The organism is Luteibacter jiangsuensis (assembly GCF_030812295.1).
GTDB lineage: Bacteria > Pseudomonadota > Gammaproteobacteria > Xanthomonadales > Rhodanobacteraceae > Luteibacter > Luteibacter jiangsuensis_A.
This window is the reverse complement of record NZ_JAUSSK010000004.1, coordinates 1-57671: the sequence shown is the minus strand read 5'-3', so window position 1 is coordinate 57671 and position 57671 is coordinate 1. Positions and strand designations below refer to the sequence as shown.

Below are 57671 nucleotides of genomic sequence, written 5' to 3'. Positions count from 1 at the left end.
GACCGGTTCGTGTTGTCGAACGGCCATGGCTCCATGCTGCAGTACGCGTTGCTCCACCTCACCGGCTACGACCTCGGCATCGAAGACCTCAAGCACTTCCGCCAGCTGGGCTTCCGCACCGCTGGCCACCCGGAGTACCACCACACCCCGGGCGTCGAGACCACCACGGGCCCGCTTGGCCAGGGCCTTGCCAACGCTGTCGGTTTCGCCATCGCCGAGGAGGTGCTGGCTGCGCGCTTCAACCGGCCTGGCCACGACATCGTCGACCACCACACCTTCGTGTTCGTCGGTGACGGCTGCCTCATGGAAGGCATCTCGCACGAAGTCTGCTCGCTCGCCGGCACGCTGAAGCTAGGCAAGCTCGTGGCCATCTACGACGACAACGGCATCTCGATCGACGGCGAAGTCCACGACTGGTTCACCGATAACACCGCCGAGCGCTTCCGTGCCTACGGCTGGAACGTCGTCGTCGGTGACGACGACAAGCCGGTGGACGGCCACGATGCCGAAGCGATCAAGAAGGCCATCGCTGCCGCCACCTCGCAGAGCGAGAAGCCCTCGCTGGTGATCTGCAAGACGGTGATCGGTTTCGGCGCACCGAACAAGGAAGGTAAGGAATCCTCGCACGGCGCCCCGCTGGGGCCGGACGAAGTGAAGGCCGCCCGGGAAAAGCTGGGCTGGAAGTACGGTCCGTTCGAGATCCCGGAAGAAATCTACGTCTCGTGGGATGCCAAGGAAGCCGGTGCCAAGGCGGAGAAGTCCTGGAACGAAAAATTCGAGGCGTATGCGAAGGAATTCCCGGAACTCGCCGCCGAATTCAAGCGCCGCATCGCCGGTGAGCTGCCGTCCAACTGGAACGAAAGCGCCGCCGCCTACATCAAGAAGCTGCAAGCCGAAGGTCCCGTGGTCGCTTCGCGCAAGGCCTCGCAGATGGCACTCGACGCCTTCGGCCCGCTCCTGCCGGAACTGATCGGCGGCTCGGCCGACCTCGCCCCGTCGAACCTCACCATCTGGAAGGGTTCGAAGAACATCGCCACAGGCGGTGCTGAAGGCAACTACATCCATTACGGCGTGCGTGAGTTCGGCATGACGGCGATCTCGAACGGTATCGCCCTGCACGGCGGTTTCGTTCCGTACGATGCCACCTTCCTGGTGTTCTCCGACTACGCGCGCAACGGCGTGCGCATGTCGGCGCTGATCCCGGCGCATGCGATCCATGTCTACACCCACGACTCGATCGGTCTGGGCGAAGACGGCCCCACCCATCAGCCGGTGGAGCACTTGGGCTCGCTGCGCCTTATCCCGAACAATCGCGTGTGGCGCCCGGCCGATGCCGTGGAGTCGGCGGTTTCGTGGAAGAAGGCCATCGAGCGCGCGGGCAACCCGTCGTGCCTGATCTTTTCGCGCCAGAACCTCAAGCACAATCCGCGCACCGAACAGCAGGTCGCCGACATCGAGAAGGGCGGCTACGTCCTTTGGGAATCGCAAGAGAAGTTCAAGGCGATCATCATCGCCACCGGCTCGGAAGTCGGCATCGCCGTCGAAGCCGCGCAGGCGCTGGGCGACCAGGGCGTGCCGGTCCGCGTCGTCTCGATGCCCTGCACGGAAGAATTCGACGCACAACCGGTCGAGTATCGTGAAGGCGTGCTGCCGTCGTGGTGCCGCGCCCGCGTGGCGGTGGAAGCGGCCAGCGTCGACTTCTGGGCGAAGTACATCGGCCTGGATGGTAAGGCGGTCGGCATGACGACCTTCGGCGCGTCCGCCCCGATCGACAAGTTATATGAACACTTCGGCATCACGACCACGGCGGTGGTGGATGCGGTGAAGGGCGTCATCAAGTAAGACACAGGGGCTCCCGAAATGAACGTCCCCGGAAGTTGGACGCCCGTCCAACCTCCGGGGCGGTTCCGAAAGCAAACCTCATGCTTCAGGGCTCTCGATAGCTTTAAGGGCTCTGTGCTTTACGGACCTTGGTTTAGATCGCCGTGTAACTTCTTTGGGCAGGCGTGTGGATCTCCAACGCAGTAAGGGCCGTTGCCGAGTCTGCCGGGGACGTGGTCGTATTCCCGCGCCGACCAAACCGGCTTGAAGCCGAGCTGCTTATAGAGTGTGGTACCCGGCCCGGGGGTATTTCGCGCGACTCGGCCGGGAGCCAGAACCATGGCCTGCCCGTACTCGGTGATGGCAAGTACGCGATCACGTCCATTACTTCCGGTCCACCAGATAGCCCTGCCTACACCGTCGTACAGCACGAAGTTGCCGTCGTATTGCATGATCGCGGTCACTGCGCCTCGGCCAGTCGTATTGGTCGACCAGATCGGCCTCTGCAAGCCATCGTTGCTGTAGACGACGAAGTTGCCATCGTGCTGCATGGTGCCCAGATAGCGGCCGTCCTCGGAATGCATGACTTGTCCGGTAACGAGGTTTTCTCCCGGCAGGAGGATTCGCGCACTCACTTCGCCGCTGCCTGCCAGCGCGGCGAACGACAGGCAAGCGAATGTGCCGGCTTGGATTCGTTTCAACATCGATTTGTACTCCCTTGGCGTTGCATCCACCTTTGTGGTGGACATGAGCACGGTAGGGCTGTCTGGCAAGTGGCGATAACGTCCTGTGTCGATTAGGAATGTCGTTGTTTTCGGTATATGAACGCCGGCGAACCCTTCTGATGGCCCTCTGATACCTACGTCACAAGCGGAAGCATGCTTGCTTAACGCACGCTCCCGGTGAAACTCCCAAAAGGGGAAGCGTATGGATCGGGAGGAGGCAGGGAACGCTTGCCGATGTCCCCCGTGTCGTCGCGGCTGCCGCCAGAGATTTTGTCTGTTGCCATGAGTGCGAAGAGGGCGGCCCGTGTGGCCCATTCGGCAGCAGCGCTATAGCGACGCGGTTCGGTGAAAGGGATGCCGATGACGCGCCGGGGCGCCCGCTTCGTGTTGATAACTTCCGGCACCAGAGGCGACGACCAGGACCGAGCCTGGATCGGGCTGGCCGGGTTCACGAGGTTTCGCCCGTTGCTTGTCGACGCGACATGATTTGCCGCCACGACCTCAACTGTGAGGGTGATGCTGACGACGGTGGCCCACATGATGCGAAGCTTACGCATGGTTTCTCCATGGATGCATGGCGCCTATCTGGCGTCTCCGGGAGACGATAGGTTGTCGGGCAGGTCGCAAATAGCGGCTCTTGCCGCAATCCGGTGACGGATATCGCGCAGCTTTGCTACCCTCGCGCTTCCTTAGGAATCGTCTCCCGTCATGATGACAGTCGCTCGATCGCCACATCCCTATCTCCCTTACATCGATGGCTTGAGGGCCATCGCCGTTGCCGCTGTCGTCATTTACCACCTTCACGGGGACTGGCTTCCCGGTGGTTTCGCCGGTGTCGATGTGTTTTTCGTGATCTCTGGGTTCGTGGTGAGCGCTTCACTCGCCGCGCGCGAGCGAACATCCTTTCGTTCGTTCGGCCTCTACTTCATTGCACGGCGACTCCAGCGCATCGCACCGGCATTGATCGTCTGCCTGCTCGTGACGACACTGGTTTGCGCGCTCCTGATTCCCGACGCATGGCTGAGCGAGGGAAACGAGCGGACTGGACGCTATGCTTTCTTCGGACTCAGCAACGTCGTTCTCGCGCGGGGCACGAACAGCTATTTTTCGCCCATTTCCGAGTACAACCCGTACACCCATACATGGTCGCTCGGTGTGGAGGAGCAGTTTTACCTTTTGTTCCCGCTGCTGTTCTGGACGTGGACCTTCGGCGGGTATTGGCGCCGCCTGGTCACCGGAATGTTTGTCGTCCTTGGCGCGGCGAGCTTCTTATATGCATTGCATCTGCGCGATGCTGATGCTTTGTCGGCATTTTACCTACTGCCCTCGCGATTCTGGGAACTCGCCATCGGCGTCGTCCTTTATCAAGGCATGACGCTGACTGGCAGACGTTTCGATGTCGCCGAGACGTCTCCATATAGCTCTGTGAAAGCCGTCGCCGCCGTGTCTGGCTGTGCATTGATGGCTTACGGATTCATCACCGGGGCGGCGACGAATTTCCCCGCGCCGGGTGCCATCGCACCCGTACTCGGTACGGCCCTTGTATTAGCCGCCTTGCACGGCCAGCCGCTGTCGTCGTCGATAGCGCGGCTGCTGACCTCGCCGCCGATGCGACGTCTGGGTGCGATGTCGTATTCGCTCTACCTCTGGCATTGGCCGGTGCTAGTCGTTTTCCGCTGGACATGCGGCCTCGACACACCTCTGAAAATGACGGCGGCTGTCGCGTTGGCGCTTGCGCTGGCGTATCTCTCATGGCGTTTCGTCGAAAATCCCGTGAGAAGTTCCTCTCGTATCCGTACGATGCCACGTTGGCAGGTTGTAGCCTTGGGTGCCGCCATCTTGTTCGTGGGCATGAGGCTGCACCGGTTTATAGATGCAGAGCAGGGCGCATGGTCCCTTAGCACCGTGTCCAGGCACGCGGCCGACTGGTACCCGACTTCAAAGAACAAACGTGACACGGTGGCTGTATGCGGCGTCCCCAAGCCTCGGGTCGATACCGTTGGTGAAGGCGTTCGTATCAGCTATGTACGGTCTGCCTGCCCCGAGCCGGTAAACGCACCCGACGTATTCGTCATAGGCGATTCGCATGCGATGGCATTTGGGTCGATGTTCGATGCCTATGCCGAACGGACGGGAGCGCGCGTGACGCTCTATAACAACGGTGGCTGCGCATTCCTGAGTCTTCAACCGGACCGTGAAGACAGCGTACACTGCCGTGTGAGTACGGAGAGTGCGGTCGGCGACATCTTGCGCCGTGTGAAGCCCGGTGACGTGATTTTCCTGCCGTCATTGCGGATGCCGCGTTTCGTCGACCAGTGGGTTCGTTATCCGCGCGACCAGGTGCTCGATAGCATCTTCGGTGAACGGGCCGCAGCCGCCCGTGAATCAGCGTCGAAGGTGGCCGTCGCCATGCTCGATCGGCTCCGTTCCACCCATGCTCGCATCGTCGTAGAGGCTCCGAATTTGCTGTTGAACGCACCAGCCTATCGCTGTGCCGATGCGTGGACACGCGCCAATCCCCTATGTGTGGATGGAACCGCCGTGGATCGCGCCGAATTTGAACGGCTCAGGGAGCCTATGTTGAAAGCCGTCGACCGTCTTGCCGCACAGGTGCATGGAACGAGTGTGTTCGACCCATTCCCCTTGCTTTGCCGGCCGGGGCCGACGTGCGACGGTTATCTCGACGGGCACCCCCTGTTCTTCGACGGCGATCACGTGAGTGCGTATGGCAATCGGGTCCTGCTACCGGCATTCGTCGCTGCGATGCGTCTAGCGGCAGGACCGTTGCCCGACGCATGACCGACCTGCGCGGTGCGTGCTGCCTGGCCATCGGACGGACATCCACATGGAGGCGGTTCCGTCCAAGGTCTTATCTGGTTCAGCTGGCGATCGGCGCGTCAGCGAGAAGTGTGATTTCAGCAGGCGCTTGAATCATCCTCCAAGCGCCGGCCTTTTCCAGCTCGTCACGATCGCCAAAGCCCCACAGTACGCCGACACCACGCACACGATTGGCAACCGCACCTTCGATGTCGAAGCGTCGGTCGCCGACCATGATCGTGTCGTCGGCGGGGTGGCCGAAGTCGGCCAGCGCCGCCGCGATCATCTCGGCCTTCTCGCTATGCGCCGTGGCAGGGCCGGGAGCGTAGAGGCGTTCGAAGAGGTGGCCGAAGGGGAGGTGGGCGAGGATGGGTTCCGCGTGCGCACGCACCTTGCTCGTCACCACCGCCAGGCGGTGGCCCGCGCCGGCGAGGGTTGCGATGGTATCCGCGACGCCGTCGTAGACCGTGTGCTCGGACCAGCCGATCTCGCGGAAACGCTGGGAGTACGCGGCGACCGCTGCTTCCACGCGAATGCTGTCACCGTCGAGTACTTCGCCAAAGCTGACCCGCAAAGGCGGGCCGATCCAGGAACGCAGTATCGTGTCGTCGGGTGCCTCCGCCCCGACGCTCGCCAGTGAATGGCGAACGCCGGCGAAAATGCCGATCTCCGAGTCGATCAGGGTGCCGTCGAGGTCGAAGAGGACCAGCATTATTTGCTATCCGCGCGGGCCTGGAGTGCCGCGACTGCCGGCAGCTCCTTGCCTTCGAGAAATTCCAGGAACGCGCCACCGCCCGTGGAGATATAGGAGACGCCGTCCTCGATACCGTATTTGTCGACTGCCGCCAGGGTGTCGCCACCGCCTGCGATCGAGAAAGCCTTCGACGCGGCGATGGCGCGTGCCAGCGTCTCGGTGCCTTTGCCAAAGGCATCGAATTCGAACACACCAACCGGGCCGTTCCACACGACCGTCCCAGCCTTGGCGATCAGTTCGGCATAACGCTTGGCCGTGTCGGGGCCGATGTCGAGGATCATCTCGTCGTCGCCCACCTGGTCGACGGCCTTCACCGTGGCCTTGGCGGTAGCGGAGAACTCCGTGGCGACGACGACGTCCGTCGGTACCGGGACCTCGGCACCGCGCGATTTGGCATCGGCCATGATCTTCTTCGCGGTATCGAGCAGGTCGGCCTCCACCAGCGACTTGCCCACCTTGTGGCCGGCGGCGAGGATGAAGGTATTGGCGATGCCGCCGCCGACGATCAACTGGTCGACCCGGCCGACGAGGTTTTGCAGCAATTCGAGCTTGGTCGATACCTTCGAGCCGGCGACGATCGCCAGCAGCGGGTGGTCGGGATTCTCGAGCGCCTTGCCCAGCGCGTCGAGCTCCTTCGCCAGCAGCGGACCGGCGGCAGCGACCGGCGCGAAGCGGATCACGCCGTGCGTGGAAGCCTGTGCGCGGTGCGCGGTGCCGAAGGCGTCCATGACGAAGATGTCGCAGAGGGCGGCATATTTCTTCGACAGGGTTTCGTCGTCCTTGCCTTCGCCGACGTTCATGCGGCAGTTCTCGAGGACCACCACCTCGCCGTCGGCCACGTCGACGCCGTCGAGGTAGTCGCGGACCAGGCGCACGTCCTTGCCGAGCTTCTTGCCCAGCCATTCGGCCACGGGCTTCAGGGAGGAAGCTTCGTCGAACTCGCCCTCCTTCGGGCGACCCAGATGGGAAATGACCATGACCTTCGCGCCGGCGTCGCGCGCGGCGACGATGGTGGGCAGGGCGGCATCCAGGCGCTGCGTGGAGGTGATCCTGCCGTTCTCCACGGGGACGTTGAGGTCTTCGCGGATCAGCACGCGCTTGCCGCGCAGGTCGAGGTCTTGCATGCGGGTGACGGACACGGTGGGCTCCAGCTCTGGGTCGAGGGGAAAACCGATATTGTCCGCGTCCCTGGGGGGTGGGGCAAATCCGATCGCCGACAGGGTCGGCTCCCACCAGGCTTCGCGGCTCCGATGAAAGGTTGGCTGCAACCCGGTGGGAGCCGACCTTGTCGGCGATCCGCGCGGCGGCGCGGCAAGGCTTCCCCGCCGCCAGCCATTAGAATCCGCGACGCCATAGAAGGAAGCCACATGTCCCTCGTCCTCTACACCTATTGGCGCTCCAGCGCCGTCTATCGCGTACGCATCGCCTTGAACCTCAAGGGGCTCGAATACGAAGTGCGCCCCGTCCACCTGGTCAACGATGGCGGCGAGCATCTGAAACCGGCCTACCGCGCGCTGTCCCCGCAGGCGCAACTACCCACGCTGCTCGATGGCGACCGCGTCATACGCCAGTCGATGGCGATCATGGAGTACCTCGACGAGACACGGCCCACGCCGCCGTTGATGCCGGCCTATGCGGCGGGCCGGGCGCGCGTTCGCGAATTGATGCAAGCGGTCGCGGCGGATATCCACCCGTTGGGCAACCTGCGGGTGCTCAAGACCATCGAGTCGGAGTTCGGAGCCGATGCGGCGGCGAAGGAGGCGTGGTCGCGCCGTTGGATCGCACGTGGATTCGACGGGCTGGAGGTCTTGCTCGCGCAGGGTCCCGCGGGACGCTACAGCCATGGCGATACGCCCACCCTGGCCGATGCCTGTCTTGTGCCGCAGTTCTACAACGCCGTGCGCTGGGGAGTGGACCTGACGCCGTATCCGACGATCCGGAGGGTGGCGGAGGCATGCCAGGCATTGGAGGCGTTTCAGCGGGCTGCGCCGGAGGCGCAGCCGGATGCACCGCGTTGACTTTGGGGTTACGGGGCGCCTCTGAGGTTAAATGTGGGAACCGCCAAACGTGTGAGAACCGACTGGTGTGAGTGCCATTGCCACTGTGGGAGCCGCTTCAGCGGCGATCCCGCGGCAGCGGGCCAAGTGGCGGCAAGCCCCCATCGCCGCTGAAGCGGCTCCCACACCAAGTGGCTGACACACTTGAGCGCTATCGAGCGGCTAGACGCCGATTCCGTACGGGTCGCTCGACGCGAACTCGTTACCCGACGCCCCTTCCGACAGCCGGATCTTCAGTGCCAGGCCGTCGCGCGAATCGGCCTTGTTGAGGCATTCGTCGAGGGTGATCTGGCCGTCCTTGTACAGGCGGTAGAGGGACTGGTCGAAGGTCTGCATGCCCTCCTGCAGGCTCCGGTCCATGGCGTCCTTCACCTCGTGGATCTGGCCCCTGCGGATCATGTCGCGGATCAGCGGGGTGTTGAGCAGCACCTCGGTGGCCGGCATGCGACGGCCGTCCTTGCCGATCACCAGGCGCTGACTGATCACCGCACGCAGGTTCAGGGCGAGGTTCATCAGCACGTTCTTGTGCGCCGATTCCGGGAAGAAGTTGAGGATGCGCTCCAGCGTCTGGTCGGCGTTGTTGGAGTGCAGGGTGGCCAGGCACAGATGGCCGGTCTCGGAGAAGGAGATGGCGGCCTCCATCGTGTCGGTGTCACGGATCTCGCCGATCATGATCACGTCCGGCGCTTCGCGCATCGCGTTCTTCAGCGCCTCGTGATAGCTGTGGGTGTCCAGTCCCACCTCACGCTGGTTCACGATGGAGCGCTTGTGCCGGTGCAGGTACTCGATCGGGTCCTCGATGGTGAGGATGTGGCCGGAGCTGTTGCTGTTGCGGTGGTCGAGCATGGCGGCCAGGGTGGTCGACTTGCCCGAGCCGGTGGCGCCCACGACCAGGATCAGGCCGCGCGGCTCCATGATGAGGTCGCGGAAGATCGTGGGTAGGCGCAACTCTTCCAGTGAAGGGATCTCGCTCTTGATCGCACGGATGACCATGCCGATCTCGCCGCGCTGCTTGAACACGTTGATGCGGAAGCGCCCGGCTTCCTTCACGGCCAGGGCCATGTTGAGTTCGAGATCGCGCTCGAACTGGGGCACCTGGCCTTCGTCCATCAACGAGTAGGCGATTTTCTTGACCATGCCGCTCGGCAGGCCGGTATTTCCGAGCGGGTAAAGCTTGCCTTCCACCTTGATGTTCACGGGGGCGCCGGTCGTCAGGAACATGTCCGACGCGCCCTTGTCCACCATTAGCTTCAGGAAATAACCGATATCCACCTAAACCCCCGGGCGTTCGCATTACAATCGAGACGACGGTCTCACTGACCTGTATATCGACAATATCTCGCAAATCTGTATGAGGAACGAGTGATGGTGCACAACTTGCCGTCGAAAGCCCTGTCCCAGGGCCGCCGGCTCCTTGCCGTGGCCGCCCTGGCCATGGCGATCGCCACCCTCGCTGGCTGTGCCAGCGTGCCCCCGCCCGATGGCGCCATGAACCAGGCCCTCGCCCAACTTCAAGCCGCGCGCGATGCGGGGGCGGCCGATTATGCGCCGGTCGACCTCGATTACGCGCAAAGCAAGTTCCGCCAGGCCCAGGCGGCCATGGCCAGCCGCAAGTACGACGAGGCGGCCGCGCTGGCCGAGGAGTCCCGTGCCGACAGCGAGCTGGCTCGCGCCAAGGCTCGTCTCGGCGCCGCCCGCGCGCAGAACACCGCCAAGAGCCAGGAAAACTCACGGATGCGCGTGGAGATGATCGACAACCACGCCAACGACACGGTGCCGATTCCCAGCAACGTGCATGAATCCGAGACGGTCCTGCCGGAGCCGACGGACAGCACCCCGCCGCCGCCCGGCGGCCAGACCCAGCCCCTGAACGACAACCAGGGAGGCCAGTGATGAAGCGTTCGACCCTCCTCCTTTCCGCGCTCGTCCTTGCCGTTTCGGCGGGTGGCGCCATGGCCGCCACCGACGACCTCGACGTGCGCCGCCTGAATTCCAGCCTCGACCAGCTCTCGTCCGATCCGACCCTCGGCGGCTATGCCCAGGCGGAGCAGGCGCGTGCCCGCGAGGCGATCAATCAGATGGCCCAGTTCAAGCCCAAGGACAAGGAACACGCCCACTACCGGTACATCGCCGAGCGCCGCGTGGACATCGCCAAGGCCATGGCCCAGTACCAGGACGCCCAGAACAAGAGCGCCCAACTCGACCGCGAGCACGATGCCATCCTGCTCGAGGCCAGCCGGCTCGACGCCGAGATGGCCCGCCGCCAGCTCGAGCAGCAGCGCATGCAGAACCAGATGATCCAGGAAGAGGCCACCCGCCTGCAGCAGCAGGGCCTGGAGTATTCCCAGGCGCTGGAACAGGCCAAGGCGGAAGGCGAGAAGGCCCGCCAGGTGGCCGCCGCGCAGGCCAAGGTCGCCAACGCCGCCAAGAAGCAGGCCGCGCTGGCTGAGGCCGCCGCCCGGGCGATGCGTGACATCAACTCGTCCGACGGTGGCGCTCCCGCCTCCGCACCGGCCACGAGCACGCCCAAGAAGAGCAAGAAGGGCGGCAACTGAGGTTATTGCGGGGCGACTCTCGAGGGGCCCCACGGGCCCCTTGTAGATCCTGGCGGAAGCTCTAAGGCTAGCCTCGCATGATCCCTGATGCCCCCCGCCGGGATGCTCTAGTGGAGCCTCTGATGGAGCCCTGGTGGGAACCCGGTGGGAGCCGATCTTGTCGGCGATCCCGCGATAGCGGCCAGACCTCCGCACCGTCCAGCCCAAGCCCTGGCCGTACATCAGGCCCGCCAGCCGACCGGAAGCCTGCCGCGTAAACCGTTGCAGCGGCAACTTTTTTTCTGCGGGAAATTCAGAAAAATCGCCCTTGCACCCCCCTGGCGAGCGGAGTAGCTTCGAACTCCCGTCACGGGAAAAACACGTGGCGGCCCTGCCGGAGCATGCGTACGTTCACCAGGCACATCGCATCGCGATCCTCCCTTCCGCCGATGCGCGGACAGTGCCTCGCATGTCTCCCCTCACGACCGGCCCGCGCCGCGGGCCGATCCCACCGCGAGGAGATTGCTATGTTCGAAAACCAGCAGCGCGACGACGTCGAGAAGTTCATCCACGCCGATGCCGAAACCCGTCGTCTCTTCTACCGCCACCAGGAACTCGATACCAAGCTGCACGACGCCAACATCGGCTGTCTGCCCATCGACGACAAGAGCCTGGCGGGACTCAAGAAGGAAAAGCTGCAGGCCAAGGAAAAACTCCAGCGAATGTGGGAAAGCTGGCAAAAATTACGACACTGAACCGGTTATCCGGTCCAGGACGAGAACGGGCACGGGAACGTGCCCGTTTTTTTGTGGTCTTCCCATACATCGTTTTGGATCGGCCGTGAAGCCGGGCATCGGTTCAGCGCGGCACCCTTTATCATGTGCGCCCAAAGGGCGAGGTCGAAGGGGCCGCGCCGGATCAACCACGGAGTCCCAATGAGTGTTCATGACAGCGTCCTCGAACTGATCGGTCGCACCCCGATGGTGCGTGCCCAGCGCCTGGATACGGGCTGTTGCGAACTGTTCCTGAAGCTCGAGAGCGCCAATCCGGGCGGTTCGGTGAAAGACCGCATCGGCCGGTCCATGATCGAGGGCGCCGAACGCGCCGGGAAGATCAAGCCGGGCGATACCCTTGTCGAAGGCACTGCCGGCAACACCGGCCTCGGTCTGGCGCTGGTCGCACAGCAAAAGGGCTACCGCCTTATCCTGGTCGTCCCCGACAAGATGAGCCGCGAGAAGATCTTCAACCTCAAGGCGATGGGCGCCGAGGTGGTGCTTACCCGGTCGGACGTGGCCAAGGGCCACCCCGAGTACTACCAGGACATGGCCGCGCGCATCGCCCGCGAAACGCCCGGGGCCTACTTCATCAATCAGTTCGGCAACCCGGACAACCCGCTGGCCCACGTGCAGACCACGGGCCCGGAAATCCTCGAACAGCTCGATGGCAAGGTCGACGCCATCGTGGTCGGTTGTGGTTCGTCCGGCACGATGAGCGGCCTCACCGCCTACCTGCGCGAGCATTCGCCGAACACCGAGATCGTCCTCGCCGACCCGGTCGGTTCGATCCTGGCCCAGTACATCAACGAGGGTACGCTATCGGAGAAGTCCGGCAGCTGGATGGTGGAAGGTATCGGTGAAGATTTCCTCCCGTCGATCAGCGATTTCTCGATGGTGAAGAAGGCGTATGCCATCAGCGACAAGGAAAGCTTCCTCGCCGCGCGCGAGCTGTTGGCGAAGGAGGGGGTGCTGGGTGGTTCATCCACGGGTACCCTACTTGCCGCCGCGCTCAAGTGGTGCCGCGAACAGACCACGCCGAAGCGTGTGGTGACCCTGGTCTGCGACACTGGCAACAAGTACCTGTCGAAGATGTACAACGACTACTGGATGCTCGACAACGGCTTCCTCGAGCGCGAGCGCTTCGGCGACCTGCGCGATCTCATCCTGCGTCCGTATGCCCAGCGCGACACGGTGGTGGTGAAGCCGGACGACATGTTGATCACCGCCTACAACCGCATGAAGTTGTACGACGTATCGCAGTTGCCAGTGATGGAGGACGACCGTCTTGTCGGCATCCTGGACGAATCCGATGTGCTCCTGCACGTGCATGCGGACGAAACCAGGTTCCGCGATCCGGTGTCGACGGCGATGATCGCGTCGCCGGAAATGCTCCAGGTCACCTCGCCGATCGAGGCGCTGCTGCCTGTGTTCGAGAAGGGGCATGTCGCGATCGTGATGGATGGTGAGCAGTTCCTCGGCCTCATCACGCGTATCGACCTGCTCAATTACCTGCGCCGCAAAGTCAATTAAGGAAGGGGGAAGCGTCATGTGTGGAATCGTCGCCGCAGTCGCGCAGCGTGACATCGCGCCCATTCTCATCGCCGGGCTGAAAGCCCTGGAATACCGTGGCTACGATTCCGCGGGCATGGCCATCGCCGATGGCGGCGAGATCCGCCGGGTCCGCGCCAAGGGCAAGGTCCGCGAGATGGAGGCCCTCTATGATGCCGACCCCGTGCCGGGCGGTACGGGTATCGCGCATACACGTTGGGCGACGCACGGCGTGCCGAGCGAGAAGAATGCACACCCACACGTGCAGGGCCGCATCGCGATCGTGCACAACGGCATCATCGAGAACTATGCCTCGCTGCGCGAGTCGTTGAGGGCCAAGGGCCGCACCTTCCATTCGGAAACCGACACCGAGGTGATGGGTGCGGTCATCGACGAGCACGTGCAGGCGGGCAGGTCGCTGCGCGAGGCGGTGACCGCCGCGGTGCGCGAACTGGAAGGTGCCTATGCCATCGCCGTGATGAGCCTCGATGAGCCCGAGCGCATCGTTGGCGCACGCCGTGGCTGTCCCTTGCTGGTCGGTATCGGTATTGGCGAACATTTCCTGGGTTCAGACGCGCAGGCGCTGATCAAGGTCACCAACCGGATGATGTACCTCGAGGAGGACGACGTCGTCGAGATCACCCGCGACACCGTCGAGGTGTTCAACCTCGATGGCCAGCGGGTGGACCGCACCGCGCATGAAAGCGAGATCAGCGCCGACTCCGTCGAGCGTGGCGAATACCGCCACTACATGCAGAAGGAAATTTTCGAGCAGCCGCGCGCCGTCGCCGATACGCTGGAAGGCCGCATTGGCCCGCACGGCGTACTGCCGAACATCTTCGGTATCGATGCCGACCCCATTCTCGACAAGACCCGTGGCATCCACATCGTCGCCTGCGGCACCAGCTATCACGCCGGCATGGTCGCCAAATACTGGATCGAGGAACTGGCACGTATCCCGGTCGTGGTCGAAGTGGCCAGCGAATACCGCTACCGCGATGTGGTGGTGCCGGAGAACACGCTCTTCGTCGCCGTGTCGCAGTCGGGTGAAACCGCCGACACGCTGGCCGCCATGCGCGAGTCGCGTCGACGCGGCTACCTCGCCACCTTCGCCATCTGCAACGTGCCGGAATCCTCGGTGGTGCGCGAGTCCGACCTGCGCCTGATGACCCGGGCGGGCCCCGAGATCGGCGTGGCTTCGACCAAGGCGTTCACCACCCAGCTGGCCGCCTTCGCACTGCTGGCGCTGGACCTTGGCCGCCGCCGTGGCCTGGACGGTGCCCGCTACCTCGACCACTGCAAGGAACTGCAGTCGCTGCCGCGCTATATCGAGAACGCGCTGAAGAGCGAGCCGGAAGTCCTGAAGATCGCCGACCACTTCATCAACAAGCAGCACGCGCTTTTCCTGGGGCGTGGTGCGCAGTATCCGGTGGCCCTGGAAGGTTCGCTGAAGCTCAAGGAGATCTCCTATATCCACGCCGAGGCTTATCCGGCAGGTGAGTTGAAGCATGGCCCGCTGGCGCTCGTGGACGAGAACATGCCGATCGTCGCCGTGGCGCCGAACGGCCCGCTGCTGGACAAACTGAAGTCCAACCTGCAGGAAGTGCGGGCGCGTGGTGGCGAGCTGATCGTGTTCGCCGATGAACGTGCCGAGATGGACACGGAAACGGCTCATGTCGCTACCGTGCGCGTGGACGGTGGCGGGGACCTGATCGCCCCGGCGGTGTTTACCGTGCCGATGCAGTTGCTGGCGTATCACGTGGCGGTGCAGCGTGGAACCGATGTGGATCAGCCGCGGAACCTGGCGAAGTCGGTGACGGTGGAATGAGCGACCAGCCGTACATCCATGCTCTCGCCGATGTGCAGTCGCTGCGCATCGGCGAGCGGACGCGGGTGTGGCAGTTCGTCGTGATCCTGCCGGGGGCCGCCATTGGCGACGACTGCAATATCTGCTCGCATTGTTTTATCGAGAACGATGTGGTCGTCGGTGACAGGGTGACGGTGAAGAGTGGGGTGCAGTTGTGGGATGGGTTGCGGCTCGAGGATGACGTTTTTGTCGGGCCGAATGTGACGTTTACCAATGACCGGTTTCCGCGGTCGCGGGAGCATCCGGGAGCGTTTCCTCAAACTTATGTTCGCCGGGGGGCCTCTATCGGCGGTGGGGCGACGATCCTTCCGGGGGTGGAGATCGGAGAGCGTGCGATGGTTGGAGCGGGAGCGGTCGTGACACGCGATGTGGCGCCCCGGGCGATCGTCGTGGGATCGCCGGCGAAGGTCATCGGTTATGCCGATGCGCTGGGTTCGTAGCCACCGCTCATCATGACGTGTAGATCGTCGCGCCAGTCCGGCGGCGTCACACCGAACGATGTGGCGATCCTTGTTGTATCGAGCACCGACCAGGCAGGGCGTTCCGCAGGCGTGGGGTAGCCGGTGGTATCAATGGGAAGGACGGTCGGTGGTTCTTGCAATCGTCTCGACGCGACCGCCTCGTCAAAGATGGCATTTGCGAAGCCGTGCCAAGTGGTTTCACCTGTTGCGGTCAGGTGGTAAACGCCACGTTTCTTGTGGCGCGACTGGGATTCCTTCATCCATTTCCTCGCAACTTGCGCAGTCGCAGTTGCCAGGAATCCGGCGCTCGTTGGCGTACCGTGCTGGTCGTTCACGATGGCAAGTTGCTTGCGCTCGACGCCCAGTCGCAGCATGGTGGTGAGAAAATTTCGTCCATGCAGGCTGTACACCCAGGCTGTGCGCAGTATGAGGTGGTCCACATCCACCTTCTCGAGTGCGCGTTCGCCGGCAAGCTTGCTGCGCCCGTAGACACCGAGGGGGGCGGTGTCGTCGTCTTCGCTATAAGGGTGGCGGGCAGTTCCGTCGAAGACATAGTCGGTTGAGTAATGGATCACCGCGCCGTTCCATTCGGACGTAACGGCACCGATGACGGCAGGCAGCGTCGCGTTGATCAGCATGGCGCTGGGTTCGTCGCCCTCCGCCTGGTCGACCGCCGTATAGGCGGCCGCATTCACCACCAGATCCGCACGTTCGCGGCGAAGGAGCCTGTCGACCGCCGCCAGGTCGGCGAGATCGCAACGCAGTGCTTCATCTTTCGCCAGCCGTGACGAGGCACGCACGGTGCCGGCGGTGGCGAGTGCGCCGCGCAGATATCCACCTAATTGCCCGTCGGCACCGAGCAGGAGGATCTTCATGGCACATAGTCGGGGAGGCGCTCACGTGGCACCTCGTCGAAGAAGGGTGCCTTGCGGTCCTTCTGCGAAAGTTGGGGATCGGAGATTGGCCAGTCGAGGGCGAAGCGCGCATCGTTCCAGCGGATCGCCGCATCCGCGGCCGGGTCGTACAGACTGGTGCACTGGTAGGTGAACGTCGCCTGCTCCGATACTACGCAGAAGCCGTGAGCGAATCCTGGGGCTATCCAGAGGTGTCGCTTGTTTTCACCCGAAAGCATCACGGCAACAGACTTGCTGAACGTCGGGGAATCCGGACGTATATCGACAGCGACGTCGTAGACTTCGCCATCGAGGACACTCACCAGCTTGCCCTGTGGATTGGGCCACTGGTAATGCAATCCGCGTAGTACTCCTCGTTGCGATCGCGAAACGTTGGTCTGCACGAAGGTGGTATCGATTCCGGCGGCGGCGAAGCGCGCCTGGTTGAAGCTTTCATAGAAGAAGCCCCGTTCGTCACCGTGCACCGTCGGTTCGATGATGACGACACCTGGAAGCTCCGTGGCAATGCATTTCACGCGTGTCCATCCTGCTCGGCGAGGCGGAGAAGATACTGGCCATAACCGACCTTGGACAATGGCTCGGCAAGGCGCACCAGCTGCGCACGGTCGATCCAGCCGTTGACGAAGGCGATTTCTTCGGGGCAGCAGATCTTCAGGCCCTGCCGGTTCTCGATGGTCTGGATGTAGTTGCCGGCTTCCATCAACGACTCGTGGGTACCGGTGTCGAGCCACGCGTGACCCCGGCCGAGTTGCTCGAGATGGAGCTGGTCTTGCCGAAGATAGCGACGATTGAGATCGGTGATCTCCAACTCACCGCGGACGGAAGGCGTGAGTTCGGCTGCATAATCCGCCGCGTGCCCGTCGTAGAAGTACAGGCCGGTCACGGCGTAGTTGGATTTGGGTTCGACAGGCTTCTCCTCGATGTCCTGGACCTTGCCGTCGGGTCCGATCGTGGCGACGCCGTACCGTTGGGGATCCCGCACCCAATAACCGAAAACGGTGGCACCCTCATCGCGCGCGTCGGCACGGCGCATCCGGTCGATCAGGCCTTCGCCGTAGAAGATGTTGTCGCCTAGCACGAGGCAGCTCGGAGCTCCTCCCAGGAAATCACGACCAATCAGGAAGGCCTGGGCCAGGCCTTCCGGGCTGGGCTGCACGGCATAGCTGATAGAGATGCCCCATTGAGATCCGTCACCCAGCAGGCGCTGGAACATCGCCTGCTCGTGGGGCGTGTTGATGACCAGGATCTCGCGGATGCCCGCCAGCATCAACGTGCCCAAGGGGTAGTAGACCATCGGCTTGTCGTACACCGGGAGCAACTGCTTGCTAACCCCCTGGGTGATCGGATACAGCCGGGTGCCTGACCCACCGGCAAGGATGATTCCCTTTCGCTTCGTCATTGTCCTAGCCGTTCCATCCGGTAACTACCATCGAGGATGCCTGCCACCCATGCCTGGTTGGCGAGGTACCAATCCACCGTATGTGCCAGGCCGGAGCCGAAATCGTTGCATGGTGTCCAGCCTAATTCGCGCTGGATCTTGCCTGCGTCGATGGCGTAGCGCCGGTCATGGCCTGGCCGGTCCCTGACGAAACGGATGAGTGATTCACGAGGAGACTTGGCTGGTAGGCGCTCGTCGAGCAGCGCGCAGATCGTCCTCACGACAGCGATATTGGTTTGTTCACTGTCGCCACCGATGTTGTACGTCTCGCCCCGCACACCCTTTTCCAGCACCATGGCGATGGCGTCGCAGTGGTCCTCGACGAAGAGCCAGTCACGCACGTTCATGCCGTCGCCGTAGACAGGAAGCTCCTCGCCGGCCAGCGCCTTCTGGATCACCAGCGGTATCAACTTCTCAGGGAACTGGTACGGCCCGTAATTATTCGAGCAGTTCGTCGTCAGCGTCGGCAGGCCATAGGTATGGTGGAAGGCGCGAACGAGATGGTCCGAGGCTGCCTTGGATGCGGAGTAGGGAGAGTTCGGGGCGTAGGGGGTGCTCTCGGTGAAGCGACCCTCGGGGCCCAACGATCCATAGACCTCGTCGGTGGACACGTGGAGGAAGCGAAACGCCGCTCCCTCGGCCGCGGGAAGGCCCCGCCAGTGATTCCGGGTGACTTCCAGCAAAGTCAGTGTCGCCGTGACATTGGTCTCGATAAAGGCGGCCGGATGGTCGATCGAACGGTCCACATGCGATTCGGCTGCGAAATTCACCACGGCATCCGGCCGGTGTTCGGCCAGCAACGCCGAAACAAGTGCATGATCGCCGATGTCACCGCGCACGAAGCGATGGCTGGGATGATCGCGCAAGCTCGTGAGCGTTGCCAAGTTGCCTGCGTAGGTCAGCTTGTCCAGGTTGATGACGCGATGGCCCGCAGCCACCGCTCGGTGGACGAAGTTACCACCTATGAACCCGGCGCCGCCGGTGACCAGGAATGTGGACATGAACGACCTTGGCGTGGCCCTGGGCGAGGTCCCGCGGGCGATGCCGGCGATTATGGGCGATCCCGGCGCCTCCGTCTCCTGCACATCCAGTAGATGAACGTCACTTCAGACTTCGCAGCCGAGAAACCGTCAAGACGGTAATATGGGCCGCTTTACCGTGGCGCATAGTGCGCGCTCGGAAACAATTATTTTAGGTAGATCAATGGCTTCCAAGAAAGCGGCGCAAGCACTGGGTCTCGGCACGCGGGCGATTCACGCCGGCCAGCATCCCGATCCGTCGACCGGGGCCATCATGACGCCGATCTATGCGACGTCCACCTATGTGCAATCCAGCCCGGGCAAGCATCAGGGCTACGAGTACTCGCGTACCCAGAACCCCACGCGGATGGCCTACGAGCGCTGCGTGGCCGACCTTGAAGGTGGTGTTGCCGGTTTCGCCTTCGGTTCCGGCCTAGGTGGCGCCTCCACGGTGCTGGACCTGCTCGATTCCGGCGACCATGTCATCGCCATGGATGATCTCTACGGCGGTACCTATCGTCTGTTTGAGCGCGTCCGCCGCCGCTCCGCCGGCCTGGATTTCAGCTTCGTCGACTTGAATGACGCCACCGCTCTCAAGGCCGCGCTGAAGCCGAACACGCGGATGATCTGGGCGGAAACGCCGACCAATCCCATGCTCAAGCTGGTCGACCTGGCCAAGCTTTCCGCTTTCGCGAAGAAGCATGGCTTGATCCTGGTCGTGGACAATACCTTCTGCTCACCGATGCTCCAGCGCCCGATCGAGTACGGCGCGGACCTGGTGCTGCATTCGGCCACCAAATATCTCAACGGTCATTCGGACATGGTTGGCGGCATCGTGGTCGCCGCCAACGACGAGATGGCCGAACGCATGGGCTTCCTGCAGAACTCCGTCGGCGCGGTCGCGGGGCCGTTCGACTCGTTCCTGGCGATGCGTGGCCTGAAGACCCTGCACCTGCGCATGAAGGCGCACTGCGAATCCGCCGTGGATATCGCCCGCTGGCTGGAAAAGCACCCGGCCATCGAGCGGGTGATCTATCCGGGTCTGAAGTCGCATCCGCAGCACGCCTTGGCGCGTCGCCAGATGGATGGCTTCGGCGGAATCATCTCGGCAGAGGTGAAGGGGGGCATCCGGGCCGCCCGGAAGATGCTCGAGCGCTGCGAGATCTTTGCGCTGGCCGAGTCGCTCGGCGGTGTGGAGAGCCTGATCGAGCATCCGGGTGTCATGACCCATGCGTCGATTCCGCCGGCGACGCGCAAGCGGCTGGGGATCAGCGACGGGTTGATCCGGTTGTCGGTGGGTGTGGAGGATGTGGAAGATCTGCGGTCCGAGCTCACACACGCGCTAGCGCGTTGAGGTGTCATGAATGAGTGAGCTTCTGCGCTCAGCCTGGCGTTATCGCCATTTCATCCTGTCGTCGGTCAAGAATGACCTGAAGGCGAGGTTCGCGCGTAGTCGCCTCGGTGCAGCCTGGATGGTGCTTCAGCCGTTGGCCCAGGTGGCTATCTACTCGCTGGTGCTTTCTCGTGTCATGGGCGCGAAGCTTCCCGGCGTGACCAATCAATACGCGTACTCCATCTATCTCATGGCGGGCATGCTTGCCTGGTCGCTATTCGTCGAGGTTGTACAGCGTTCGCTGACATTGTTCGTCGACAACGGCAATCTTATGAAGAAGATTTTCTTCCCGAGGATTTGCTTGCCTTTCATCGCGGTCGGCACGGCGTTGGTCAGCAATCTCCTACTGTTCGCCGCGACGGTGGCGATCTTCGCGCTCGTGGGTCACTTCCCGACATCCGCGCTGGGTTGGTTGCCCTTGCTGGTAGCGGTGAACGTGGCTTTCTCGCTAGGTCTGGGGCTGCTTCTCGGGGTGATAAACGTGTTCGTGCGTGACGTCGGTCAGGTGATGGCCGTTGTCCTCCAGCTCTGGTTCTGGATCACGCCTATCGTTTATATGCCCAGTATCCTTCCGCATGGCTTCGGCCGGATCATCGAGCTGAACCCGCTCTATTACATCGTTGGTGGCTTCCAGGACGTCATGCTGTTCAATCGCACCCCGGATATTGTCGCCCTTGGCTGGACCGCTCTGGGCTCACTCGTGCTGTTGGCTCTGGCATTCATGATGTTTCGCAAGGCGGCGCCGGAAATGGTCGATGTCCTATGATGGATCCGGTTCTGGAAGTAAAGGCGCTCGGCAAGGCATTTCGCGACTACGGAAGCGAGTTCAAGCGGTTCGCATCCTGGTTCGGCGCACAGGTGACGCCCAAGGCCGAGCACTGGGTCATCCGCGACATCTCCTTCGCTGTCGGCAGGGGTGAGGCGATCGGAATCGTCGGGCAGAACGGTGCGGGCAAGAGCACCCTGCTCAAGCTCATCACACGTACCCTCATGCCGAGCGAAGGGTCGGTATCCGTTAACGGACGAATTGCCGCCATCCTCGAACTTGGCATGGGGTTCAGCCCGGATCTCACGGGGCGGCAGAACGTTTACCATGCCGCCGGACTCATGGGCTTCACACGTGAGCAAATTGACCGCGCCATGCCCGAGATCGAAGCATTCGCTGAGATCGGTGCCTATTTTGACGAATACGTTCGCACTTACTCCAGCGGCATGCAGATGCGCGTGGCGTTCAGCGTGGCGACTGCATTTCGCCCCGATATCCTCATTGTGGACGAGGCACTTTCGGTCGGCGACTCGTACTTCCAGCACAAGTGTTTCAAACGGATCAAGGAGTTTCGCGAACGCGGGACGAGCCTGATGATTGTGTCGCACGACAGCGGCGCCATCCAGAGTCTCTGTGACAGGGCGATCCTTCTGCAGGCAGGCCGGGTATTGAAAGACGGCGATCCTGTCGAAGTCATGGACGCGTACAACGCGCTGATCGCCGAGCGCGAAAACAGCACTATGAAGGTCGAGCGCCTGGAAGGTGGGCAGCTACAGACAACGAGTGGCACGCTCGAGGCCGTTGTCGCTTCGATCCGCTTGTACTCCGAGCAGGGCGATCCGGTCGAGTACATCGACGTCGGGCAGCCGGTGGAGTTGCGGGTCGAGGTCAAGATCAACGCTGACATTCCCAGGCTTGTCTTCGGCTACCTGATCAAGGACCGTCTGGGACAGTCCATCTTCGGTACCAACACGCACCACACCAAGCAAGTCGTCGAAGACGCCAGGACCGGGCAGGCGGTCCGCTACGTCGCGCGTTTCCCCATGAACCTCGGTCCAGGTACGTACTCCATCTCGACGGCTCTCGTCAGCACGGACACGCATCTGGTCGACAACTACGAATGGCGTGATCTGGCGCTCATCTTTACCGTCGCCAATCACTCGCACCCCCATTTCGTCGGGAACGCCTGGATTCCACCTCACATCGATGTGACCACCTGACCATGACATTCGTAAGCTACGCCCAGAACTTCGAAGACATCATGTTGCACCGTGCGCTCAAGCACGTCCGGCATGGGTTTTACGTAGATGTGGGCGCGCAGCATCCTATCAAGGATTCAGTTACAAAGGCCTTTTCGCTCGCCGGGTGGCGAGGTATCAATATCGAGCCGGTGAAACATTGGTTCGAGATGCTCGAGGCTGATCGCCCTCACGACATCAATCTCAACGTCGCAGTCGCCGAGCAGGAAGGGTTTCTCGAGCTCTTCGAGGTGGAAGGCACGGGGCTATCCACGAGCGACGCGGGATTTGCCGAGCGACACAGGGCGGCGGGCCACCGGGTGTCGGAATATCGCGTCCCCACAGTGACCCTCGACAGTATATTTTCGGAGCAGGACGTTCGCGAAGTGCACTTTTTGAAGGTGGACTGCGAAGGTGCTGAACGGACGGCCCTGGCATCCTGTTCGTTCCTGGACGTGCGTCCGTGGGTCATCACCGTGGAAGCCACCGAGCCCAACAGCCAGGTCGATGTTCACGAGCAATGGGAATCCCTTTTGGTCGATCGTGGCTATGTGCTCGCATATCGTGATGGCCTGAATCGTTACTACGTGGCGCAGGAACGCGCGGAACTCCTGCCGTCTTTCGACTTGCCGCCGAACGTATTCGACGACTTCGTCCGTGTGGACGATAAGAAGGCGCATGATGAAGTGAATGAAGTGCACGTGCGGTTGCGTGCGTCCATCGCGGAGGCTGCCGAAGCACGGCACGCCGTTGTCGGCTTATCCGAACATCTTCGATCGTTGGACGCGTTGCATGCGACCCAGCTTCAGGAGCGTGACCTGGCATGCCAGCAGGCTGTTTCGGAATGCGAAGAGGCGAGGGCGCAGCTGGCCGAAACACGTGCCACGCTGGCGTCGGTCGAAGCCCAACTGCACCACGTGCGCGCTCACACCAGGTCGGAAGTCGAGGAGGCGACTCGTGGCTACCTGGATCTGCAGCGGGAAGCGCAACTGCTGCGCACGGCTGTGGCACACAGGGATGCCATGATCGGTGCCTTCGTCTCTAGTACTTCGTGGCGGATCACCGCGCCACTGCGTGGCGCCAGCAGCGCCGGTCGCGCGGCAATACGGCGTGGCTGGAGAATGATCCGCCCGCTCGTGGCGCGCTTTGCCCGGGCAGCACGGCCCTCCATGCGCATCGCTATGGCCATCCCCGGGGTGCGGCCTGCAGCGAGGGCGCTTTTGGGCCCCGATACACGATTGGGCCGTCGTGCACGAGCGTTCCTGTTTCAGTCGCACGTGTCCGTCGCCGTCGATGGACCTGTCGCGATGTCTGATGAGGCCGCCGTCGCGGAGGCATTGCTTCACGCGGCTATTGCCAAAAGAAAGAAATAATCAACACTGGGTCCCGTGGCGGGCGGGCGATATTTGCTGATAGCAGGGTAAGCATGCGAGTCGTCATAGATCTTCAGGCCTGTCAGTCTCCGAGTGGTCGCATCCGAGGTGTCGGGCGCTACTGCCTGTCGCTCACGTTAGCGATGGCGCGGGCGAACCGTGGCCATGAGGTCTGGGTCGCCCTCAATGGAACCATGGCGGAGTCGGTGGGAGTCGTCCGGGATCTTCTTGAAGGGGCAGTGCCGGCCGACCGTGTCGTGTCATGGGAGAGCCTTGCGCGTACGGCATCCACGGATCCTGCAAATTACAGCCGTAACCTCGTAGCCGAACGCCTGCGGGAGCACTTCCTCGAATCGCTGGGCGCGGATGTCATTCTGACCGCGAGCATGGTGGATGGATTCTTCGACTCGGTTGTCACTTCTGTCCCAGGGCGTTCGCGCGCGCTGCAGGTAGGGATTCTCTTTGACCTGATTCCGATGGTCATGCCCGAACTTTACCTGGTGCTGGATGGCGTCGCACCCTGGTACCGGACCAAGATCGAGCACCTTCGCCGCTGCGACCTACTTCTTGCTATCTCGCAGGCGGCCCGCGACGAAGCTATCGAGTTGCTCGGGTTGGACGCCGGCAGGATCGTTAACGTTTCTGCCGCCGTGGGCGACGATTTCCGGCGCATTGAGCCGTCTTTGAACCCGTCGGCCGTCGGTCGGCGGTATGGTGTTAGTCGCCCCTTTGTCATGTATGCCGGCGGGTTTGATCCCAGGAAGAACCTGGCATCCCTTATCGCGGCGTACGCGTCGCTTTCTCCAGCCGTGCGCTCTGGCCACCAGTTGGTCTTTGTCGGCAATCTCGACAAGAAAGAGCGAGACGAACTCGTCGCGGTGAGAGACGCGAGCGGGCTGACAGACGATGAGCTCATTTTCACCGGCTTCGTCTCCGACGCTGAGCTCGTCCGGCTTTACAATGCCTGCAAGCTTTACGTATTCCCGTCCTTGCATGAAGGCTTTGGCCTGCCGGCGCTGGAAGCGATGGCTTGTGGGGCTGTCGTCGTTGGTTCGTCGACGACGAGCCTTCCCGAGGTGATCGGAGCGGCGGAAGCTCTGTTTGATCCACGGGACACCGCTTCGATCGCCGCGAAGATCATGCAGGGCCTTACCGACGAGGCGTTTCGTGATCGTATGAAGCGCCATGCGGAGCGGCATGTGACCACGTTCTCATGGGAAGCATCGGCCGATATGGCCTGGCAGGCCATTGAAAGCGTCGTTCCCGCATCATCTTCCCGAACTTCCCCGGCGCGCAACGACGAAACGGGCGAGCGCCTGGCATTACTCGCAGCCCGACCGGTTTCCCTTGCCGATTTCGAAGCACTTAATCTCGGTTCTTCCCGCGGCGTCGACCTTTTCTCCAGTGCAGCTGGGCAGGAAGTGGTGGGTGGATCGCTTCCTGCCGGGTGGAGACGTCGCTCGTTATCGACGTTCGATCCACGAACGGCCGGCGACGTGCTCGTTCAGGTATCCGACGATCCGGGTACCGTAGCGGTGCTGCAGGCGGTGCGGGGCATTCCTGCCCAACTCTGGTTCGTGGATGCGAGCTACGGTCGGGTGCTGGAAAGAACGCGGCACGACGACGAACGGCTATTGGCTGCGATTCTCTACGGAGCCGGTGGTTATCGGGCACTTGGGTTCATCAAGCAAGCGGGTGAGGCTGCCTTTTCCTCGTTACCCGCCGACGCGATCGCCCGGGGTGACGCGGCCTGGTCTTCCTTCTCCGAGCGGGAAAAGGTCAATGCTCGGGCCGCACTGATTGAAGAAGTCGCGGGAATACCCGGTGTAGCCGCGTGGGCGCGGGACGATGTCTCGCGGCTGGCCATGGCTGTGGCCGCGAACGCGCCGGTTCATCGCCCCGCTCGCACGCTATACGTCGATGTGTCGCATCTTGTCATCGAAGATGCAAAAACCGGTATCCAGCGAGTGGTGCGGAACATCACCGCTGGATTGATGGCCGCGCCCCCGGAAGGTTTCCGCGTCGAGCCTGTCTACATACGACCAGACGGTGTATTCCGTCATGCGCGGGAATGGTGTGCAAGGCAGTTCTACGATGGCGCGTCGCTGCCCCCAGACGCACCCGTCGAGTTCCGCCAGGGCGACATCTTCGTGGGGCTGGATCTAGCTGCCCACCTTGTCCCCTATCTGCGCGATACGTACGTCCGGATGAGGAGCAGAGGCGTAGACGTCCATTTTGTCGTCTACGACCTGCTTCCACTCTTGCGGCCGGATTGCTTCGACGAGAACGGGTTACCCACCTTCCGCCTCTGGTATGAAGCCATCGCGGAACTTGCCGATGGAATCATCTGCATTTCGCGCACGGTGGCTGATGAGTTCAAGCAGTGGCTTGGACAGGCGATGCCTGTGCGTACCCGGCCGCTCCGCATCGATTGGTTTCATCTTGGTGCAGACCTCGTGCCGGCTGCCCAGGCGGATGGCGCCGTTGGCGTATTGCCGTTCGATCTCCGTGGCAGGCCGACGTTCCTCATGGTCGGCACGATCGAACCCCGCAAGGGGCACGCGCAGACGCTCGCAGCCTTCGAAACGCTTTGGGAGCGGGGCCATGATGTGAATCTGGTCTTGATCGGCAAGTCGGGATGGCGCGTGGAAAGCCTGGTGACGCGTCTTCGCGGGCATGCCCAGGCCGGGAAGCGATTGTTCTGGCTGGAACGTGCCGACGATAGCCAATTGGTCGCGATGTACCAGACCGCTTCGGCCCTGCTGGCGCCATCCGAAGGCGAAGGGTTCGGGCTACCGCTCATCGAAGCGGCGCAGTACGAAAGGCCTATCATCGCGCGCGATCTACCTGTCTTCAAAGAAGTCGCTGGCGAGCACGCGTTCTATTTCAGTGGCACCGACCCAGAGGCGATGGCTGCCGCCGTCGAGCGCTGGCTCGAACTCGATCGTGCGGGTCTCGCGCCACCGTCTGCCGGCATGCCGTGGTTGACTTGGAGCCAAAGCGCAAGGCAACTCGCCAGCGTGGCCGTGAGCAGCCATTGGTACGATTCCTGGACGCCCTGCGCGGCTCGTCATTTCAAGGCATCGGACTACCGGGCGACCTTCACCACGGGGCGGCTTGTACGCGGGGAACGGATCTCTGAGCGCGCTCCCGGTGTGCTGTACGCGACCCCGTTCATCCAGCTGAAGGCCGGTGACTACGAGTTGCGTGTGGCTGGGGCGCGCCAAAACGGTGCCGGTACGGCCTGGCTCGATGTCGAAGCGCATGGCGGTGCATGGCGTATCGGCTCGTCAGTCTTAAGCGAGGGCGAAGATCTGGTTGCCCAGCTGAACATATGCGTTCATGAAGACGTTGATGACCTTTGCATCCGGGTCATGGTGGACGGGGACGCCGAGGTCGTTTTTCGGGACATGGATCTAGTGCCGGTTGAAGAAGGCGACCGGCGGAAATTCCCGGAGCTTGAGTCCACAGGATTCGTCGTGGACAATAGTGAATCTCGTTAAATCAATTATTTGCAGCGACGGAACCAGATGAAAACAGCATTGATCACCGGAATCTCGGGCCAGGATGGCGCCTACCTCGCGCAACTTCTTCTTGAGAAGGGGTATCGCGTCTACGGCACCTATCGGCGCACGAGCTCGGTCAACTTCTGGCGAATCGAGGAGCTGGGCATCCAGAACCATCCGAACCTCGAACTTGTCGAGTTCGACCTGACCGATGGTGGTTCGGCCATTCGCTTGCTGCAGACGACAGGAGCAACCGAGGTGTACAACCTCGCAGCTCAGAGCTTTGTTGGCGTATCGTTCGATCAGCCGGCGACCACGGCCGCGATCACTGGCGTCGGCGCGCTGCACATGCTCGAGGCCATTCGCATAGTCAATCCGAAGATCCGCTTCTATCAGGCGTCGACGTCGGAGATGTTCGGCAAGGTGCAGGCCGTACCGCAGAAGGAAGACACCCCGTTTTACCCGCGTAGCCCGTATGGCGTGGCCAAGCTCTACGCTCACTGGATCACCGTGAACTACCGCGAGTCTTACGGCATCTTCGGTTCCAGCGGCATCCTGTTCAATCATGAGTCACCGTTGCGTGGCCGCGAGTTCGTTACCCGCAAGATCACGGACTCCGTGGCCAAGATCAAACTGGGCAAACTGGACGTGCTTGAACTGGGCAATCTCGATGCCAAGCGCGACTGGGGTTTCGCCAAGGAATACGTCGAGGGCATGTGGCGCATGCTGCAGGCCGACGAGCCGGATACCTTCGTGCTCGCGACCAATCGCACGGAAACCGTGCGTGATTTCGTGACGCTCGCGTTCGCCGCCGTCGGCATCGACATCGACTGGAAGGGCAGCGAAGAGAACGAAACCGGTACCTGCCGCAAGACCGGTAAGCTGATGGTGAAGATCAATCCCAAGTTCTACCGTCCGGCAGAAGTCGAGCTTCTTATCGGCGATCCCGCCAAAGCATACGAAAAGCTGGGCTGGAAGCCGGAAACCACGCTCGAAAATCTGTGCAAGATGATGGTCGAAGCCGATCTGCGCCGGAATGAACGTGACGCCTCGTTCTGAGGCCGCGCCCGGCCGGGTACTCGTCACCGGTCACAAGGGCTTCACCGGCCGTTATGTGGTCGCCGCGCTCCGCTCGGCGGGTTACGAGGTTTTTGGCTTGGTCGAGCGGCCCGACGACCTTGAATCCCCAGGAATCAACCTGCTGGATCGTGCAGGCGTGGCTGGTGCGATTGCAGAGGCACGTCCCGACGCGGTTATCCATCTCGCCGCGATCGCCTTTGTAGCGCATGGCGACGCAGATGAAATGTACCGGACGAACGTCGTAGGTACGCGGCATCTGATGGAAGCATTGGCTGACTTGCCAGCCACGCTACGTTCGGTGCTCTTGGCCAGTAGCGCCAATGTGTATGGCAACAGCGATATCGAATTACTGAGTGAATCGGTGGAGCCGTCGCCGGCAAACGATTACGCGGTCAGCAAGCTCGCCATGGAGTACATGGCCAAACTCTGGCTCGACCGCCTGCCCGTGATTCTGGCGCGGCCCTTCAATTACACTGGTGTCGGCCAAGCGGAGAACTTCCTGTTGCCGAAGATCGTCTCGCATTTCCAGCGCGCCGAGAAGGTGATCGAGCTGGGTAACATCGACGTCGCGCGAGACTTCCAGGATGTGCGCTTCGTCGCCGATGCGTATGTGCGTCTGCTGTCCGCGAACGCAGCTGGACAAACGGTCAACCTTTGCTCAGGCACGTCCGTTTCGCTGATGCAGGTAATTGGTATGATGCAGGAGATCGCGGGCTATGAAATCGAGGTGCGCGTAAATCCTGCTTTCGTTCGTGGCAATGAAGTGGCACGCCTCACGGGCGATAACCGCCGCCTGCGCTCCTTGATCGGGCCGCTAGACATCATTCCGCTGCGCACGACGCTTGAGTGGATGTTCGATTCCAGGAAGACCCCATGAAGTGTTTCAAGGCTTACGACATTCGCGGCCGGGTGCCGGATGAATTGAATTCTGACGTCGCCTACAGCATTGGTCGTGCGTTTGCGCGCGCCGTGGCCGATGGCGAGGTGGTGGTCGGATACGACATTCGGCTCGACAGTCCAGCGCTCGCCGCCGAAGTGGCTCGCGGTCTGGCCGACGAGGGCCGCAACGTAATCGACATCGGCCTGTGCGGAACCGAGGAAGTCTACTTCCAGACAGCACATCGCGGTGTCGCCGGCGGCATCATGGTTACCGCGAGCCACAACCCGATCGACTACAACGGGATGAAGCTGGTGCGCGAAGGCGCTCGCCCGATCAGTGGAGACACGGGCCTGCGCGACATCGAGCGCATGGTGGAAGACAATGCGTTCGGCCCGGTCCGGGCGAGTCGCGGCATGATCAGCGCGGACCACGATAAATCGGCATACATCACGCATCTACTTGGTTACGTCGACGTTGCCGCACTGCGCCCGCTAAAGGTCGTGGTCAACGCGGGCAACGGCGGTGCCGGCGCCATCGTCGACCTGCTCGAGCCGCATCTGCCATTCACCTTCGTTCGCGTCAATCACGAGCCGGATGGCAGTTTTCCGAATGGCATCCCCAACCCTTTGTTGCCTGAGAATCGGGATGTCACCGCGAAAGCTGTGGTCGCTTCCGGCGCGGACCTCGGCATCGCCTGGGACGGTGACTTCGATCGTTGCTTCCTGTTCGATGCGCAAGGCGGGTTCATCGAAGGCTACTACATCGTCGGCCTGCTTGCGGCGCAAATGCTCGAGAAGCATCCGGGGTCGCGAATCATCCACGATCCACGGCTGACCTGGAACACGGTCGATATGGTTGCAGCCGCCGGCGGTATCGCCGTGGAGAGCAAGACGGGTCACGCCTTCATCAAGGAACGCATGCGTTCCGAAGACGCCGTTTACGGCGGTGAGATGAGTGCACATCATTATTTCCGCGATTTCGCGTATTGCGACTCGGGAATGATTCCTTGGCTGCTAGTCGCCGAGCGCATTGGCAAGACGGGTACCTCGCTGACCGACATGCTGGCAGAGCGGATGGCAGCTTACCCGTGTAGCGGGGAGATCAACTTTCGGGTGGATGATGCCGCGGCTACCGTGGCTCGTATCGTGAACCATTACAAACCATCGGCGCAGAGCGTGGAGAACATCGACGGCGTTAGCATGTCGTTCGGGACGTGGCGCTTCAATCTTCGGTCGTCGAATACCGAGCCGCTGCTGCGCTTGAATGTCGAGGCGCGTGGTGACAGAGCGCTTATGGAGGTTAGAACCGCTGAGCTTCGTTCCCTCATAGGTGGGAGTGGCGCGTAGGATCAACGACCTCGTGGCCGCGCTCCTCAGGCCGAGCGTGAGGAGCGGTATAGGGACGCCTGATGATCCAAGGTATCTTGTCGATCATGTATTGAGGTCGCAGCCACGCGTCATGCTCGAATACGTACGCAAAGTTCGTATCCGTGCTGGTCGGTCCTTTCTTCATCCAGAGCGCCCTTCGTATTTCTTGGATGGGAGTGGGTAATCCGACGATTACGACAGCTGCGAATGCCGCCCTCAGCCATACCGTTCCTCGGGCTATGCCTTGCCATGCGGTGAGCGACAGAAGCGCAAGAGCGGGGATAGACCCGTGCAGATTGAGGTCGTTGAATGCTCCGAAGCTGACGAAAGGCATTCCGAGCAAGGTCAAGGACGCGATCCACACCATGCCGTCGCGCCATTTCGTAATGGTCTGGCAAATAAGTATGGCCGGGACGACTTCGAGGGCCACGAAGAGCAGATAGCCGAAGAATGAGTAGCAAGGCCGCCCCTGGCCCAGGCAGCGGAGATTCCAGACGGCGTCGAATGGAATATCTTCCGTGCCAGCTCGGAGGTACCGCGCAATGGCGGCCAACACGACAAGCATCGACAGTGCGCTGAACAGCACTTCCCACGTGAATTCCTTGCGGTTTCGCCAAAGGACATACAAAAAGAGTGGTGTGAGCCCTATCGCTGAGAACGGTGACCAAAGAATCACTGCAGTCGTCACCACCGGTATGACGATGAGAGACGATGCATTAGAGACGAGGCGGAGCGCTAGGGCCACGCCCAGCCATGCGGAAAGTGCGTGTTGGGGTGCCCAGGTGATGTCTGTATAGTTCGAGCCGAACTCTATCCAGCCGGACCACCATTCAATGTGGTAGATGGGTCCCATCCGAAAACCCGTTATGGCGGTGCCGATCGCATCTGAGCCACTGAAGAGAAGGAAGGCCAAAGGAAGGGCATAACGCCATCGGGGGCGATTGGTCAGCGCTGAGGCGACCGAAAAAAAGAGATACAGCCCAATCGTGGTCCAGGACCCGAGCAGAAAGGAAAGCGCTTGGACTGAAAAGATTTTCGTGAGCAGGGCCGGGACAACGTACCAGCCCAGGTAATATCGCAAGGTTCCGCCGTCATATCCCGAAGCGATTCCAACGAGCGAGTCGTTATCGATCAGGAAACGAAAGACGGCGAAGTGCTTGATCCAATCGCTGTTCGTGTGAACAAGGCCGAAGGCCCCGCTCGCAAACACGGTTGCCGCGGAGATCATCCAAAAGTACAGGCCAAGGAAACGGCTTTGGTGAACGAGAGTGGGCCCCAGTCGCTTCGCACAGCGGGCAAGGGCGAATGCTATGCATGCAACGGCCGGCACCCATATCTGCACCCTCATGTATGCCACGAAGAACAGGGCAACAGGAAGGGTAAGGTAGACAATCGCTGCGAATTCGACTCGTGTCAGCGAGTCGTTACTCGATTTGTACCTGTGCGAGAGTTCTGCCACGGAAACTCTGTGCCTTCGCCGCATGGACTAGGCACGTCCATAAACGTCCTCGAATCGGACGATATCGTCCTCACCAAGATAGCTGCCCGACTGCACTTCGATCAGCTCGAGCGGCACCTTGCCGACATTGCGAAGACGATGCGTCACACCGAGCGGGATATAGGTGCTCTGATTCTCGGTGAGCAGGAACACCTTTTCGCCGCAGGTGACTTCCGCCGTACCCGACACGACGATCCAGTGCTCTGCGCGATGGTGGTGCATCTGCAGGCTGAGGACAGAGCCTGGCTTGACGATGATCCGCTTGACCTGGAAACGCTCGCCCATGTCGATCGAGTCATAGCTGCCCCAGGGGCGGTAGACCTGCCGGTGCGCCAGATGCTCACTACGGCCGGCGTTGCCGAGATTGTCTACGATCTTCTTCACGCCCTGAACCTTATCGCGAGTGGCTACAAGGGTTGCATCCGGTGTGGTGACGATCACTACGTCGTCTAGCCCGATCGTGGCGACCATGTGCCTGTCATGCGTGCGCACCAGCGTATTCCTGGTGTCGAGCGTGATGACGTCGCCGTCGGTTGCGTTGCCATTCGGGTCCTTATCGGCAGCGTCCCACAATGCCGACCAGGAGCCAATATCGCTCCAGCGGCAGCTGACGGGGACGACCGCAGCGCTGTCGGTCTTCTCCATGACGGCATAGTCGATCGAATCGTCAGGCACTTCGGCCATGGTCGTCTTGTCGAAGCGCACGAAATCGAGGTCCGGCTGCGCCGACGCAAATACCTTTGCGGTAGCGGCATGTATTCTCGGTGAATACTTCTGAAGTTCCTCAAGGTATCGCGACGCCTTGAACAGGAACATGCCGGAGTTCCAGTCGAAATCACCGCTTTCGATGTACTTGGCTGCCGTCTCCGCATTGGGCTTCTCGACGAACTGTGCGACCTTGAATCCGCTGTCGGAGACCGCTTCGGCACGCTTGATGTATCCGAAACCGGTTTCCGGCGCCTCCGGACGAATGCCGAACGTCACCAGCCAGTCCTGCGTCGCCAGCGGGGCGGCGCGCTTCACGGCCTCGACAAAGCTGGTCTCGTCGCCGATGAGGTGATCTGCCGGCAGTACCAGTAGGACGGCATCGGGATCCTTCTGGACAGCGTGCATTGCAGCGAGCGCAATGGCCGGCGCGGTGTTGCGTGCGGCTGGTTCGAGCAGGATCGCCGAGCCTGCGACGCCGAGTTCCTGGAGCTGCTCGGCGACAGTGAAACGATGATCCTCACTGCAGACCACGATGGGCGCACTGGTGTTGCCCAGCTTGCCCGTACGTTGGACGGTCTGCTGGAACAGTGTGGCGTCACCGACCAGGGCCAGGAACTGCTTGGGGCGGTTCTTTCGGGACAGGGGCCAGAGACGGGTGCCGCTACCGCCGCTGAGGATGACTGGGACGATCATGGGTTCCGCTCCGGGAGGTACATTAACCGATCGATTATAACCGGAGCCCAGCACCGTGGCCGGGTGCCCGGAACGGCCGTTCAGTCACAAAGTTCCCCCTCGGGAAAGCTGCGATAGAGCCAGCGCGGCTTGCCTGGCTTGGCCGGGCGCGTGCTACGGGCCCTCAGGAAGATGTACTGACCCAAGTCGTACCCTCGATTGGGGATCGCCAGGATTTGCTGGGCGATCTTCTCGGTCGGATAGTACAGGTTCGAATGGTTCTCGTGGACATCCGAGGAGAAGAGCACTTCCAGATCGAAACCGAGGTGATCGAGCATCAGGTACAACTCATGCTTGTTGTACTCGCGGTTGTGGCGGCCATACACGCCATATCCGGAGATCGGGTCGTACATGTTCTGGCCGGCCATCATCTTGGCGATGTTCTCGAGTCGGTTGACGTTGGGCGTCGTGAGCACGAGTGCACCGCCCGGAGCGAGCTTGTCCTTGATGCGCCGGAGGGCACCAATGGGATCGGCGACAAGGTGCTCGATGACTTCGCAGAAAAGGACGACGTCGAATTGTCCCTCGAAAGGGATGTCTTCCTTATCGACATTGTTGTTCAAGAATTCGAAGGCGAATTCCTCACCCGTCTCTGCACTTTTGCAGACTTGTCGTGAGCCGCCGCCTTCGATCCCAAAATAGTTCGTGCAGCAGACGTCATATCGCCTGAACTTCTTAAGCAAGATCGTGGTGAAGTATGGGTTGGCACCGATCTCTAGAAGCCGTCCGCCGGCTTCGGGAACTATTCCCAGCGTAAGCACAAACCGCATGAAGTCTTCGTTCAAGTAATTCGCGAGCTCGGTGGTTGGTGCTCCATCCAGCGAGAATGATCCCAAGTAGCGTCTCAGGGAAGCGGCGTCGTACGGCTGCGGGATGTGTGCGCTGTGCTCTATGTCGGGAAACACGCTGCGAAGCGACTTACTCATTGATAACCTCCTGTGAAGTGAAGCAGCGGTCAGCGGACGACCATCGGGCAGTAAAGAGTCACGCCCAGCAACTCTTTGAAGTATTTCCCGAACTCGCGTCCATCACTGTGCGATTGCGTCCTTAGATGTCCGAGTCGGACGCAGTAAGCCGGAAGCTCTTTAGCCCTATGCCTAGAACGCGCGCGTCTGCTACTCCATACGCCGTCTTCGGCGATATAGCACCTTTGATCTGGAACGAAATTGTTAGGGTCTTGCTTCCGACGATCGCTGTGCAGGGGGCTTGAAACCGCAACGTCGCGGGGCTGGCTTCGCTCATTCGATACGTACCAGCTGCGGTGCCATTCACACTTGCGCCGACTTCGATCACGCGATTCTTGGGCGTGAGGAACGGATTGACTTCTAGGTCGATAGTAAGAGTGCGACTTGTACATTGAGGCGCTATGCCGGTGAGGACGGACGTCGATCCCTCGGACCACACGCCCCAGGCCTCCCGTGTGTTCCATCCGGCGCCAAGTAGCTGCGCGCCATCGACACTATCTGTCGACATCGAATAGGTATGGTCGAGTAGAAAACGAGCCTTGGCGCGAACAAGATCAGCCTCGCTGAGGATCACGGTATGGATGCGCGAGCCATCCGTGCCCATGCGCGGGTTGCCTTCTGGATGAAAAATGGCGTCAGGAAGCCGTTTTAGATCCAGACCACACCAATCCTTGGCTACGGGCTGCACGGGAGCATTTCCTCTTTCAACGACAAGGAACTTTCGGCATTCAGGGCCAGCAACCGCGTACGATGGCGGCAACGAAGCCGAGCTTTGGCCCGCGTTGCGATCCACGAAAATCTGATCTGGCGGTGTGTACCAAGTCGGGTGCTTTGCCTGTATCCAGCGAGATAGTGGCGTCGGCTCGAGATAGTGCTCGGCACGGGACGGGTTGAACTGCCTAGATCCATATGCGATTGAGCATAAGGTCAATGCCGTGACGACGAGTGCACCTGCTCGGGAACTCGCGCTGGAAGTCTTTGATTCATTTTCCTGTCCCCTTTCGCGTCGGACGAGGAGCGACGCTAGCAGCGGAAGAAACAGTCCAACGTACCAGAGCCCATACCTCGCCACATCGATTGTCGCCCCGGAGTTCAGATTCTCCGTCGAGGACTGCGCATAAAGATTGGTAGCGATAAAAACCAACAGGAACGCGACGAACGAACCAGGTAGTTTGAGGTGTTTCCGGCCAATCGCAACTAGGATGCATAGCACGAACACCAACCCTAGAGGCCAATTGGTGAAGAGGCCGACGTCTGGGTCGAAGAACCATGCGTACATGGTCGATACGTTCGCGCCGATCTTGGCGCCGCCCGCGAGCAACTGAGGATCGATGACTCCGACACGGAAAAAATAATAAACCGGGTGGATTGCGATCAATGCGAGCGTCAGTCCAATCATGCATACCTGCATGGGACTGAAACCGCGGTCGCGTCTGTTCCAGACGGCGATGGAAAGCATCAGGACAGCAGACGCACCGATGCTGATGTTTTGTGTCGAGGCTAACGCTAGCCAGGCGGCGGATGCAAAGTTGCGCTTCTGGAAAATGAGTGTGGATGCGATTGCGACGCAGCAGAAAGTGAAGAATTCTGTGTGTACCTTGTCGATAAACCAGAGTAAGGGCGAGCCAGCGATGAGTGCGAATACTGCCAGGGGGCCGGCCCAGCCGAAGGATCGCGCGGCAACGAATACGAGACAGCCTAAGAGGATCGCATGAAGGATCATGAAACCCATATGAGCCTTTGCGTGGACGAATAACGTCCATCCGCCGGCGACAGCTGCGAGTCCTGGGTACATCCAGAAGTGGTTGAAATCCGACCCGCTTTGCTGGATGAGCGAAGGGAATGTATGTCTTAGCGTATCGGTATCCACCATCGCGGTGATACGCCCTTTTCGAACGAGCTTGTCATACGCGTCCCATCCTTGCGGCGTCATATACGTGCGATGTCCATGGATGATCGTTCCATACATCGCATAGTATTCAGAGCCATCACCCACCCGCTGAGGACGGAAGTGCGAGGCCAATGCGATGAAAGCGAGAGCGATCGTTGCTGCCAACCAGAGCGCTTTTCGACGCGCGAGCGGGCTGGTGAAGAAATCGAATTTCATTTGCTGGTGGTTCCGCTCAACCGCGTGGCGAGCCGGGTGCCTTCCCTTATCGCGTAGTTGGTTCCTCGGTCTTCAGGATAGATTTGCGCCATGGTGGAAATCAGGGCGTTCGCGTATGGGGTTTCCTCGGCAGGGACGTACTTCGAGTACCCGCGCTCAGTAACCGGTTGGGCGTAGTCGGCGCGCCAGATACGGAATTCCTTGACCCATTCCCGATGGAACTTCGGGAACATGCGCTCCAGATGCGGCAGAGCGTACTGGAGGTATTCTTCGTCGCTCATCGACCATGTTTCGTCCGACGTCGCCAGATAGCGCGAGAGGAACACGATATGCCGTCCCGCGTAATGGGAGCTGTCATCGAGATTGGTGTGCTCGATCACTCCGACAAAGGGGAACCCTGGGTCGTTGACGTTGATCCAATAGGTGTCCGATAGGCTTTGCGTAAGCTCCATGACGAGGCATACGTTGCCAAGGTAATTGACCCGCTCAAGCGAGTCGAGCCACGGCTGCGGCGCATCCTTCAGGATCTTCGCGATGATCTTGAAGGATGGGGTGAGGAGAAAATTCGTCGCTCCGACATCCCCTCCCTTCGTCGTCAGGGCATGGATGAGGTCACCTTCGGCAATCGCCCCTGTCACCGGCGTGTTGTAGCGGATTTCTCCGCCCAGGCTGACGATACGTTCGGCGATGGCTTCCGCGAGTCGCCCGAAGCCGCCACGAAAGTAAGCCAGCTGCTCTCCGCCCTTCGGGTCACGAGTGCTTCCGCGCAGGACCAACTTTTTCCAGAACCAGACCGCGTTGATGTCCTCGGCGAACACAGAGAACTTAGAACGGATGAGGGGTTCCCAGACCAACTCGAAAACCTTCTTGCCGCACAGTGGTTCGAGCCACTCACGGATGGTCAGGTGCTCGATTTCCTTCCAGTCCTTGACCTTCCGGACCTGGAACACCAGCCAGCCGAGGCGGATACGATCAATAAAGGGGAGCGGGCTGAAGCGCAGGACATCCATCGGGGTGGACAGCTTCCACAGGCGCCCGTTGTAGTACATGCCTGTCCGCGAGGGCAGGGTCAATATGAGGTCGCTGAGGCCCAGTTCCTCGACGAGCTTGGGCACGTAAGCATCGTTGTTGAACCAGTGATGATAGAACTTCTCGATGCGGACGCCATCGTTGAATTCGAATGTGCCGGCGAGACCGCCCGGGGCGGCGTCGGACTCGAGCACAATGACCTTTTTTCCAGCTTGTGCCAGGCGTAGCGCCGCGACCAGTCCGGTGAAGCCTGCACCGACAATGGCGGAGTCGTATTGCGGGACGGGGTGATTCATGTTCTGTCTCCGGATACCTCGAGCGAGGCCTGGTTGCGCGCCGCTTGGAAAAGGTTGCGATTGAAGATCATGACGATCGCACCGGCGATCGTCGTTGGGAGCCACACACCCAGGTGGCACAGGACGGCAAGCGTCATCGCCTGCGTCGACGAACCGCCCATGAGGTTGGCGGCCGTGAAGGCGGCGAGGTGATACGGGCCGACGTAACCCGGTGATGAGGGCACCAGTGTGGCGATGGTCGCCATCGACATCAGAAGGAGGCCGCCAGGTAGCGAGAATGTCATGCCGATGCCTTGCATCAGGGCAAGGTAAAGTCCGAGCTCGCCCGCCCATGCTACAAAAGAGATAGCTAGCGCGGCGAGAATCGTGCGCATGCGCGAAATCGATTGAAGCGCTTCGCCGAGATCTCCAATAGCCCGTAGGATGCCGATGATTTTGTCCGGAGCTTTACCTTCGATGCGTCTGGCAAGCCAACGGATGAGGCGCACGACCAGACCGGCGAACAGGATCAGTCCGAGCAGAGCTGTGCTCCCCAGCACTGCAAGTACGATGACGATATCGACCACCGAAGCTGGCAATGCCCCCTTGGGAAAGAAGGAGGCTGCGAGCGCAAGGCACAGAAGCAGAGTCAGCAGGTCGACCAGCCGCTCGAGGACTAGGGTGGCGGTCGCTCCTGTCTTGGTGACGCCCAATGCGGCAGGGAAGATCAGCGCCCTAACGACATCGCCAAGGCGGAACGGCAGCACGTTGTTGAGCGCGATGGAGGCAAGGAATGGGCTGGCGCACGCAGCCGCGGTCACTCGCGGGCCACAAGCCTCAAGAAGCAATTTCCATCGGATGATGCGTGCGGTGTAACCTACGGCAAGCGATGCGATTCCGGCGATAAGGTATGGCCAGTGGAAGGTTGCCAGCGCCCGGCCCACTTCTTCGAACTTGATGTTGCGAAAGACGAAGTAGAGACAAATGGTGGACAGGACGCATCCGACCACAAGGCGGACGATACCGCCTTTGCCCTTGGTCGGAGTAACGCGGGTCACGGGTTCATCCAGCATTTTCAGGCCTTCCAAGGTGCACTGCCGGCATCCCACAACGCTTGCAGTTCACGTTTGTCGCGCAGTGTGTCGCAGGGCTGCCAGAAACCATGGTGCTGGAAGGCCATAAGCTGACCGTCCTTGGCGAGGTTAGCCAAGGGCGCACGTTCGAAGGAAGTGTCATCGCCCTCTATGTAATCCAGGGCCGAAGGCTCGAGTACGAAGAAACCACCATTGATCCAGCCAATCTCATCCTGGGGCTTCTCTTCAAAGCTCGTGACGCTCGCATTCTGACCCATGTTGAGTACGCCGAAACGACCTGGTGGCTGCACCGCAGCGACGGTAGCGAGCTTTCCATGGCTCTTGTGAAATTCGACCTCCCGCGAAATATCGATGTCGGAAAGGCCGTCACCATAGGTCAGGCAGAACGTTTCTTCGGCCAGATACTGACGAACCCGCTTGACGCGACCACCGGTCATCGTGTCCTGCCCAGTGTCGATGAGGGTGATAGTCCAGTCTTCGGCCTGGGTGTCGAGGACCGCGGCTTCGCCCGTCCGCAAATTGATTTCCAGATCCGCCGTGTGACGGTAGTAGTTGAAAAAGTACTCCTTGATGACGTAACCCTTGTAGCCGAGGCAGATCACGAAATCCTTGATGCCATGCTTCGAGTAGCTCTTCATGATGTGCCAGAGGAGAGGGCGGCCTCCAACCTCCACCATGGGCTTGGGCTTGTAATCGGACTCTTCCGCGATGCGCGTGCCGAGACCACCTGCAAGGATGACAGCTTTCATTTGTTCGCCACTCAGAGTTTGGTGTCGTTGGAATCCAGGTTCAACGAATCCTGGATGATTGCGATGGGCTCCTTGCGCAGAATCCGGTAGATCCGCAGTAGGTATTCCCCCAGTATGCCGAGCAACAGCGATTGGAAGCCGATGCCGAACAGGATGAGGATATGCAGGCTAGCAAGGCCTCGTGGAAAATCAGGGAACAGGAGCTTGAGGACGAGGTAGTAGATCGCTCCGGCAGCGGATAGCGAGAGAATTGCGATGCCCGCGACAGTTGCCAGACGCAAAGGAACAAGCGAGTGGTTGAATACGCCGGTGAGGCCGAGTCGAATTAACTGGATGACCCCAAATTTACTTGAACCAGCGATCCGGGCGGAGCGGTCGTAAGTAACGCCGATCTGCCGGAAGCCCATGCCCGCGATAAGGCCGCGGAGGTAGGGTTCTGCCGAGCGCTGGCTTTCCAATGCATTGATGACTTTGCGATCGACGAGCCGGAAGTCCCCGGCGTTCCGTGGAATGGGATGTTCGCTGATCCGGTCAATGAACCAGTATCCCATTTTCCGGAACGAATGGATAAACGGGCCTTCGGGACGTGCTCGCCGGACACCGTAAACGACGTGGTACCCCTGTCGCCAAAGGGCGAGGAATTCCTTCAGCAATTCTGGCGGATCCTGCAGATCGGCGTCGATCTGCAGGACTGCGTCTCCGCGCGTATGCATGTAGTTCGCGAGGATCGAACGCTGGAAACCGAAATTCTTCGAAAATCGGATGGCGCGCACACGCTTGTCGCGTGCCGCCAGTGCTTCCAGCATGTTCCATGTGGAATCGGTCGAGCTATTGTCGGTGAACACGAATTCGAGTCGGCATTCATCGGTCATGGAGCGTCCGAGCGCATCCAGCCGCTCGTAAAGCGCCGCAATGTTTCCTTCCTCGTTATAGACCGGAATAGAGATCGAGATCAGCGGTAGTGGGGTCATGGCGTTCCAGCGCGCTCGGCTCGGGACAATTCGGAAAGGGTGTGCGCGATGCCGGTAGTGACGGTATGTAGGGGCCGCCAACCGGTCATGGCCTCAAACAACGAAGGGTTGCCCACAACCCGAGGCTGGTCGTCGGGGCGCAACGGCAGTGCACCGAAACGCAGCAGCGAGGCATCGGCGTTCATAGCCGCCGCGACGTCGAGCGCGAATGATCGGACGCTTGTCGGTTGGCCGGTACAAACATTGTAATGACCGGTCGGGAGGCTTCCCGCAAGGGTCGTCGAAAGAGCGGCGAGAATGGCGCGGCAGGCGTCATCCACATGGATGAAATCGCGGACCTGAAGTCCTTGGGAAAGTGGAACTTCCCGCCCTTCCTGTAGCGCCGCACGTAATGCGGGACACAGTCGGTGCGGTGCCTCACCGGGCCCGAATACATTGAAAAGTCGAAGGTTGGCGCAAGGCAAGCGGAGAGCGGCGCCCGTTGCGATCGCCATGATCGATCCCGCGGCCTTGGTGGCACCGTAGAGTTTCATGGTTTCGAGAGGGGCATCCTCCCTAATTCGATCTCCGTCGAAACGAGCGTACTCCGAACTTGAACCGGCCATCAGAAAGCCGCGTGCGCCCACCGCTTGCGCGACATCGACACATTCAGCGGGCAGATGTCCATTAATACGACGGAGGTTTGTATGGTTGCGGTCGCCCGGATTGATCCCGGCTGCGGCCAGGTGTATCACCGCGTCGACCTGACCGCCGCTGGCCACCTGGTGCAACCGTTCCGCGTCCAGCCGCGGGACGACGCGGTGATCGATAATGGACTGGAGGCGTTCTGGCAGTGCGGAGCGACCCACCGAGATGACGTCGATGCCGGCGGCATGGAGATGGGTAAGGAGACGTGCGCCGATAAATCCGGTCCCGCCCGTCAATAATACGCGCGTCATGTCGCGTTTTTTTCGCGTTCGAGCAGGAGGTGACGCCACGCCGCGATCTGGGTCAGGGTGATTTCGGCTGCGCCATGGTGGTCAGCATAGAAATCGCGGTACCAAGTGGCAGTTCGCGCGATCGTTTCTTCGACGTCCCACGCCGGATACCAACGAAGCACGTCGCGGGCCAGTGTGCTGTCCAGGGCAAGCAACTGGGCTTCCTTTGCGGGATTGTCGAGATATTCGAGGTTGGGCCGAGTCCAGGTGGCCGAGAGGCTCTCGAGCACTGTTCGCACCGAAAGGGCACGTCCGTCAGCCGGTCCCATGTTCCAGCTTCGTGCGGCGATGGCGGGATCCGAAATGAGTTTTGCAGCCAGCATCAGGTAGCCCTGCACAAGGGCCAGTACGTGTTGCCAGGGGCGCGTGGCGTCCGGGTAGCGTAGCGTAAGCGCCGATTTACGCGTGACGGCGCGGACAAAATCGGGTACCAGTCTATCCTCCGACCAATCGCCACCACCTATGATGTTGCCGCCGCGCGCCGTCGCGATCGGAAGGGCGCGACCATCGACGGTCTGGTAGGCGTACTGATAGCTTTGGATAACCATTTCGGCGGCGGACTTGGAGGCACTGTAAGGATCCTTCCCGCCTAGCGAATCATTTTCGCGATACGGCCATGGCCATTCCTTGTTCTCGTACACCTTGTCCGTAGTGACGCAGACGATGGCTTCAATGCCGGCTACATGGCGGGCTGCTTCAAGGACATTCAGCGTGCCCATGACATTGGAGTTGAACGTCTCGAACGGCTGGCGATAGCTACGCCGTACGAGCGGTTGCGCTGCCAGATGGAGAATGACCTGGGGGGCGAATGTTCTGATGGCATCGCCAAGTGCGTCACGATCGCAGATATCCCCGATGACCGAGCGCATGCGTCCATCAAGCGCCAGCTCGGTCCACAAGCTCGGCGATGTCTCCGGTGCAAGAGAAAAACCGCACACTTCGGCGCCGATTCCCAGTAGCCATGCGGACGCCCAGCTACCAGTGAAGCCCGTGTGCCCCGTAAGGAAGACACGTTTGCCACTGAGCGTAGCCTCGAAGGCGAGAAGTTCTTCGTGTTGCATGTCGTGAGTATCCCTGTCGTGCCAGTCGTGCCCCTGGCACGACGGTCTCGTCCCGAGGCGTGATTAGCGTCTTGCCTTTACCTAGCCGGGGTCTCCCGGCGTCCGAGTTCCCCTGCCAGGGCATACGCCCCACCAACATCACCCCAAGGCAGCTTCCAAGTCGGGAAGGATCTTAAACAAGTCCCCCACCAGTCCGATGTCCGCGATCTCGAAGATCGGTGCCTCCCCGTCCTTATTGATGGCGACGATGGTGCCTGCGTCCTTGATGCCGGTCAGGTGCTGGATGGCTCCCGAGATGCCCACGGCGATGTAGAGTTCCGGCGCGATGATCTTGCCGGTCTGCCCGACCTGCATCTCGTTAGGCACATAGCCGGCGTCTACCGCGGCACGTGAAGCGCCCACGGCCGCGCCAATTTTGTCGGCGAACTTGTAGATGATCTCGAAGTTCTCCTTCGAGCCAACGCCTCGGCCGCCGGAAACGACCTTCGGCGCGCCCTGCAGGTCGGGGCGGTCACTCTTGCCCTGCTGCAATCCGACGAAGCGGGTGTGCGAGGGCAGGGTAGCGTCGATGCCCAGGACTTCAACCGGCGCGGAGCCGTTCGACGCTGCGGCCGGCCACGAGGCGGTGCGGATCGTCGCGACAACGGTAGAGCCCGCATCCACTTCCACGGTCACGATGGCATTGCCTGCGTAGATCGGGCGCTTGAAGCTGTGTGGTGCCTCCACGCTCATGACGTCGCTGACCTGCGACACGCCAAGCAGGGCGGCCACGCGCGGGGCGAGGTCCTTGCCGAACGTGGTCGAGGGGGCGAAGACATGGCTGTAGCCAACTGCCGCCTTGGCGATCTGCGGGGCGAGAATCGCCGCGAGCGCGTGGGCATTTTCGGACCGGGCTACCGTCAGTACTTTGCTGACGCCGTCAATCCTGGCGGCTTCGGCGGCCACGGCGTCCGGGGCATCGGAAAGCACGAGGATGTCGATAGCGTCCGGCTTCACGGCGGATGCGGCGCTGACGGCGCGTGCCGTGGCGCCGTTGAGCTTGCCGTCGAGGTGTTCAGCAATAACGAGGATCTTGGTCATGTCGATTCTCCGGTCGGCTGCCTTACAGCAGGCCCTTCTGCTTGAGGGCCGCGACAAGCTCGGCGGCGTCCTTGACCATCACGCCCTTACTGCGCTTGGGCGGGGCGGAGTAGTGAGTGGTTTTAATGTGGTCTGCCGCGTCCACGCCCAATGATCCCAGTTCGATCACGTCAATCGGTTTGGATTTGGCCTTCATGATGTCCGGCAGCTTGATGAAGCGCGGCTCGTTAAGGCGGAGGTCCGTGGTGATCACGGCGGGGAGGTCTGCCTCGATGGTTTCCAGGCCAGCATCTACCTCGCGGGTGACCGTAGCCTTGCCGTCGGTGATCTCAACCTTGCTGGCGAAGGTGGCCTGGGGGCGGTCCCACAAGGCGGCGAGCATCTGGCCGGTCTGGTTGGCGTCGTCGTCGATGGCCTGCTTGCCCAGGATCACGAGCCCTGGCTCTTCCTTTTCGATCAACTTCAGAAAAGTACGGGCGGCGGTCAACGGTGACACGGCATCGGCCGTTTGGACATGGATCGCCCGATTGGCGCCCATGGCCAAGCCATTGCGCAGGTGGGCGGTCAGGTCGGCAGGGCCAATCCCTACGACGACGACTTCCTCGGCTAAGCCCTTCTCGCGCAAGCGCAGGGCTTCTTCGAGGGCGATGTCATCAAAGGGGTTGGCTGAGAGCTTCACGCCGTCCGTGACCACACCCGTGCCATCAGGTTTGACCTGGATGCGGACGTTGTAGTCCACGACGCGCTTATAACCGACCAAGACTTTCATTCGCATACCCTTTAGCTCGTGCGTCAGGCCCGGTTGAGCCGTCGGCGCATGGAGGAGTTGACCATTGATTATAGCGTGGGACATCGGGGGGCGCCCGCGTCGCCCGGACCACCGGCCCGTACCGGAAGAAGGGCCTGGAACGCTTTTGGCCCATCCCAATCATTGACTAGGTCTATTATTGTCACGTTATTGTCACAAATTGTGCTAGGCGCCCCCGGGGTGGGTGTTCGCAAAACCTAGGGAGGAAGAACAATATGAAGTTGATAATTCAGGTGCCTTGCCTGAACGAAAGCGCGACGCTTGGCGTCGCTTTGGCTAACCTGCCTCGCCAAGTCGAGGGGTTCGACTCGGTCGAGTGGCTGGTCATCGATGACGGAAGCACCGACGACACCGCGCAGGTCGCTTTAGACCACGGAGTGGATCATGTCGTGCGGCACACGCATAACATGGGACTAGCGCGTGCGTTCATGTCAGGGCTGGACGCCTGTCTTTCCCTTGGTGCGGACGTTATCGTCAACACCGACGCGGATGATCAGTACGTCGCCAAAGATATTCCATGCCTCACGCAACCAATCCTGGACGGTCATGCGGAGTTTGTGATCGGTGCCAGGCCCATTGCAACGATCAAGCATTTTTCGCCTTTGAAGAAGGCATTGCAGTGGGTAGGTAGCTGGGTAGTGCGATTAGCCAGCGGTACGGATGTTCCCGACGCACCAAGCGGTTTCCGTGCCATGACGAGGTCCGTAGCCCAACGTCTGGTCGTGTTCGGAGAGTATACCTATACCTTGGAAACGATCATTCAGGCAGGACAGAAGGGTATGTCCATGATGTCCGTCCCCATTCACGTAAATGCCGAACTCAGGACATCGCGCCTCGTGCGCAGCCTGTCGTCGTATGTACGGCGCAGTACTGTGACCATTATCCGGATCTTTGCAATATACCGACCCTTTCGGTTTTTCGGATATATCGGTCTGACATTCTTCGTGGCTGGGCTGATTCCCGGTGTGCGCTTTCTATACAAATACGCCTCCGGGGAGGGAGAAGGGCATGTTCAATCCCTCATACTCGCAGCCATCCTTTTAGGCATAGGCTTCCAGACAATACTCATTGCATTCGTTGCCGATCTTCTTTCCGCGAACCGCAAGTTGCTGGAGGACATACGCTACAAGGCAGCGCTTGCGCGTGATCGTACGTCCTCGCTAGAAGACGACGCCTGAGATGGCGCACATGGCATTGGAGCAATAGCCGGATGAGCGAGAGGAAACTGAAAGTTTCAGGTGGCGCAACAGACGATTACGGTCTAGTGGTCGGAAATACATTTGACAAGTATGGGTCGGGCAATCCCATCGTCAAGTGGATGATGAAGGGGTTCGATAGCGCAATTTCCGAACTCGTGGACATCGCAAACCCGGAAGCGATCTATGAAGTCGGATGTGGAGAAGGGTATTGGATTCTCAAATGGAGGACGAAAGGAATTCGCGCTTCCGGTTGCGATATCTCGCAACAGGTCGTCGAGTTAGCTCGAGAGAATACAGCCCTTGCTGGAGTTCCGGAGGAATCTTTCGAGCAATGCAACATATACGATCTAGAGCGCCAATCCGATCCGAAGGAACTCGTCGTTTGCTGCGAAGTGCTTGAGCACATAGACGATCCCCTACGGGGCCTTGAGGCCCTCCATCGAATCGCTGGCGACTTTGTCATTCTGAGTGTTCCCCGCGAACCCCTGTGGCGGGCACTGAATGTTGTCCGTGGGAAATATCTGCATCAACTTGGCAATACGCCTGGGCACATCCAACATTGGTCGTCGCGATCATTTCAGGATTTCGTATCCCAGGTGTTCGAGATCATTGAGGTCCGGCAGCCGCTGCCCTGGACAATGCTGCTTTGTCGACGACGCGGCTAATGGGAGTGCCAAGAATGAGCCGATGGAAGCTCGCCGCGCACTTGGCGGGCGCGGGGTTGGCCCTCAGTGGAGTTTATTTTGTCTTTAGACAGCTGCGTGTGTACGGTGCAGGCATTAACGTCGATTTATTCACCTGGGTCGAATGGGTGGTACTAGCCGGGTTGGTCCTCACGGGCTGCGTCATGAATCTCTGCCTGGCCACGGCATGGCGAGCATGCCTTCAGGGGCTGGGTGCGGTCGTTTCGGCGGAATGGGCACTGTCGACGTACGGGATGACGCAGCTGGCGCGCTATGTGCCGGGTAACATCTTCCATTATGCAGGACGGCAAGCGGTGGGTATGGCTGCAGGTCTGCCGGCGCGTGCGCTGGCTAAAGCCTCGCTACTTGAGCTGGCATTTGTGACCTTTTCGGGCGGACTTTTATCCCTCATTTCCATTCCGTTGATGCTGCCCCGGATATCCGAGCTGGTATGTCTTTCATCTGTTGCTTCGCTTGTTGCCGTGGCAGCCTATCTCATCAAGCACTTCATGGGCTCAGCGATTGCAACCGCATTCGTACTTTATCTGGCCTACCTGTTGTTATCGGGGATGACTTTCTTGGCCGTGTCCGCGACACACAACTGGCAGTCTGTCGCTAACACCGACTGGATTGCGATCTGCGGTGCATATATCGCTGCCTGGCTAATCGGTCTACTCACCCCGGGGGCGCCAGCCGGGTTAGGCGTCCGTGAGCTTGTCTTGCTCTACCTGCTAAAGGGCCGTCTGGATGGAGAAGTGCTGATCTTTTCCGTCCTGCTCACACGTATGATCGCTGTGCTCGCCGACTTGACAAGTTATGTAGGGGCATTGGCATTGCGGCGTTGGACCGCAAGAGGGTGAAAATTTGAACCGTCACTGGATTCGTTCGACATTCGACGTGGCGGGGGGCTTAGTTGCGCTCTTCTACGTCCTGATCGTCAATGGTGCGATTCCAGGGGTGACGACGCCAGCGTTAGGGTTGGCACTGTGGACTTCGAGCTTTTCCCAATCGTTTGCAAATGCTTCCCCCTTCGCCATTCACGCAGTGAACTTTGGCTATCCGGGCACGTCAGCGATGGCATTCGGCCTCTCAGGTGGGTTGGTAGAAAGTTGGTTGATTCGCGTCGGCCTCGATGTGCCTGACGCATACACAACCATGGTCGCGCTGTGGCTCACAGCCGCATTCGTGGGGGCCATCCTGTTTGCGCGCCGGATAGGTGCCGCGCGCCATGTTGCCGTCCTCGCGGCTACGGCATGGATGTCGACGCCCATTGTGTGGGGGCATGCGGGATTTGGCATGCTCAGCCTCGGTATTGCTCTTTTGCCTACCTACTTCCTGCCACTACTCGTGCTGCTGGACCATACTCGTGCGACAGCAATCTTCGGAAGCATCGTGGTTGCAATCGTTGCTGTGTTCATGGATGGATATTCATTCATGATGTTCGCCACGGGGTCTTTGCTCGTGTGCATTTGTGTCTGCATGACTGGATATCGCGAACGTCGCCGCGTTATTACAGTGGTTATCCCGGTTCAGGTGGTGAGTATGGCGGTTGCATATATCTTGTATCGCCAGTACTCGCACTACACCAGCTATGACAAGGCGCCAATAGATTTCTTCCGTGCATGGGGGTTGGATCTTTCCTTCATCGCGGTACCTACAGCCGGCGTTCATTGGCTTTGGGACCTGCTTGGACTTGCGAAGGCACGTTCGGATGCATGGTATTACGGTGACGGATCCGTATGGGGGACGACCTTTTGTCTACCACTCCTTATTGGAGGTATGTACGGTGCTTGGCGATCGCGGAAGAATCGATTTGCCCTGAGCATGGCTGTGGTCGCGTTGTTCGGCTTCTACATGTCGCTTGGGCCCACGTTGAAGATCGACGCGACCCGCCCACCCATGCCCGATGGAACCCCTACACTTGTGGCAACCTCAGACCCCCTGTTGATGCCATCGGATGCCGGCTCAACAAGTACTGGCTCGCAATGGATATCCAGGAAGCTTCCCGGTTTCAAGCTGATGCGCGCATCCTATCGGTGGATCGCCCTATGCCTGTTCGCCTGTTGGGTGCTCTTCATTCTGGCTCTCCCGCGAGATAGGGCACAGCGTGTCTCGGTGGGCTTCTTCGTGGCGATCATATTGCTGCTGGCTCCGCATCCTGTTGACGCCTATCGTCAGTCATCTCTCCACAGGCGACTGATGGCGGATATCGAAAGTAATGTCATCGGTCCTATGCGTCACGGCGTAAGAGGTCCAGTCGTAGCATTCTCCCCGTTTGGAAACGATTTTCTCGGTGCATATATAGCGGCCAGGTTGAATCTTCTGGCGTTCAACGCCGGCGGGGATAAGAACTACGCGGTTGCATATAGCCAGTGGCCGCCCGATATGGTGCGACTCCGTGATCCGGCACAGCCCGGCCAGGATCTCGGCATAATTCGATTCTTGCTGGACGGGACCGGGGATAGTGTGATCATCCCTTATTTCGACCTCTTTTATTCCGCTCAGATATGGCCTTGTAATCCAGCAGGCATGAGTCCGCGCGTATCGCCCGCTTTCAGTAGCACCGAGGTGGACGGTGATTGCGTGGGTGCTTTTCGCCGGTATTACGCTCGCACGATTCAATCGCTGAACGAGAGGCCGTACCTCAAGCTGATGGAGACGCCTTGGTTCGCGGTTGTAACCCTTGGCGACGCCCATAGATCCGCAGCGGAAAGGACGAGGCTTCTTTCCGAATTTTTCGCGGATGTCACTTATCCGATCGTTATCGCACCAGAGAGCGCTCCCGGTGCCGCGATCCAAGATTTTCTGCTGGAAGACGGTTGGTATCCGCGCGAGAACGGGCTCGTGTGGTCGAAACCTTCTGCGATCATAGAGTTGCCGGTTCCCGCTCGTTGTGTGTCTGCGTCTTGCAGTGCAGTCCTATCGTTCGGCGCTTTCGGAGCCAGTTCCGCGCGTCCTGTACACGTTCACGTTTATGCGATCGATGATGCGAAGAAATGGGATGCCACGGAAATAGTATCCGCCGTCTCGGCGACTCAGATGCGCCTGCCCTTGCCACCAGGTTCTCCCTCCAGGCGTTTTCGGATCGAGATACCCAATGCGGCGACGCCGGCAGAGCTGGGAGTTTCAGCCGATATCAGGCGGCTAGGTATCGGGCTCCTGCGGATTGATCTGGTGACAGCGAATGATTGATTCCACTTAGTTGCGTAGTGGTGCGAGCCAGTGAGCCTCTACCGCGGCAACACTTCCTGGATGCGTCCGGCTAGCACGGACGCCGCTTCGTCCCACGTCGGCCAATTGTTGCGAGGAGCATGCATGGGACGTTCGGCGAGCCATCGGGCAAGGTAGGTGGCAAGGGCGGCTGGCGAGGTGCCGTCGAAATACGACGGGTAGTCTCCGGCGATCTCACGGAAGACCTTGAGTGATCGGGCGATGACGGGTTTGCCCCGCTGCGCGGCTTCGACGACAGGTAACCCGAAGCCCTCGCCCAGCGACGGTACGAGAAGTGCGGTGCTGGCGCGATACAACGTATCCAGCATGACATCGGGACATGCCTCGAACCAAAATAGACGTTGCCCACGTTCGACGTGCCGCTCGAGCCGTTGAATCAGCTCTCCGACCAACCAGCCCTGCTTCCCCACGATCAGCAAAGTTACATCGGCGTTCGATTCCCACAAGAGTTCGAACGCATCCAGCGCCTGTTCATGGCCTTTTCGCGGTTCGATGGTGCCGACCATGAGGAAGGAAGGGCGTGTGCTGAGAGCACTATCGACGGCAGGGTCCAACTGGACGGGCTGGGATGTGGAGGGCACTTCGACCCCGAGCGGGAATGTGGATATCGTAGGCATCCTATTCCCATGCTCCGTTCGCACCCAGGTTGTCAATTCATCCGCCGTACTGCGTGATATGCAATGCATGGCATCGGCAAGGTCCGTAACCAGCTGCAACCATCGATTGAATGACTCCCGCGTTTGCGGATGAAACGCCTCTGGAAGAGTGATCGGGAGAAGGTCGTGGATGATGAAGTGCATTCCCACGCCGGCGCGCTGCCAGGTCCATAACAGCTCTGCGCTGGCCGGCAGGCTTTCCATGGCCCAGTCCAGGCCAACAAAGGTCTCCTTGCCCGTGATCGCGACCGTATCTTCGACCAGTCCCACTGGCACATGTACCTTGAGCAGTTCCGCCGCGTAAGTGTGCGCGTGGTGATATTGCCCTCCACGAAAGACGATGGGCTCGATGCGCACCCCGACGGGAGGAGTGCGCAGCCAACGTACGAGGACCGAGCGGACTACCCGCTGGATGCCGGTGCCTAGATCGTTACTGGCGATGTGGGTCACGTCCACGAGCCATCGCGCACGTGCCCTGGGGCGAAGGCGATCGAGTGCATCCGCGATCCGTGCAAGGTCCGCGGTGTCGAGCCGGGGAGCTACCCGTGCGGCGATGTCGTCTTCCGCGATGCGCTGCCGAACGAGTGGATGCGAAGCATTGTCCTGGATCCATTGGCGCCGTGCATGTGGGTCCTGTCGCACGTCCACTTGCCGCACGTCCACCGATTCGTGAGCAAGGACGAGAGACCAGTCGACGACTTCGGGGGACACGACCGCTTGCCAGCCGCCAACACGGTAGCGGTCTAGTTCGGATACCGGCGTAGCAGGAAAGAGGCCTTGCCACTCGACAAGTCCGGGCCATGCGCGGAGTGTTGGAATGAGCGCAGCGGCGTTGGTTCTATCCATGAGGTATAGGGGGATTTGAACACCTGCGCCGTCGCTTGGGTTGTTGACGGGTGCATAGTTCGGCGCAGTAGCCTCCCGCTCGCCGGTGAACCTGGCCGAGGCTGCTTCTATGGCGCCGATAGCGCGCGCTGCGACCCTTGACCACGTACACTCGCCAGCGCGTCGAATCCCAGCCTCCCTCAGCGCGTCGGTGCGGGCAGGATCTTCCAGTACGCTGCGTATCGCTGCGGTGATCGAAGAGGGTGCCGACGCGTCGAACATGGCCGACGGATCGTTTACTACCTCTGGCAGGCTTGTGGCGTTGTTGACGATGACGGGTGCGCCGCACGCCATCGCCTCCAGGGGCGGCAAGCCGAAACCTTCCTGCGCTGAAGGAAAGACGAACAGGGCACACGTCTGATAGAGACGGATCAGGTCCTCGTCGGGAACATGGCCGGGGAATACGACTTGCGCGGCATCCAGACCCGCTGCGCGCGCGGCGCGCTCGAGGCGACGCCGCGTCGGTACATCGAGGCTTCCCACCACGACCAGTTGATGCCTTTCCCGAAGCGGCGCGGGCAGTGCCGCGAACGCGGGGAATAGCACCTCCACGTTCTTTCGTTTATCTGTTCCGCCGGTGTAAAGCACGAACGGTCGATCGATGCCCATTCGTCGATTGAACCCGGGATCATGTTCATTCCGGGGCGCAGGCCGGAACCTGGCGTCGACTCCCGCGCCGATGGTTACGATGCGGCTCCCGTCCAACCCCAGCCTCTCGATCGCATCGTCACGTACCCATGAGGAAATCGCGAGCAGAAGATCGCAGCGACGGAGCATGTCGATCCTGCGCATATACCAGTCCCGCGCGCGAGACTGGCCAAGGTCATCTACAGTGTGCAGCGGAATGATGTCGTAGAGCGTCGCCACCGTCAGTTGCCGGGGGAGCTCGTGAGGCATGATCGCGTCGTCTTTGTAACCCTCGATCAGGCTGGTGAACCAGACGACGTCGGCACCACCGATGTCCAGGGCATGACTGTAGACCCGTTCGGCGGCCTCGCGTCGGGCCTCGTTGGCCGGATTGTCGAACGCTGTCCTGCGGAGCGGGCCAAACACACTTCGCGACGGATGCAGATTCACGCTGGCGAGATCTGCGACTGGTTCGTCGATGCCGTTCAAGGCTGCATTGAAGAGTAGTCGGGCGTCGTGCCGTCCCTGGATGAGGCGCAGGAACTCCGTGGTCGTGGCGCGCGTATAGCGGCCGATGCCGCGGTGACGGCTTTCGGTCTGGATCCCCTGCATGTCGATGTCGATCTTCACCGTGGCATCCTTGCCTGGATGCGTTCAAGGCTGCGGCGACTGTCTTCCGGCATGCGCTCTATGTCGAGATCGAGGAAGGCGCTGGTGTGAATGCTCCGGGACGCCAGCTGTCGCAGGCGCATGTCGACCCACGGCAGGCGATATACGAGATCGACCAAGCCGCGCTTCAGCCGGGGATGCCGCGAAATGACGGCCATGAGGCGCCGCAGCAACGTCCGGATGAGTCGCATCATTTGCCTGGATCCAGGGCACGGCGCAAGGCGGATCGTGCAACATCGATGGAAAAGTGCCTGCGGACGTTTTCGAGGCCGGCGTCGGACATTGCAGTCCACAACGTTTCGTCATGGCTGAGTCGAAGAATGGCTGCGGCGAACACCTCGGGCGTATCCGCGACCAGTGCGTCCACGCCATCCTGCAGATACATGCCTTCTGCCGCCACCGTAGTCAACACGACGGGAACCCCGAAGCTCATGGCCTGGTTGACCTTGCCCTTCACTCCCGCGCCGAAACGCAGCGGTGCGACCGATATCAGCACCCGTCCATAGAGGGGAGCGATGTCGGCCACTCGCCCATGGACCTCGATGCCTTCGCCCTCGATGCTCCGCCGCGCGGGTGGGTCGATATCGCCAACCACGTGCAATATCGTATCGGGCGCCGTGACGCGGACATGCGGGAGAACCTCGGCGATGAACCAACGCACGGCATCCCCGTTGGGGGGATGGCCGAAGCCGCCTACAAAAAGTAGTCCGCTGCGGCCCATGAACCCGCGTGCCCGCGCGTGCACGTCGTGGATGTTGCTGACCAGTTCCACATGTGCGTCAGGCGCTTCGTGCTTGAGGACATCTTGTTCGTCCATGCTCACCACCAGCGTGGTGTCGCAGCGCCCGACCATGCTGAGTTCACGAGCGCGCAGGCGTATTGCACGGCGCATCATGGCGGGGGCGCCGATTAATTCGGCGGCACGGCGCTCCCGTATGAAGTGCAAGTCGACGGTGTCGAAGACGACGCGCGCGCGCGGTGCGTGGCTGTGTATTACATCGATATATTGGTCCGCGACCGGAAGACGGCATAGCATGACTGCATCGAGTGCCATGCCTTCACGCCTTAGCCAGCGCAGAGGCTGCTCACGCACGACCCGTACACCCAATGCGCCGAGACGAACCGCATCGGCAGACGTGGTGTCGCCGTCGTCGGCAAGAAAGTCGATTTCCCATCCGTCGGCATTCAGCAACGCGAAGATACGGCACAGACGAACGGAGCCGGAGTCGCGCGACGGATCCGGTGTCATGGTTTCGATGACCAGGATTCGGCGGCGAGGGTGGCCGACCGCGGGGTGCTGGATGAAGATCTCGTCTTGGGTGACTTCAACGGCTGCGCGCGGTCGCACGATTCGACGCAACGTCCCACGCCAGCCGCGCATCGCGATGCTGCCCTTCAATCGCCGGATCAGGTGCCGGATCCGGCGCAGCTTCCAGCCGATATCCATCAAAGATTCTGATAATTAGGCCCAGACCCGCCCTCAGGCGTCACCCAGGTGATGATCTGATAAGGGTCCTTGATATCGCACGTCTTGCAATGCACGCAATTGGCCGCGTTGATTTGCAAACGCCGCCCCGCGTCATCCTGCACGATCTCATAGACCCCGGCAGGGCAGAACCGCTGGCAAGGATTCCCATACTCGGTGGTGCAGCGGTCGATACAGATCGAGGTATCCGCCACCTTCAGGTGCACCGGCTGGTCCTCGTCATGCTCCGTCGCGGCGAAGTAAACGCTCGCAAGCCGGTCGCGCGGAGTCAGCGTCCGATCGACATAATCCTTCTTCGGCGCCTCGTACTTGCCGAGCTTACCCAGCGCCGACCAGTCCGCATGGTTCTTCAGCGTCCACGGCGAACGGCCGCCAGTCACCGTTTCCCACGCGGCATTGATCAACCCCCACCACAACCCCTTGTTGAAGCCGGGCCGGATGTTGCGCACTTTCTTCAGTTCATCGAGGACGGCGGAGCCGCGCAGCTTGGCATCCCAGCCAGCCGGCGAAAGCTGCGACGCGACGAGGTGTTCGGCGGCGAGCATGCCCGAGGCGATGGCCTGGTGGGTACCCTTGATCTTCGGCACGTTGACCAGGCCGGCGGAGTCGCCGATCAGGATCGCGCCCGGCATCTCGACCTTCGGCAGCGACTGCCAGCCGCCTTCGATGATGGCGCGCGCACCCGCCGAGACGATGCTGCCGCCATCGAGCAGGCCCTTCACGTTGGGGTGGTGCTTGAACTGCTGGAACGCCTCGAACGGAGAGAAGTTCGGATCGGGGTAGTCCAGGCCCACCACGAAGCCGACCGCCACCCGGTCGTTGTCCAGGTGATACAGGAAGCTGCCGCCATAGGTATCGCTGGCCAGTGGCCAGCCGACGCTGTGCACCACCTTGCCAGGTTCGCCCCTGCCGGGCGGCAGCTGCCAGAGTTCCTTGATGCCGATGCCGTAGGTCTGCGGATCGCTGTCGGCATCGAGGTCGAATTTCTTGATCAGCGTCTTGCTGATATGGCCGCGGCAGCCTTCGGCCAGGACGGTCACCTTGGCCCGGATGTCGATGCCTTCGGTATAGCCGGGCTTATGGCTGCCGTCGCGCGCGACGCCCATGTCTCCGATACGCACGCCGTTCACCGCGCCGCTTTCGTCGAACAGGGCCTCGGCTGCGGCGTAGCCAGGGAACACGTCCACGCCCAGGGCTTCGGCTTGCGGCGCCAGCCAGGCACACAGGGCTCCGAGGCTCACGATGAAGTTGCCGTGGTTGTTCATCTGCGGCGGCGTCATCGGCAGCTTGGTGCCGGAGGCGTGATCGCGGAGGAACCAGAACTCGTCCTTGGCCACGGGCACGCAGACCGGCGGTGGGTTATTGCGCCAGTCGGGCAGCAGGCGGTCGAGTGGAGCCGGCTCGATCACGGCACCGGAGAGGATCTGTGCGCCGATCGTCGAGGCCTTCTCGATCACGCAGACCGATACCTCGGGATTGAGCTGTTTCGTACGAATGGCGAACGCCAGTCCCGCGGGACCGGCCCCGACGACGACGAGGTCGTATTCCATGGTTTCGCGTTCGCTCATGGCTGGCTCACTCAACGGCTGGCTGCGGGATCAACCCGCTATTGTCCGGTTTCGCCGGGAGCGGGGCAAATCGGCGTTTCAAACATCAAGGGTTGCACGATCTTCACATGTCGCGTTCATAATCGTCCCACGCGCAAGGAGATTTCATGAATACGATGCCGCCGGTCGCCGATGTCGACATGCGACGGGCCACACTGCTGCAGATCCTGCATTGGCTGGCCATCGGACGGGTCCAGCCACAGGCCCTTTCCGACGTTTACCAGGACGCCATCGAGCGCCTGAATCCACGGCTCAACGCCTTCGCCGACTACAGCGTCTCCCTGATCCAGGAACAGGCCCTGGCGGCGGACAGGCGGCGTCGCGACGGTGTCATCGGCCGCCTCGACGGCATGCCGATCGCCATCAAGGACAATTTCGACGTAGCCGGGGTCCCCACGCGGGCCGGCATGCGTCGACGCATCGTCGTGCCCGAGGAAGACGCCCACATCGTCGCGCGGCTGCGCGCGTCGGGGGCCGTGCTGGTGGGCAAGACCAACATGGACGAAGGCGCCCTCGGCCTGACCACGAACAACCCGTTCCATGGCGCGACGCACAATCCGCACCGCCTGGGCTACACCGCGGGTGGGTCGTCCGGCGGCGCCGCGGCGGCCGTTGCCGCGGGGCTCGCCGTGGCGGCGATCGGCTCGGACACGCTCGGTTCGATCCGCGTGCCCGCCAGCTACTGCGGCGTCTATGCGCTGAAGCCCACGCATGGCGAAATCTCCGCCCGCGGCCTGGTACCGGCGGCCCGCCGCCTCGACGCGGTAGGCCTGCTGGCGCGTGGCGTGGACGACCTCACGGTGCTCTTGCAGACGCTGGCCGGGTACGACGCCGACGACGCGCGCTCCCGCCGGCGCCGCGTCGCTTTTTCGCCGCCCGATTGGGAGCCGGGCAATCTCAGGGCGGGTTTTCTGCCGGATCTCGCGGCCGTGGGCGTGGAACAGGACGTTATCGACGTCTTCGACGACGCGCTGTCGAAGCTGAAGGGCGAACTGGGCGAGCGCCGGACGGTCGATTTCTCCGACTGGGACTTCGCCCGGACCCGCCGCGCCGGCCTCCTGCTGATGGAAGCGGAAATGCTCAACACCTTCGCGATCGAGCTGGCCGATGAGGCCTATCCGGTGTCGAATGGCTTCCGCGACATGGTCGGTTTCGCCGCGAGGAAGTCCGCGGCCGACTACGTGGCGGCCGACCTCGTGCTCGACGCGGCCACGCTGAAGATGCGCCGCCTGTTCGCCCAGGTGGACGTATTGGTGCTGCCCACGACCCCGCAGGGCGCGTTCCCGCTCGATGGACCGGTCCCTTCCTCGCAGGCGGATCTTTGCAGCTTCGCCAGCCTCGCTGGTTGCCCGGCCGTGAGCATTCCCATGGGTACCTTGTCCAATGGCATGCCGATCGGCCTCCAGTTGGTGGGCGCGCGTGGCTCGGATCTCCGCCTGCTCGAGTTGGCGGGTGTATGCGCATCCTCGCTGGACGCCGAGCCGCCTTATCCGGTCGAGCCCGCCTGACCACCGGGTGGCATCGCATCGCACTGCCCGGCGCGGACGTCACCTTCGCGCCGGCGTGGCTGGACAGCGAAGAGGCGGACGCATTGCTGGCGCGGCTGCTCGATGAGTTGCCATGGGAAGTGCATCGCATCCGCATGTTTGGCCGGGTGGTCGACTCGCCTCGGCTGAGCGCCTGGATCGGCGACGAGGACGCCACGTACCGCTACTCGGGCACGCGCTTCGTGCCGCACCCGTGGACACCGGCATTAGCGACGCTGCGCGAGCACGTCGCCGAGGCGTGTGGCGGCCGCTTCAACAGCGTCCTGGCGAACCTGTATCGGGACGGCGGCGATCGCATGGGCTGGCACAGCGACGATGAGCCGGAGCTGGGGCCGGAGCCGCTGATCGCATCATTGAGCCTGGGTGCCGTGAGGACATTCCGTTTCCGGGCGAAAGCGGGCGGTGAGCCAGTGGCCATCGATCTGCCGCACGGCAGCCTGCTACGGATGGCGGGGGGCACGCAGCGCTTGTACAAGCATGAGTTGCCGGTGCGGAAGCGGGTAACGGGGCCGCGGATAAACCTTACTTTTCGGCACATCGGAGAGCTTCGCCGCTGAAGCGGCTCCCCCAACGGCATCGCCGACAGGGTCGGCTCCCACCGGGCGGGGCCGGGCCCGGGGGGGCGGGCCCTGTCGGCGGGGCTGGGGTGCGCCAAACACATTTGCCCGCGACGGAAGGCAACGGCACCCCGGC

The 57671-nt window shown here is 61.2% G+C and carries 47 protein-coding genes and 1 pseudogene (1 of these 48 running past the window's edge); 23 read left to right on the top strand and 25 right to left on the bottom strand.

What is annotated here, in order from left to right; all coding sequences use genetic code 11:
• Window positions 1-1842, top strand: the 3' portion of a protein-coding gene (gene tkt / locus J2T07_RS14090) for a transketolase (protein WP_306850744.1). The gene continues 171 nt to the left of window position 1, outside the view; the window shows 1842 of its 2013 coding nt (coding positions 172-2013); the start codon falls outside the window, past its left edge; its stop codon occupies window positions 1840-1842.
• Window positions 1843-1961: 119 nt separating this feature from the next.
• Here tkt and J2T07_RS14085 read toward each other — a convergent pair whose 3' ends face one another.
• On the bottom strand, window positions 1962-2525 hold the full coding sequence (locus tag J2T07_RS14085) for a hypothetical protein (protein WP_306850743.1): 564 nt from the start codon (window positions 2523-2525) through the stop codon (window positions 1962-1964).
• Window positions 2526-2707: 182 nt separating this feature from the next.
• Complete coding sequence (locus J2T07_RS14080) at window positions 2708-3103, bottom strand: hypothetical protein (protein WP_306850742.1); 396 nt, start codon at window positions 3101-3103, stop codon at window positions 2708-2710.
• Window positions 3104-3254: 151 nt separating this feature from the next.
• On the opposite strand from J2T07_RS14080, the gene J2T07_RS14075 reads away from it, so the two are divergent.
• Window positions 3255-5345: an acyltransferase family protein gene (locus tag J2T07_RS14075; protein ID WP_306850741.1), complete on the top strand. Its 2091-nt coding sequence runs from the start codon at window positions 3255-3257 to the stop codon at window positions 5343-5345.
• A 79-nt stretch (window positions 5346-5424) separates the two neighbouring features.
• On the opposite strand, the gene J2T07_RS14070 is transcribed toward J2T07_RS14075, so the two are convergent.
• Together J2T07_RS14070 and J2T07_RS14065 are read right to left on the bottom strand one after the other, a co-directional pair.
• Window positions 5425-6075: an HAD hydrolase-like protein gene (locus tag J2T07_RS14070; RefSeq protein WP_306850740.1), complete on the bottom strand. Its 651-nt coding sequence runs from the start codon at window positions 6073-6075 to the stop codon at window positions 5425-5427.
• Entirely contained in the window at window positions 6075-7256 is a 1182-nt protein-coding gene (locus J2T07_RS14065; protein ID WP_306850739.1) for a phosphoglycerate kinase, read from the bottom strand. Before J2T07_RS14065 ends, J2T07_RS14070 begins: the two co-directional genes overlap by 1 nt.
• Window positions 7257-7484: 228 nt before the next feature.
• Between J2T07_RS14065 and maiA the strand changes: the two genes are divergently transcribed.
• Window positions 7485-8135 (top strand): maleylacetoacetate isomerase, encoded by a 651-nt coding sequence (gene maiA, locus J2T07_RS14060; RefSeq protein ID WP_306850738.1) that lies wholly within the window; start codon window positions 7485-7487, stop codon window positions 8133-8135.
• Window positions 8136-8336: 201 nt separating this feature from the next.
• Here the strand turns inward: maiA and J2T07_RS14055 are convergent, their stop codons facing one another.
• Complete coding sequence (locus J2T07_RS14055; protein WP_430539369.1) at window positions 8337-9419, bottom strand: PilT/PilU family type 4a pilus ATPase; 1083 nt, start codon at window positions 9417-9419, stop codon at window positions 8337-8339.
• Between the two features lie 120 nt (window positions 9420-9539).
• Between J2T07_RS14055 and J2T07_RS14050 the strand changes: the two genes are divergently transcribed.
• The 6 genes and pseudogenes from J2T07_RS14050 to J2T07_RS14025 form a co-directional block, all read left to right on the top strand.
• Window positions 9540-10067: a DUF4398 domain-containing protein gene (locus J2T07_RS14050; RefSeq protein ID WP_306850736.1), complete on the top strand. Its 528-nt coding sequence runs from the start codon at window positions 9540-9542 to the stop codon at window positions 10065-10067.
• Window positions 10067-10729, top strand: coding sequence for a DUF4398 domain-containing protein (locus J2T07_RS14045; protein WP_306850735.1), 663 nt, complete (start codon window positions 10067-10069; stop codon window positions 10727-10729). Before J2T07_RS14050 ends, J2T07_RS14045 begins: the two co-directional genes overlap by 1 nt.
• Before the next feature lie 506 nt (window positions 10730-11235).
• Window positions 11236-11463: a YdcH family protein gene (locus J2T07_RS14040; RefSeq protein WP_306850734.1), complete on the top strand. Its 228-nt coding sequence runs from the start codon at window positions 11236-11238 to the stop codon at window positions 11461-11463.
• A gap of 180 nt (window positions 11464-11643) precedes the next feature.
• A complete protein-coding gene (locus tag J2T07_RS14035) occupies window positions 11644-13014 on the top strand; it encodes a pyridoxal-phosphate dependent enzyme (RefSeq protein ID WP_306850733.1) in 1371 nt (456 codons plus the stop codon).
• Window positions 13015-13030: 16 nt separating this feature from the next.
• Window positions 13031-14860: a glutamine--fructose-6-phosphate transaminase (isomerizing) gene (gene glmS / locus J2T07_RS14030; RefSeq protein ID WP_306850732.1), complete on the top strand. Its 1830-nt coding sequence runs from the start codon at window positions 13031-13033 to the stop codon at window positions 14858-14860.
• Window positions 14857-15318, top strand: a pseudogene (locus J2T07_RS14025) (acyltransferase); the annotation flags it as partial. The gene glmS and the pseudogene J2T07_RS14025, both read left to right, overlap by 4 nt.
• On the opposite strand, the gene rfbD reads toward J2T07_RS14025, so the two are convergent.
• The 4 genes from rfbD to rfbB are packed head-to-tail and all read right to left on the bottom strand — an operon-like array spanning window position 15315 to window position 18713.
• Window positions 15315-16235: a dTDP-4-dehydrorhamnose reductase gene (rfbD, locus tag J2T07_RS14020; RefSeq protein ID WP_306850731.1), complete on the bottom strand. Its 921-nt coding sequence runs from the start codon at window positions 16233-16235 to the stop codon at window positions 15315-15317. The pseudogene J2T07_RS14025 and the gene rfbD sit on opposite strands and share 4 nt — an antisense overlap.
• Window positions 16232-16789: a dTDP-4-dehydrorhamnose 3,5-epimerase gene (gene rfbC, locus J2T07_RS14015; RefSeq protein ID WP_306850730.1), complete on the bottom strand. Its 558-nt coding sequence runs from the start codon at window positions 16787-16789 to the stop codon at window positions 16232-16234. The genes rfbD and rfbC overlap by 4 nt, the downstream gene beginning before the upstream one ends.
• Window positions 16786-17673, bottom strand: coding sequence for a glucose-1-phosphate thymidylyltransferase RfbA (gene rfbA, locus J2T07_RS14010; protein ID WP_306850729.1), 888 nt, complete (start codon window positions 17671-17673; stop codon window positions 16786-16788). The genes rfbC and rfbA overlap by 4 nt, the downstream gene beginning before the upstream one ends.
• Window positions 17670-18713: a dTDP-glucose 4,6-dehydratase gene (rfbB, locus tag J2T07_RS14005; protein WP_306850728.1), complete on the bottom strand. Its 1044-nt coding sequence runs from the start codon at window positions 18711-18713 to the stop codon at window positions 17670-17672. Before rfbB ends, rfbA begins: the two co-directional genes overlap by 4 nt.
• Window positions 18714-18915: 202 nt before the next feature.
• On the opposite strand from rfbB, the gene J2T07_RS14000 reads away from it, so the two are divergent.
• The 8 genes from J2T07_RS14000 to J2T07_RS13965 are packed head-to-tail and all read left to right on the top strand — an operon-like array spanning window position 18916 to window position 30313.
• Window positions 18916-20085: a trans-sulfuration enzyme family protein gene (locus J2T07_RS14000; RefSeq protein ID WP_306851234.1), complete on the top strand. Its 1170-nt coding sequence runs from the start codon at window positions 18916-18918 to the stop codon at window positions 20083-20085.
• Between the two features lie 10 nt (window positions 20086-20095).
• Window positions 20096-20890, top strand: coding sequence for an ABC transporter permease (locus J2T07_RS13995; protein ID WP_306850727.1), 795 nt, complete (start codon window positions 20096-20098; stop codon window positions 20888-20890).
• Window positions 20890-22110, top strand: coding sequence for an ABC transporter ATP-binding protein (locus J2T07_RS13990; RefSeq protein ID WP_306850726.1), 1221 nt, complete (start codon window positions 20890-20892; stop codon window positions 22108-22110). Before J2T07_RS13995 ends, J2T07_RS13990 begins: the two co-directional genes overlap by 1 nt.
• Window positions 22111-22112: 2 nt before the next feature.
• Window positions 22113-23501, top strand: a complete 1389-nt coding sequence (locus J2T07_RS13985; RefSeq protein ID WP_306850725.1) for an FkbM family methyltransferase — start codon at window positions 22113-22115, stop codon at window positions 23499-23501.
• A gap of 53 nt (window positions 23502-23554) precedes the next feature.
• Window positions 23555-27004 (top strand): glycosyltransferase family 4 protein, encoded by a 3450-nt coding sequence (locus J2T07_RS13980; RefSeq protein ID WP_306850724.1) that lies wholly within the window; start codon window positions 23555-23557, stop codon window positions 27002-27004.
• Window positions 27005-27031: 27 nt separating this feature from the next.
• Window positions 27032-28066 carry a GDP-mannose 4,6-dehydratase gene (gene gmd / locus J2T07_RS13975; protein WP_306850723.1) on the top strand — a complete coding sequence of 345 codons (1035 nt, stop codon included), beginning with the start codon at window positions 27032-27034 and terminating at the stop codon, window positions 28064-28066.
• Window positions 28044-28964, top strand: a complete 921-nt coding sequence (locus tag J2T07_RS13970; RefSeq protein WP_306850722.1) for an NAD-dependent epimerase/dehydratase family protein — start codon at window positions 28044-28046, stop codon at window positions 28962-28964. Before gmd ends, J2T07_RS13970 begins: the two co-directional genes overlap by 23 nt.
• Window positions 28961-30313, top strand: a complete 1353-nt coding sequence (locus J2T07_RS13965) for a phosphomannomutase (protein ID WP_306850721.1) — start codon at window positions 28961-28963, stop codon at window positions 30311-30313. The genes J2T07_RS13970 and J2T07_RS13965 overlap by 4 nt, the downstream gene beginning before the upstream one ends.
• On the opposite strand, the gene J2T07_RS13960 is transcribed toward J2T07_RS13965, so the two are convergent.
• From J2T07_RS13960 to J2T07_RS13905, 12 genes are all read right to left on the bottom strand, one after another.
• Window positions 30291-31793 carry a hypothetical protein gene (locus J2T07_RS13960; RefSeq protein WP_306850720.1) on the bottom strand — a complete coding sequence of 501 codons (1503 nt, stop codon included), beginning with the start codon at window positions 31791-31793 and terminating at the stop codon, window positions 30291-30293. The genes J2T07_RS13965 and J2T07_RS13960 overlap by 23 nt on opposite strands.
• A 27-nt stretch (window positions 31794-31820) precedes the next feature.
• Window positions 31821-33233, bottom strand: a complete 1413-nt coding sequence (locus J2T07_RS13955) for a mannose-1-phosphate guanylyltransferase/mannose-6-phosphate isomerase (RefSeq protein ID WP_306850719.1) — start codon at window positions 33231-33233, stop codon at window positions 31821-31823.
• 80 nt (window positions 33234-33313) lie between these two features.
• Complete coding sequence (locus J2T07_RS13950; protein WP_306850718.1) at window positions 33314-34198, bottom strand: class I SAM-dependent methyltransferase; 885 nt, start codon at window positions 34196-34198, stop codon at window positions 33314-33316.
• A 121-nt stretch (window positions 34199-34319) separates the two neighbouring features.
• Window positions 34320-36344, bottom strand: a complete 2025-nt coding sequence (locus J2T07_RS13945) for a hypothetical protein (RefSeq protein ID WP_306850717.1) — start codon at window positions 36342-36344, stop codon at window positions 34320-34322.
• Entirely contained in the window at window positions 36341-37669 is a 1329-nt protein-coding gene (locus tag J2T07_RS13940; protein WP_306850716.1) for an NAD(P)/FAD-dependent oxidoreductase, read from the bottom strand. Before J2T07_RS13940 ends, J2T07_RS13945 begins: the two co-directional genes overlap by 4 nt.
• The gene (locus J2T07_RS13935) at window positions 37666-38721 is read right to left on the bottom strand and encodes a lysylphosphatidylglycerol synthase transmembrane domain-containing protein (protein WP_306850715.1); all 1056 of its coding nucleotides are present in this window, start codon (window positions 38719-38721) and stop codon (window positions 37666-37668) included. Before J2T07_RS13935 ends, J2T07_RS13940 begins: the two co-directional genes overlap by 4 nt.
• Before the next feature lie 2 nt (window positions 38722-38723).
• Window positions 38724-39491 carry a glucose-1-phosphate cytidylyltransferase gene (gene rfbF, locus J2T07_RS13930; protein WP_306850714.1) on the bottom strand — a complete coding sequence of 256 codons (768 nt, stop codon included), beginning with the start codon at window positions 39489-39491 and terminating at the stop codon, window positions 38724-38726.
• Between the two features lie 11 nt (window positions 39492-39502).
• On the bottom strand, window positions 39503-40462 hold the full coding sequence (locus J2T07_RS13925) for a glycosyltransferase family 2 protein (RefSeq protein ID WP_306850713.1): 960 nt from the start codon (window positions 40460-40462) through the stop codon (window positions 39503-39505).
• The gene (locus J2T07_RS13920; protein WP_306850712.1) at window positions 40459-41400 is read right to left on the bottom strand and encodes an NAD-dependent epimerase/dehydratase family protein; all 942 of its coding nucleotides are present in this window, start codon (window positions 41398-41400) and stop codon (window positions 40459-40461) included. Before J2T07_RS13920 ends, J2T07_RS13925 begins: the two co-directional genes overlap by 4 nt.
• A complete protein-coding gene (gene rfbG, locus J2T07_RS13915) occupies window positions 41397-42500 on the bottom strand; it encodes a CDP-glucose 4,6-dehydratase (protein WP_306850711.1) in 1104 nt (367 codons plus the stop codon). Before rfbG ends, J2T07_RS13920 begins: the two co-directional genes overlap by 4 nt.
• Window positions 42501-42638: 138 nt before the next feature.
• Entirely contained in the window at window positions 42639-43580 is a 942-nt protein-coding gene (locus J2T07_RS13910) for an electron transfer flavoprotein subunit alpha/FixB family protein (RefSeq protein ID WP_306850710.1), read from the bottom strand.
• A 22-nt stretch (window positions 43581-43602) separates the two neighbouring features.
• On the bottom strand, window positions 43603-44349 hold the full coding sequence (locus J2T07_RS13905) for an electron transfer flavoprotein subunit beta/FixA family protein (RefSeq protein ID WP_306850709.1): 747 nt from the start codon (window positions 44347-44349) through the stop codon (window positions 43603-43605).
• A gap of 254 nt (window positions 44350-44603) precedes the next feature.
• On the opposite strand from J2T07_RS13905, the gene J2T07_RS13900 reads away from it, so the two are divergent.
• From J2T07_RS13900 to J2T07_RS13885, 4 genes are read left to right on the top strand one after another with little or no spacing between them, the layout of a single operon-like run.
• The gene (locus J2T07_RS13900; RefSeq protein WP_306850708.1) at window positions 44604-45566 is read left to right on the top strand and encodes a glycosyltransferase family 2 protein; all 963 of its coding nucleotides are present in this window, start codon (window positions 44604-44606) and stop codon (window positions 45564-45566) included.
• Window positions 45567-45598: 32 nt separating this feature from the next.
• Window positions 45599-46252: a class I SAM-dependent methyltransferase gene (locus J2T07_RS13895; protein WP_306850707.1), complete on the top strand. Its 654-nt coding sequence runs from the start codon at window positions 45599-45601 to the stop codon at window positions 46250-46252.
• Between the two features lie 14 nt (window positions 46253-46266).
• Entirely contained in the window at window positions 46267-47130 is an 864-nt protein-coding gene (locus tag J2T07_RS13890; RefSeq protein ID WP_306850706.1) for a hypothetical protein, read from the top strand.
• A gap of 4 nt (window positions 47131-47134) precedes the next feature.
• Complete coding sequence (locus J2T07_RS13885) at window positions 47135-49462, top strand: hypothetical protein (RefSeq protein ID WP_306850705.1); 2328 nt, start codon at window positions 47135-47137, stop codon at window positions 49460-49462.
• Window positions 49463-49500: 38 nt separating this feature from the next.
• Here J2T07_RS13885 and J2T07_RS13880 read toward each other — a convergent pair whose 3' ends face one another.
• From J2T07_RS13880 to J2T07_RS13865, 4 genes are read right to left on the bottom strand one after another with little or no spacing between them, the layout of a single operon-like run.
• Window positions 49501-52299 carry a glycosyltransferase family 4 protein gene (locus J2T07_RS13880; RefSeq protein WP_306850704.1) on the bottom strand — a complete coding sequence of 933 codons (2799 nt, stop codon included), beginning with the start codon at window positions 52297-52299 and terminating at the stop codon, window positions 49501-49503.
• The gene (locus J2T07_RS13875; protein WP_306850703.1) at window positions 52296-52532 is read right to left on the bottom strand and encodes a hypothetical protein; all 237 of its coding nucleotides are present in this window, start codon (window positions 52530-52532) and stop codon (window positions 52296-52298) included. The genes J2T07_RS13880 and J2T07_RS13875 overlap by 4 nt, the downstream gene beginning before the upstream one ends.
• Window positions 52529-53785, bottom strand: a complete 1257-nt coding sequence (locus tag J2T07_RS13870; protein WP_306850702.1) for a glycosyltransferase family 4 protein — start codon at window positions 53783-53785, stop codon at window positions 52529-52531. The genes J2T07_RS13875 and J2T07_RS13870 overlap by 4 nt, the downstream gene beginning before the upstream one ends.
• Complete coding sequence (locus tag J2T07_RS13865; protein ID WP_306850701.1) at window positions 53785-55392, bottom strand: electron transfer flavoprotein-ubiquinone oxidoreductase; 1608 nt, start codon at window positions 55390-55392, stop codon at window positions 53785-53787. Before J2T07_RS13865 ends, J2T07_RS13870 begins: the two co-directional genes overlap by 1 nt.
• Before the next feature lie 146 nt (window positions 55393-55538).
• Between J2T07_RS13865 and J2T07_RS13860 the strand changes: the two genes are divergently transcribed.
• Window positions 55539-56939 (top strand): amidase, encoded by a 1401-nt coding sequence (locus J2T07_RS13860; RefSeq protein WP_306850700.1) that lies wholly within the window; start codon window positions 55539-55541, stop codon window positions 56937-56939.
• Window positions 56888-57535: an alpha-ketoglutarate-dependent dioxygenase AlkB family protein gene (locus J2T07_RS13855; protein WP_306850699.1), complete on the top strand. Its 648-nt coding sequence runs from the start codon at window positions 56888-56890 to the stop codon at window positions 57533-57535. Before J2T07_RS13860 ends, J2T07_RS13855 begins: the two co-directional genes overlap by 52 nt.
• Window positions 57536-57671: the final 136 nt, after the last annotated feature.

Bases quoted from the DNA above. Each gene is read 5' to 3' on its own strand.
- J2T07_RS14085 (WP_306850743.1), bottom strand. From the start codon at position 2,525: ATGTTGAAACGAATCCAAGCCGGCACATTCGCTTGCCTGTCGTTCGCC.
- J2T07_RS14080 (WP_306850742.1), bottom strand. From the start codon at position 3,103: ATGCGTAAGCTTCGCATCATGTGGGCCACCGTCGTCAGCATCACCCTC.
- J2T07_RS14075 (WP_306850741.1), top strand. From the start codon at position 3,255: ATGATGACAGTCGCTCGATCGCCACATCCCTATCTCCCTTACATCGAT.
- J2T07_RS14070 (WP_306850740.1), bottom strand. From the start codon at position 6,075: ATGCTGGTCCTCTTCGACCTCGACGGCACCCTGATCGACTCGGAGATC.
- maiA (WP_306850738.1), top strand. From the start codon at position 7,485: ATGTCCCTCGTCCTCTACACCTATTGGCGCTCCAGCGCCGTCTATCGC.
- J2T07_RS14055 (WP_430539369.1), bottom strand. From the start codon at position 9,419: ATGGTGGACAAGGGCGCGTCGGACATGTTCCTGACGACCGGCGCCCCC.
- J2T07_RS14050 (WP_306850736.1), top strand. From the start codon at position 9,540: ATGGTGCACAACTTGCCGTCGAAAGCCCTGTCCCAGGGCCGCCGGCTC.
- J2T07_RS14045 (WP_306850735.1), top strand. From the start codon at position 10,067: ATGAAGCGTTCGACCCTCCTCCTTTCCGCGCTCGTCCTTGCCGTTTCG.
- J2T07_RS14040 (WP_306850734.1), top strand. From the start codon at position 11,236: ATGTTCGAAAACCAGCAGCGCGACGACGTCGAGAAGTTCATCCACGCC.
- J2T07_RS14035 (WP_306850733.1), top strand. From the start codon at position 11,644: ATGAGTGTTCATGACAGCGTCCTCGAACTGATCGGTCGCACCCCGATG.
- glmS (WP_306850732.1), top strand. From the start codon at position 13,031: ATGTGTGGAATCGTCGCCGCAGTCGCGCAGCGTGACATCGCGCCCATT.
- rfbD (WP_306850731.1), bottom strand. From the start codon at position 16,235: ATGAAGATCCTCCTGCTCGGTGCCGACGGGCAATTAGGTGGATATCTG.
- rfbA (WP_306850729.1), bottom strand. From the start codon at position 17,673: ATGACGAAGCGAAAGGGAATCATCCTTGCCGGTGGGTCAGGCACCCGG.
- rfbB (WP_306850728.1), bottom strand. From the start codon at position 18,713: ATGTCCACATTCCTGGTCACCGGCGGCGCCGGGTTCATAGGTGGTAAC.
- J2T07_RS14000 (WP_306851234.1), top strand. From the start codon at position 18,916: ATGGCTTCCAAGAAAGCGGCGCAAGCACTGGGTCTCGGCACGCGGGCG.
- J2T07_RS13995 (WP_306850727.1), top strand. From the start codon at position 20,096: ATGAGTGAGCTTCTGCGCTCAGCCTGGCGTTATCGCCATTTCATCCTG.
- J2T07_RS13990 (WP_306850726.1), top strand. From the start codon at position 20,890: ATGGATCCGGTTCTGGAAGTAAAGGCGCTCGGCAAGGCATTTCGCGAC.
- J2T07_RS13985 (WP_306850725.1), top strand. From the start codon at position 22,113: ATGACATTCGTAAGCTACGCCCAGAACTTCGAAGACATCATGTTGCAC.
- J2T07_RS13980 (WP_306850724.1), top strand. From the start codon at position 23,555: ATGCGAGTCGTCATAGATCTTCAGGCCTGTCAGTCTCCGAGTGGTCGC.
- gmd (WP_306850723.1), top strand. From the start codon at position 27,032: ATGAAAACAGCATTGATCACCGGAATCTCGGGCCAGGATGGCGCCTAC.
- J2T07_RS13970 (WP_306850722.1), top strand. From the start codon at position 28,044: ATGAACGTGACGCCTCGTTCTGAGGCCGCGCCCGGCCGGGTACTCGTC.
- J2T07_RS13965 (WP_306850721.1), top strand. From the start codon at position 28,961: ATGAAGTGTTTCAAGGCTTACGACATTCGCGGCCGGGTGCCGGATGAA.
- J2T07_RS13955 (WP_306850719.1), bottom strand. From the start codon at position 33,233: ATGATCGTCCCAGTCATCCTCAGCGGCGGTAGCGGCACCCGTCTCTGG.
- J2T07_RS13950 (WP_306850718.1), bottom strand. From the start codon at position 34,198: ATGAGTAAGTCGCTTCGCAGCGTGTTTCCCGACATAGAGCACAGCGCA.
- J2T07_RS13945 (WP_306850717.1), bottom strand. From the start codon at position 36,344: ATGAAATTCGATTTCTTCACCAGCCCGCTCGCGCGTCGAAAAGCGCTC.
- J2T07_RS13940 (WP_306850716.1), bottom strand. From the start codon at position 37,669: ATGAATCACCCCGTCCCGCAATACGACTCCGCCATTGTCGGTGCAGGC.
- J2T07_RS13935 (WP_306850715.1), bottom strand. From the start codon at position 38,721: ATGCTGGATGAACCCGTGACCCGCGTTACTCCGACCAAGGGCAAAGGC.
- rfbF (WP_306850714.1), bottom strand. From the start codon at position 39,491: ATGAAAGCTGTCATCCTTGCAGGTGGTCTCGGCACGCGCATCGCGGAA.
- J2T07_RS13925 (WP_306850713.1), bottom strand. From the start codon at position 40,462: ATGACCCCACTACCGCTGATCTCGATCTCTATTCCGGTCTATAACGAG.
- J2T07_RS13920 (WP_306850712.1), bottom strand. From the start codon at position 41,400: ATGACGCGCGTATTATTGACGGGCGGGACCGGATTTATCGGCGCACGT.
- rfbG (WP_306850711.1), bottom strand. From the start codon at position 42,500: ATGCAACACGAAGAACTTCTCGCCTTCGAGGCTACGCTCAGTGGCAAA.
- J2T07_RS13910 (WP_306850710.1), bottom strand. From the start codon at position 43,580: ATGACCAAGATCCTCGTTATTGCTGAACACCTCGACGGCAAGCTCAAC.
- J2T07_RS13905 (WP_306850709.1), bottom strand. From the start codon at position 44,349: ATGAAAGTCTTGGTCGGTTATAAGCGCGTCGTGGACTACAACGTCCGC.
- J2T07_RS13900 (WP_306850708.1), top strand. From the start codon at position 44,604: ATGAAGTTGATAATTCAGGTGCCTTGCCTGAACGAAAGCGCGACGCTT.
- J2T07_RS13895 (WP_306850707.1), top strand. From the start codon at position 45,599: ATGAGCGAGAGGAAACTGAAAGTTTCAGGTGGCGCAACAGACGATTAC.
- J2T07_RS13890 (WP_306850706.1), top strand. From the start codon at position 46,267: ATGAGCCGATGGAAGCTCGCCGCGCACTTGGCGGGCGCGGGGTTGGCC.
- J2T07_RS13875 (WP_306850703.1), bottom strand. From the start codon at position 52,532: ATGATGCGACTCATCCGGACGTTGCTGCGGCGCCTCATGGCCGTCATT.
- J2T07_RS13870 (WP_306850702.1), bottom strand. From the start codon at position 53,785: ATGGATATCGGCTGGAAGCTGCGCCGGATCCGGCACCTGATCCGGCGA.
- J2T07_RS13865 (WP_306850701.1), bottom strand. From the start codon at position 55,392: ATGAGCGAACGCGAAACCATGGAATACGACCTCGTCGTCGTCGGGGCC.
- J2T07_RS13860 (WP_306850700.1), top strand. From the start codon at position 55,539: ATGAATACGATGCCGCCGGTCGCCGATGTCGACATGCGACGGGCCACA.
- J2T07_RS13855 (WP_306850699.1), top strand. From the start codon at position 56,888: ATGCGCATCCTCGCTGGACGCCGAGCCGCCTTATCCGGTCGAGCCCGC.